General features: G+C 65.3%; 47 protein-coding genes, 1 other RNA gene and 1 riboswitch (1 of these 49 running past the window's edge). Of the genes, 22 read left to right on the top strand and 26 right to left on the bottom strand.

Features of this window, described 5'->3' with window-relative positions; all coding sequences use genetic code 11:
* Together C0Z19_RS16770 and cobA are read left to right on the top strand one after the other, a co-directional pair.
* Nucleotides 1-179: elongation factor 1-alpha C-terminal domain-related protein (locus C0Z19_RS16770; protein ID WP_438947151.1), on the top strand; the 179-nt coding region annotated here is incomplete at its 5' end.
* Between the two features lie 66 nt (nucleotides 180-245).
* Nucleotides 246-1,046 (top strand): uroporphyrinogen-III C-methyltransferase, encoded by an 801-nt coding sequence (gene cobA, locus C0Z19_RS16765; RefSeq protein WP_233196173.1) that lies wholly within the window; start codon nucleotides 246-248, stop codon nucleotides 1,044-1,046.
* A gap of 109 nt (nucleotides 1,047-1,155) precedes the next feature.
* Here the strand turns inward: cobA and C0Z19_RS16760 are convergent, their stop codons facing one another.
* The 3 genes from C0Z19_RS16760 to lptF are packed head-to-tail and all read right to left on the bottom strand — an operon-like array spanning nucleotide 1,156 to nucleotide 3,822.
* Nucleotides 1,156-1,551, bottom strand: a complete 396-nt coding sequence (locus C0Z19_RS16760; protein ID WP_102610952.1) for a sirohydrochlorin chelatase — start codon at nucleotides 1,549-1,551, stop codon at nucleotides 1,156-1,158.
* 19 nt (nucleotides 1,552-1,570) lie between these two features.
* Complete coding sequence (gene lptG / locus C0Z19_RS16755; RefSeq protein WP_102610975.1) at nucleotides 1,571-2,719, bottom strand: LPS export ABC transporter permease LptG; 1,149 nt, start codon at nucleotides 2,717-2,719, stop codon at nucleotides 1,571-1,573.
* A gap of 5 nt (nucleotides 2,720-2,724) precedes the next feature.
* Nucleotides 2,725-3,822, bottom strand: coding sequence for an LPS export ABC transporter permease LptF (gene lptF / locus C0Z19_RS16750; RefSeq protein ID WP_102610951.1), 1,098 nt, complete (start codon nucleotides 3,820-3,822; stop codon nucleotides 2,725-2,727).
* A 127-nt stretch (nucleotides 3,823-3,949) separates the two neighbouring features.
* On the opposite strand from lptF, the gene C0Z19_RS16745 reads away from it, so the two are divergent.
* From C0Z19_RS16745 to C0Z19_RS16735, 3 genes are all read left to right on the top strand, one after another.
* The gene (locus tag C0Z19_RS16745) at nucleotides 3,950-5,461 is read left to right on the top strand and encodes a leucyl aminopeptidase (RefSeq protein ID WP_102610950.1); all 1,512 of its coding nucleotides are present in this window, start codon (nucleotides 3,950-3,952) and stop codon (nucleotides 5,459-5,461) included.
* Between the two features lie 40 nt (nucleotides 5,462-5,501).
* Nucleotides 5,502-5,918, top strand: a complete 417-nt coding sequence (locus tag C0Z19_RS16740) for a DNA polymerase III subunit chi (RefSeq protein WP_102610949.1) — start codon at nucleotides 5,502-5,504, stop codon at nucleotides 5,916-5,918.
* A 63-nt stretch (nucleotides 5,919-5,981) separates the two neighbouring features.
* Nucleotides 5,982-6,494 (top strand): DUF2486 family protein, encoded by a 513-nt coding sequence (locus C0Z19_RS16735; RefSeq protein WP_102610948.1) that lies wholly within the window; start codon nucleotides 5,982-5,984, stop codon nucleotides 6,492-6,494.
* A gap of 87 nt (nucleotides 6,495-6,581) precedes the next feature.
* Here the strand turns inward: C0Z19_RS16735 and ilvD are convergent, their stop codons facing one another.
* Entirely contained in the window at nucleotides 6,582-8,255 is a 1,674-nt protein-coding gene (ilvD, locus tag C0Z19_RS16730; RefSeq protein ID WP_102610947.1) for a dihydroxy-acid dehydratase, read from the bottom strand.
* A gap of 208 nt (nucleotides 8,256-8,463) precedes the next feature.
* Here ilvD and C0Z19_RS16725 point away from each other — a divergent pair, with 208 nt between their 5' ends.
* On the top strand, nucleotides 8,464-9,396 hold the full coding sequence (locus tag C0Z19_RS16725) for a LysR family transcriptional regulator (RefSeq protein ID WP_102610946.1): 933 nt from the start codon (nucleotides 8,464-8,466) through the stop codon (nucleotides 9,394-9,396).
* Between the two features lie 17 nt (nucleotides 9,397-9,413).
* Complete coding sequence (gene lgt / locus C0Z19_RS16720) at nucleotides 9,414-10,319, top strand: prolipoprotein diacylglyceryl transferase (RefSeq protein ID WP_102610945.1); 906 nt, start codon at nucleotides 9,414-9,416, stop codon at nucleotides 10,317-10,319.
* Here lgt and C0Z19_RS16715 read toward each other — a convergent pair.
* The 5 genes from C0Z19_RS16715 to C0Z19_RS16695 all read right to left on the bottom strand — a co-directional run bounded on the left by C0Z19_RS16715 (nucleotide 10,285) and on the right by C0Z19_RS16695 (nucleotide 12,497).
* Entirely contained in the window at nucleotides 10,285-11,013 is a 729-nt protein-coding gene (locus tag C0Z19_RS16715; RefSeq protein ID WP_425330269.1) for an SIMPL domain-containing protein, read from the bottom strand. The two genes, lgt and C0Z19_RS16715, sit on opposite strands and share 35 nt — an antisense overlap.
* A 92-nt stretch (nucleotides 11,014-11,105) precedes the next feature.
* Nucleotides 11,106-11,564, bottom strand: coding sequence for an EVE domain-containing protein (locus C0Z19_RS16710; protein ID WP_102610944.1), 459 nt, complete (start codon nucleotides 11,562-11,564; stop codon nucleotides 11,106-11,108).
* Nucleotides 11,565-11,615: 51 nt separating this feature from the next.
* Nucleotides 11,616-11,797, bottom strand: a non-coding RNA gene (gene ssrS, locus C0Z19_RS16705) — 6S RNA.
* Nucleotides 11,798-11,829: 32 nt separating this feature from the next.
* A complete protein-coding gene (locus C0Z19_RS16700; protein WP_102610943.1) occupies nucleotides 11,830-12,144 on the bottom strand; it encodes a cell division protein ZapA in 315 nt (104 codons plus the stop codon).
* On the bottom strand, nucleotides 12,141-12,497 hold the full coding sequence (locus C0Z19_RS16695; protein WP_102610942.1) for an ATPase: 357 nt from the start codon (nucleotides 12,495-12,497) through the stop codon (nucleotides 12,141-12,143). The genes C0Z19_RS16700 and C0Z19_RS16695 overlap by 4 nt, the downstream gene beginning before the upstream one ends.
* Nucleotides 12,498-12,663: 166 nt before the next feature.
* Nucleotides 12,664-12,903, top strand: a riboswitch (cobalamin riboswitch).
* A gap of 115 nt (nucleotides 12,904-13,018) precedes the next feature.
* On the opposite strand from C0Z19_RS16695, the gene C0Z19_RS16690 reads away from it, so the two are divergent.
* The 6 genes from C0Z19_RS16690 to cobC all read left to right on the top strand — a co-directional run bounded on the left by C0Z19_RS16690 (nucleotide 13,019) and on the right by cobC (nucleotide 19,516).
* Complete coding sequence (locus C0Z19_RS16690; protein WP_102610973.1) at nucleotides 13,019-14,965, top strand: TonB-dependent receptor plug domain-containing protein; 1,947 nt, start codon at nucleotides 13,019-13,021, stop codon at nucleotides 14,963-14,965.
* A complete protein-coding gene (locus C0Z19_RS16685; RefSeq protein ID WP_102610941.1) occupies nucleotides 14,962-15,981 on the top strand; it encodes a FecCD family ABC transporter permease in 1,020 nt (339 codons plus the stop codon). The genes C0Z19_RS16690 and C0Z19_RS16685 overlap by 4 nt, the downstream gene beginning before the upstream one ends.
* Nucleotides 15,978-16,799, top strand: a complete 822-nt coding sequence (locus C0Z19_RS16680) for an ABC transporter ATP-binding protein (RefSeq protein WP_102610940.1) — start codon at nucleotides 15,978-15,980, stop codon at nucleotides 16,797-16,799. The genes C0Z19_RS16685 and C0Z19_RS16680 overlap by 4 nt, the downstream gene beginning before the upstream one ends.
* A gap of 190 nt (nucleotides 16,800-16,989) precedes the next feature.
* Entirely contained in the window at nucleotides 16,990-18,045 is a 1,056-nt protein-coding gene (gene cobT / locus C0Z19_RS16675; protein ID WP_102610939.1) for a nicotinate-nucleotide--dimethylbenzimidazole phosphoribosyltransferase, read from the top strand.
* Nucleotides 18,042-18,935 (top strand): adenosylcobinamide-GDP ribazoletransferase, encoded by an 894-nt coding sequence (locus tag C0Z19_RS16670; RefSeq protein WP_102610938.1) that lies wholly within the window; start codon nucleotides 18,042-18,044, stop codon nucleotides 18,933-18,935. Before cobT ends, C0Z19_RS16670 begins: the two co-directional genes overlap by 4 nt.
* Nucleotides 18,920-19,516, top strand: coding sequence for an alpha-ribazole phosphatase (cobC, locus tag C0Z19_RS16665; RefSeq protein WP_102610972.1), 597 nt, complete (start codon nucleotides 18,920-18,922; stop codon nucleotides 19,514-19,516). Before C0Z19_RS16670 ends, cobC begins: the two co-directional genes overlap by 16 nt.
* Before the next feature lie 35 nt (nucleotides 19,517-19,551).
* Here cobC and C0Z19_RS16660 read toward each other — a convergent pair whose 3' ends face one another.
* The 3 genes from C0Z19_RS16660 to C0Z19_RS16650 all read right to left on the bottom strand — a co-directional run bounded on the left by C0Z19_RS16660 (nucleotide 19,552) and on the right by C0Z19_RS16650 (nucleotide 21,553).
* Complete coding sequence (locus C0Z19_RS16660; RefSeq protein ID WP_102610937.1) at nucleotides 19,552-20,493, bottom strand: cobalamin-binding protein; 942 nt, start codon at nucleotides 20,491-20,493, stop codon at nucleotides 19,552-19,554.
* A complete protein-coding gene (cobU, locus tag C0Z19_RS16655) occupies nucleotides 20,490-21,050 on the bottom strand; it encodes a bifunctional adenosylcobinamide kinase/adenosylcobinamide-phosphate guanylyltransferase (RefSeq protein ID WP_102610936.1) in 561 nt (186 codons plus the stop codon). Before cobU ends, C0Z19_RS16660 begins: the two co-directional genes overlap by 4 nt.
* Before the next feature lie 83 nt (nucleotides 21,051-21,133).
* A complete protein-coding gene (locus tag C0Z19_RS16650; RefSeq protein ID WP_102610935.1) occupies nucleotides 21,134-21,553 on the bottom strand; it encodes a PaaI family thioesterase in 420 nt (139 codons plus the stop codon).
* Between the two features lie 170 nt (nucleotides 21,554-21,723).
* Between C0Z19_RS16650 and C0Z19_RS16645 the strand changes: the two genes are divergently transcribed.
* Nucleotides 21,724-22,347 carry a ParA family protein gene (locus C0Z19_RS16645; protein WP_102610934.1) on the top strand — a complete coding sequence of 208 codons (624 nt, stop codon included), beginning with the start codon at nucleotides 21,724-21,726 and terminating at the stop codon, nucleotides 22,345-22,347.
* Nucleotides 22,348-22,460: 113 nt separating this feature from the next.
* Here C0Z19_RS16645 and panD read toward each other — a convergent pair whose 3' ends face one another.
* The 4 genes from panD to C0Z19_RS16625 form a co-directional block, all read right to left on the bottom strand.
* Nucleotides 22,461-22,847 (bottom strand): aspartate 1-decarboxylase, encoded by a 387-nt coding sequence (gene panD, locus C0Z19_RS16640; protein ID WP_102610933.1) that lies wholly within the window; start codon nucleotides 22,845-22,847, stop codon nucleotides 22,461-22,463.
* Between the two features lie 47 nt (nucleotides 22,848-22,894).
* Nucleotides 22,895-23,728 carry a pantoate--beta-alanine ligase gene (gene panC, locus C0Z19_RS16635; RefSeq protein WP_102610971.1) on the bottom strand — a complete coding sequence of 278 codons (834 nt, stop codon included), beginning with the start codon at nucleotides 23,726-23,728 and terminating at the stop codon, nucleotides 22,895-22,897.
* A gap of 127 nt (nucleotides 23,729-23,855) precedes the next feature.
* Nucleotides 23,856-24,716: a segregation and condensation protein A gene (locus C0Z19_RS16630; protein WP_102610932.1), complete on the bottom strand. Its 861-nt coding sequence runs from the start codon at nucleotides 24,714-24,716 to the stop codon at nucleotides 23,856-23,858.
* Between the two features lie 2 nt (nucleotides 24,717-24,718).
* Nucleotides 24,719-24,907 (bottom strand): DUF3460 family protein, encoded by a 189-nt coding sequence (locus C0Z19_RS16625; RefSeq protein ID WP_102610931.1) that lies wholly within the window; start codon nucleotides 24,905-24,907, stop codon nucleotides 24,719-24,721.
* A gap of 573 nt (nucleotides 24,908-25,480) precedes the next feature.
* Here C0Z19_RS16625 and C0Z19_RS16620 point away from each other — a divergent pair.
* Entirely contained in the window at nucleotides 25,481-27,220 is a 1,740-nt protein-coding gene (locus C0Z19_RS16620; RefSeq protein ID WP_438947150.1) for an autotransporter assembly complex protein TamA, read from the top strand.
* Nucleotides 27,221-27,242: 22 nt separating this feature from the next.
* Entirely contained in the window at nucleotides 27,243-31,379 is a 4,137-nt protein-coding gene (locus tag C0Z19_RS16615) for a translocation/assembly module TamB domain-containing protein (protein WP_102610930.1), read from the top strand.
* Nucleotides 31,380-31,423: 44 nt separating this feature from the next.
* Here C0Z19_RS16615 and metG read toward each other — a convergent pair whose 3' ends face one another.
* Both metG and C0Z19_RS16605 read right to left on the bottom strand, forming a co-directional pair.
* Nucleotides 31,424-33,604 (bottom strand): methionine--tRNA ligase, encoded by a 2,181-nt coding sequence (metG, locus tag C0Z19_RS16610; RefSeq protein WP_102610929.1) that lies wholly within the window; start codon nucleotides 33,602-33,604, stop codon nucleotides 31,424-31,426.
* Between the two features lie 399 nt (nucleotides 33,605-34,003).
* Complete coding sequence (locus tag C0Z19_RS16605) at nucleotides 34,004-34,654, bottom strand: YiaD family glycine zipper/OmpA-like lipoprotein (RefSeq protein ID WP_102610969.1); 651 nt, start codon at nucleotides 34,652-34,654, stop codon at nucleotides 34,004-34,006.
* A gap of 638 nt (nucleotides 34,655-35,292) precedes the next feature.
* Here C0Z19_RS16605 and apbC point away from each other — a divergent pair.
* The 5 genes from apbC to C0Z19_RS16580 all read left to right on the top strand — a co-directional run bounded on the left by apbC (nucleotide 35,293) and on the right by C0Z19_RS16580 (nucleotide 40,983).
* Entirely contained in the window at nucleotides 35,293-36,381 is a 1,089-nt protein-coding gene (apbC, locus tag C0Z19_RS16600) for an iron-sulfur cluster carrier protein ApbC (RefSeq protein WP_102610968.1), read from the top strand.
* 153 nt (nucleotides 36,382-36,534) lie between these two features.
* Complete coding sequence (locus C0Z19_RS16595; protein ID WP_102610928.1) at nucleotides 36,535-37,080, top strand: superoxide dismutase family protein; 546 nt, start codon at nucleotides 36,535-36,537, stop codon at nucleotides 37,078-37,080.
* Nucleotides 37,081-37,103: 23 nt separating this feature from the next.
* Nucleotides 37,104-37,673 (top strand): dCTP deaminase, encoded by a 570-nt coding sequence (gene dcd, locus C0Z19_RS16590; protein WP_102610927.1) that lies wholly within the window; start codon nucleotides 37,104-37,106, stop codon nucleotides 37,671-37,673.
* A gap of 125 nt (nucleotides 37,674-37,798) precedes the next feature.
* Nucleotides 37,799-40,078, top strand: a complete 2,280-nt coding sequence (locus C0Z19_RS16585) for an arginine/lysine/ornithine decarboxylase (protein WP_102610926.1) — start codon at nucleotides 37,799-37,801, stop codon at nucleotides 40,076-40,078.
* 2 nt (nucleotides 40,079-40,080) lie between these two features.
* On the top strand, nucleotides 40,081-40,983 hold the full coding sequence (locus C0Z19_RS16580; protein WP_102610925.1) for a lysozyme inhibitor LprI family protein: 903 nt from the start codon (nucleotides 40,081-40,083) through the stop codon (nucleotides 40,981-40,983).
* Between the two features lie 80 nt (nucleotides 40,984-41,063).
* Here the strand turns inward: C0Z19_RS16580 and argH are convergent, their stop codons facing one another.
* The 4 genes from argH to C0Z19_RS16560 all read right to left on the bottom strand — a co-directional run bounded on the left by argH (nucleotide 41,064) and on the right by C0Z19_RS16560 (nucleotide 45,078).
* Entirely contained in the window at nucleotides 41,064-42,467 is a 1,404-nt protein-coding gene (gene argH / locus C0Z19_RS16575) for an argininosuccinate lyase (RefSeq protein WP_102610924.1), read from the bottom strand.
* Nucleotides 42,468-42,647: 180 nt separating this feature from the next.
* A complete protein-coding gene (locus C0Z19_RS16570; protein WP_102610923.1) occupies nucleotides 42,648-43,487 on the bottom strand; it encodes an anti-sigma factor in 840 nt (279 codons plus the stop codon).
* 78 nt (nucleotides 43,488-43,565) lie between these two features.
* Complete coding sequence (locus tag C0Z19_RS16565) at nucleotides 43,566-44,156, bottom strand: sigma-70 family RNA polymerase sigma factor (protein WP_102610922.1); 591 nt, start codon at nucleotides 44,154-44,156, stop codon at nucleotides 43,566-43,568.
* A 127-nt stretch (nucleotides 44,157-44,283) separates the two neighbouring features.
* Complete coding sequence (locus C0Z19_RS16560; RefSeq protein ID WP_102610967.1) at nucleotides 44,284-45,078, bottom strand: helix-turn-helix transcriptional regulator; 795 nt, start codon at nucleotides 45,076-45,078, stop codon at nucleotides 44,284-44,286.
* A gap of 270 nt (nucleotides 45,079-45,348) precedes the next feature.
* Here C0Z19_RS16560 and C0Z19_RS16555 point away from each other — a divergent pair, with 270 nt between their 5' ends.
* Nucleotides 45,349-46,101 (top strand): class I SAM-dependent methyltransferase, encoded by a 753-nt coding sequence (locus tag C0Z19_RS16555; RefSeq protein WP_102610921.1) that lies wholly within the window; start codon nucleotides 45,349-45,351, stop codon nucleotides 46,099-46,101.
* Between the two features lie 88 nt (nucleotides 46,102-46,189).
* On the opposite strand, the gene C0Z19_RS16550 is transcribed toward C0Z19_RS16555, so the two are convergent.
* The 4 genes from C0Z19_RS16550 to ppc all read right to left on the bottom strand — a co-directional run.
* A complete protein-coding gene (locus C0Z19_RS16550; RefSeq protein ID WP_102610920.1) occupies nucleotides 46,190-47,398 on the bottom strand; it encodes an EAL domain-containing response regulator in 1,209 nt (402 codons plus the stop codon).
* A 61-nt stretch (nucleotides 47,399-47,459) separates the two neighbouring features.
* Entirely contained in the window at nucleotides 47,460-48,452 is a 993-nt protein-coding gene (locus C0Z19_RS16545; protein WP_199180781.1) for a response regulator, read from the bottom strand.
* Between the two features lie 25 nt (nucleotides 48,453-48,477).
* Nucleotides 48,478-52,143, bottom strand: coding sequence for a PAS domain S-box protein (locus tag C0Z19_RS16540; RefSeq protein ID WP_158243000.1), 3,666 nt, complete (start codon nucleotides 52,141-52,143; stop codon nucleotides 48,478-48,480).
* 376 nt (nucleotides 52,144-52,519) lie between these two features.
* Nucleotides 52,520-52,999 carry the 3' portion of a phosphoenolpyruvate carboxylase gene (gene ppc / locus C0Z19_RS16535; RefSeq protein ID WP_102610918.1) on the bottom strand. 2,490 nt of this gene lie beyond the right edge of the window, so 480 of the gene's 2,970 nt are visible here — the last part of the coding sequence; the start codon falls outside the window, past its right edge — the gene reads right to left on this strand; the stop codon is at nucleotides 52,520-52,522.

Below are 52,999 nucleotides of genomic sequence, written 5' to 3'. Positions count from 1 at the left end.
ATACGAGCGAGAAAGCGGTCATCGCCATGAACGACATCGGCCGCGTGGCGTTGACGCTGCAAAAGCCGATCGTTTGCGATACCTACGACGCGCATGCGGCGACGGGTGCGTTCGTGTTGATCGATGAGGCTACGCACCATACGGTAGCAGCCGGCATGATTCGTGCATATTCTGCGTGACTGAGGATTGACTCGTCGAGGCGGCGCCAGTGGGGCCGCCTTCACACGCGAAAGGACGAAAGGGCCATGGGCAAGGTGTATTTGATCGGTGCAGGACCGGGGGCGGCGGATCTCATCACGGTGCGCGGTGCCCGTTTATTGGGCACGGCCGACGTCGTGCTGCATGATGCGCTCGTTGAGCCGGCGATGCTCGACTATGCGCCGCACGCCCGCAAAGTTGCTGTCGGCAAGCGCTGCGGCCAGCGCTCGACGGCCCAGCAGTTCATCAACAAACAGATCGTCGACGCCGCGCTTGCACATGATGTCGTCGTGCGCCTGAAGGGCGGCGATCCGATGTTGTTCGGCCGTGCCGACGAGGAAATGCGCGCGCTCGAAGAAGCGGGCATCGAGTACGAAGTCGTGCCCGGCATCACGGCGGCATTGGCCGCGGCTGCTTCGGTCAAACGCTCACTGACATTGCGCGGTGTCTCGCGCAGCGTCGCGTTGGCCACCAGAAGCCGCGCACCCGACACCGAAGCAATACGGGAAGCTGTCAATGCCGATTCGCTGGTCTTCTACATGGGCCGCGACAGCGCACCCGAGATCGCACAGCAACTGATCGATGCGGGCCGCCCGAGTGCAACGCCCGTAGCGATTGTCGAAGCCTGCAGCACGTCGCGCGAAAGGACGTTGACGCTCACGCTCGAAGAATTGGCAATGGGTGAGGCGCAGCAATGGCTCGATCCCGCGCAGCCGAGCTTGCTGATGATCGGTCAGGCGTTTGCCGAACGCGCGTCGATGAAGTCGGCGAGCGGGAGCGGGCAGCCCGCTTCGACAGGTTCAGCAGCACCCGCTGACGCCCGCGACGCGTTTGCACACGCGGCCTGACCGGCAGCGACGCGCGCGCATTTCTCCTTTCTTTTTTGCATTCATGCAGACGCGATTTCGCCGGGCGGGTCATCGGCTCGGCGATGATCGCGCGCAACTGCCGCTTACTTCAGCCCAGAGAATAGAGCTGACGCAGGCAGTACGCAGCCAGCGCATCGAGCACGGCATCGTCTTCGCCGACAGGCGTCGCTTGACGGATCTCGACGCCGGGATGGGCGCTGCGACACGCATCGATGATGAGCGGCAAGTCGCGCCTGACATGGCCGCCTTGCCCGAAAAACACCGGCACCACGGTGATCGACCTGCAGCCCGCGGCGACTTGCGCAGCCACTGCGGACGGCAGATCGGGCGTCATCAATTCGAGGAACGCGAGCGACACTTCGGTATTGGCGTCGGCGAGCGAGCGTAATTTGCCGGCGAGCCGCTCGAACGGCTCGGCCCAGCGCGCGTCGCGTGCGCCATGCGCGAACAATACGATGCCGCGAGAGAAAGCCGCTGCGTTCATCGCTCCTCCGCTGCCGGCCTCAGTGCCGGTCGACCCACTTGAGCCCGCCGAGCCCGAGCACGAGATAAATGAGGCCTGGCAACGCGGCCGTGACGGGCGCGGGCCAGGTGTTGAGCATGCCGATGTGCGAGAACAGCGTATTGATCAGCTGGAAACTCATACCGAGCATGATGCCGCCGAACACCTTGACGCCGACGACGCCCGCACGCGTGTGCAGATAGGCGAACGGCAGCGACAACACAAGCATGACGAGCACGGCGAACGGATAAAGCAGCTTCTTCCACAGCGCGATCTCATAGCGCTGCGTGTCCTGACGATTTTCAACCAGATGCTGGATGTAGCGAAACAGATTGAACATCGACATCCGATCGGGCGAGACGAGCAGCACCGACAGAATCTGCGGTGTCAGCTCGGAGCGCAGCGAATACTCGGGCAGCGTCACCTGCGTTGCGCGATAGACGGGGGACAACGCATCGGCGGGCGTATTGGCCGGGGGCGGCAGGCTCGTGAGCATCGTGTCGGTCACGCCCGTCAACAGCCAGTGGCCCTTGCCCTCGTAGCGCCCCGTCTTGGCCGTGCGGACGTTCGTGAGCTTGAAGGTGGGATCGAATTCGTAGATGCGCACATCGCTGATCGACGCATCGGGCATGAGTTCGCCGACATTGACGAAGCGTGTCACCTGTTCGCCGTCTTCCCGCGCCGTCAGCGTGTCCTTGACCCAGACGCCCGAAGCAAAGTTCGATGAAACGGCCGAGCCGAGCGCCTCGAGGCGCACGCGCTCGGACAATTGATCGGAGTAGGGGCCGACGACTTCGCCGATGAAGTACGTGAGCGCCACGAGCGGGATCCCGATCTTCAGCAGCGACCGCAGCGCCTGGCTCGTCGATAAGCCCGATACGCGAAAGATCGTGTATTCGGAGTTCGCCGCCATCTGCGCAAACACGTAGATCGTGCTGATGAGCGCGGCGACGGGGATGATTTCGTAGAAGCGCGACGGCGTTTGCAGCGCCACGCGCAGCACGGCGTAGCCGAACTTGTAATTGCCGTGCCCGACCGTGTTCAGTTCGTTGATCAGATCGAAAAAGAAGAACAGGCCCGAGAACGCGAACAGGATGAAGATGAACGCGAGATAGACCTGGCGGGCGAAGTATCGTTCGTAGATGCGCATGACGATCAGGCTCCTCCCGTCCGCGCGAACCACGTGCGCGGGATCAACGGGCGATTGCGCACGCGCAGCCAGAACACGACGACGACGAGCGCTGCTGCGACGACATGCAAGCCGATGAGCCCGGCGACGAACGACATCTTGCCTTGCTCGAGCCACGACTGGACCACGTTGAGCAGGTTCGAATAGGTCAAAAAGATCAGCACGGCCATGACGAGGTTGATCGTGCGCCCGCGCCGCGGGTTTTGATAGGCCAGTGGGATGCCAAGCAGCATCAGATTGACGGCCATCAGCGGCAGCCCCGTGCGCCAGGCGAATTCAGCCAGGTTATCGCGCGTCGGATGGCGCAGCAAGGCGGCGGTGGACATGCCCGTCGTCGGCGTCGGATTGACGACCGGCTGATGGGACATTTTCACGCCGTACCGTTCGAACTCCATGATGCGAAAGTCGGGCTTGCCGGGTTCGCCGTCGTAACGGCGCCCGTTCTCCAACACCACGAAGCGGGAACCGTCCTTCATCGTTTCCGTATGACCGTTTTGCGAGACGACGACGCTGACTTTCCCATGCTCGGTGCTCGTCACGAAGACGTTCTGCACGTGCGTCTGGTCGGGCGTCATTTTTTCGATGAAGAACACACGGTTCGTGGCCGGCGATTCGCGGAACTGGCCCGGCGCGAGCATCGACACTTCATCGCGTTGCTGGAAGCGTGAGCGAATGAGCTTGCTTTGCGCATTCGACCAGGGCCAGCCCACATAGGCGAAAAACGCGATCAGCAGGATGAGCGGCGCGGCAAATTTCGCGATCGGCTTGATGAACCGCGTAAGGCTCACGCCCGAGGCGAGCCAGACGACCATTTCCGAATCGCGGTACCAGCGCGTGAGCACGAACAAAATCGAGACGAACATCGTCACGACGAGCATCACGGCGATATAGCCGACGACAGTCAGACCGATCAGGACGACGACGTCCTTCGGATCGATTTCGCCGGACGCGGCGTAGCCGACGATGCGGATCATCATCGTCGTGAGAAAGATCGTGAGCAGCACCATGAATACGGCGCCGGCGGTATAGGATAGCTCGCGCTGGAGGGAGCGTTCGAAAATCATCGTCGGTGCGAGAGGGCGGGGGACGCGCGCATCGAGCGCAGCGCATTCCGACGCCTGAGAAAAAATAGCGGATAATTGCGGCTTCGTTTACAACGAAGTAAGCCGATTTTATCCGAGGACAAGCGCGATGGACTTTAGCATAAAAGCCTGTGACTGGACGAAGGGCACGACGGGTGGTTTCCTGACGGGGAAATCCGATTGCATCGTGATCGGCGTGTTCGAGGGGCAATCCCTCTCGGGCGCGGCACTGGAAATCGACGTGGCGACGAAGGGGTTGCTCACGCGCATCGTCAAAGCAGGAGACATGCAGGGCAAGAGCGGCACGACGCTGTTTCTGCACGAAGTGGAAGGTATCGGCGCTTCGCGCGTGCTGCTGGTCGGGCTCGGCAAGCAGGACGCATTCGGACAAAAGGCTTACAGCGACGCAGCGCGTGCGGCGTGGCGTGCGATCCTCGGCACGAAGATCGTGCAGGTCACGTTTACGCTCGCGCAACTGCCCATCAAGGAACGGTCGGCCGATTGGGCCGTGCGCGCCGCGGTGCTCGCCCTGCGTGGCGAGACCTATCAGTTCACGCAACTCAAGAGCAAGCCGGAGCCGGCCAAATATGCACTCAAGCGCATCGTCGCGACCGTCGATCCGGCCGACGAAAAGCTGGCGAAGGCCGCCGTCAGGCAAGGCCTCGCGGTGGCCAGCGGCATGGAGCTCGCGCGCGATCTCGGCAACCTGCCTGGCAACGTCTGCACGCCGGGCTATCTCGCCGAAACCGCCAGGAAGCTCGGCAAGGAATTCAAGTTCAAGGTCGAAGTGCTGGGCGAAAAGCAGCTCGAAGCACTGAAGATGGGGTCGCTGCTGTCGGTGACGCGCGGCTCCGACGAGCCTCCCCAATTCATCGTCATGCACTACCAGGGCGGCGGCGCCAAGGCCGCGCCGATCGTGCTCGTGGGCAAGGGCGTGACGTTCGACAGCGGCGGCATCTCGCTGAAGCCGGGCGAAGCCATGGACGAGATGAAGTACGACATGTGCGGCGCGGCGTCGGTGTTCGGCACGCTGCGCGCCGTGGCCGAGCTCGGGTTGAAACTGAACGTCGTCGGCATCGTTCCCGCAGTCGAGAACATGCCGAGCGGCAAGGCCACGAAGCCGGGCGACATCGTCACGAGCATGTCGGGGCTCACCATCGAAGTGTTGAATACCGACGCCGAAGGGCGCTTGATCCTGTGCGATGCGCTGACCTACGCCGCGCGCTTCAAGCCGGCGGCCGTCGTCGACATCGCCACGCTCACGGGCGCGTGCGTCATCGCGCTTGGCCATCACAATTCGGGGTTGTTCTCGAAGGACGACGCGCTGGCCGGAGAACTGCTCGACGCCTCGCGAGAAGCGGTCGACCCGGCCTGGCGTATGCCGCTCGACGATGAATATCAGGAGCAGCTGAAGTCGAACTTCGCCGACCTGGCCAACATCGGTGGCCGTCCCGGCGGCAGCGTGACGGCGGCCTGCTTCCTGTCGCGCTTTACCGAAGCCTACCCGTGGGCGCACCTCGACATCGCCGGCACGGCGTGGAAGGGCGGTGCCGCGAAGGGAGCCACGGGGCGCCCCGTGCCGCTGCTGACGCAGTTTTTGATCGACCGCGCCGGACAGTGACAGTGATGGCGCTTGGCTGGACCCTTTGCGAGGCAGTGCAATGACGCGCGTCGACTTTCATACGAACGTCGGCGATGCGTTGCTCTATGCCTGCCGGCTCGCGCGCAAGGCGTATCAGGCCGGCCAACCGCTCGTCGTCGTGGCCGACCATGCCAGGTTGCGCGCGTTCGACGAGCGGCTCTGGACATTCTCGCCGCTCGATTTCCTGCCGCACTGCATGGCCGAGAGCGAACTCGCCGCGCGCACGCCGATCGTGCTTGCAACGGATGTCGAGCAGGCGCCGCATCACCAGGTTCTGCTCAATCTTGCGCCGGTTGTGCCGGCGCAGTTCGCACGCTTCGAGCGCCTGCTCGAAGTCGTCGGCAACAGCGACGATGAACTCGCGGCCGGCCGCGAGCGCTATCGGTTCTATCGCGATCGCGGTTATCCGCTCAACAATTACAAGCAAGGCGCGTGAGGAAGGTGTTGCGGGCATGCTCGCTGCACGTCAAGCGCATATCGCATCATTAGGGAGGCAAGCATGAGCGATCCCAACGATTTTCACGATCCGCACGGTCCCCACGATCCGGGTTCCATTCCGATGTTGACGGACGTCATCGTACCGGGCCGTCCGCCGATCGGTCGCCCCGGCGAAGCGCATGGCGATGCGCCAACGGCTCCTTCCCCGGCGCATGCTTTGGAGCAACGACAGCCTGCTGCCGTGCCGGAGCCTGCGGCCGCCATGCCGTCGGAGTCGGCACGCGCGCACTATGGCCCATCGGCGCCGACATCGGTGCCCACGTCGGGCGCGGCATTCGATGCGCGCGATGTCGAATTCATCGCCGAGCGTTTGCGCGGACGCTTTTCAACCTACCTGCGCGGGGACGCGCGCCACGTGATCGAAGAGCGATGCCGCGGCGCCATCGAAGAGCACACGAACTGGCTCGTGCGGCAAGTTACGCGTGAAGTCGTCGCGGCGCTCGAAGCCGAGGTGGCGGGCTGGGTGCGCGATGCCGTATCCGAGGAATTGACGCGGCATACTTCGCAGCGATAGGCGCATCGCGGCGTCGCGTCCGCGGCGGCGAGCGCAGCGTGGGGCGCTTCGCCGCGGCAAACGGTGCGCACGCCGCACGGCCATCGGTCAATCTGTCACCGCCCCCTTGTTCGCGGGCCGCACGAGCGCCGCGAATTTGGCGAGGACGCCTCGCGTATAGCGCGGCGCCGGTGCTTTCCATGCCGCTCGCCTGCGTTCCAACTCCGCATCTTCCACATTCAGCTGCAACAGCAGCTTGTGCGCATCGATCGTGATCGAATCGCCTTCCTGCACGAGCGCGATCGTGCCGCCTACGAACGCTTCGGGGGCGACATGCCCGACCACCATGCCCCACGTCCCGCCCGAAAACCGCCCGTCGGTGATGAGCCCGACCGATTCTCCGAGTCCCTTGCCGATCAGCGCCGAAGTAGGCGCGAGCATTTCGGGCATGCCGGGGCCGCCTTGAGGGCCGAGGTAGCGCAGCACGAGCACGTCGCCCGCGCGAATGCGATCGTCGAGAATCGCAGCGAGCGCGCTCTGCTCATCGTCGAACACACGGGCAGGCCCCGTGATGACGGGATTCTTCAAACCTGTAATTTTCGCGACGGCCCCTTCCGTTGCCAGATTGCCTTTCAGGATCGCGAGATGCCCTTCGTCGTATAGCGCCTTCTCGAGCGGGAAGATGACCTGCTGATCGGCGCGCGGCGTACCCGGAACATCTTTGAGCTCCTCCGCCATCGTCCTGCCCGTGATCGTCATGCAGTCGCCATGCAGCAAGCCCGCATCGAGCAGAATCTTCAACACTTGCGGAATGCCGCCCGCGCGATGCAGATCGGTCGCGACGTATTCGCCCGATGGCTTCAAATTGCAGATGACGGGCACGCGTTTGCGCACGCGTTCGAAGTCGTCGATCGACCATTCGACTTCGGCCGCGTGTGCAATGGCGAGGTAATGGAGCACCGCATTGGTCGAGCCGCCCGTGGCCATGATCAGCGCTACGGCGTTTTCGATCGACTTGCGCGTGATGATGTCGCGCGGCTTCAAATCGTTCTTCACTGCTTCGACGAGGACACGAGCCGATTCGGCGCTCGATGCGACCTTCTCGTCATCGGGGTTCGCCATCGTCGACGAATAGAGCAATGACATACCGAGCGCCTCGAACGACGAGCTCATCGTGTTGGCCGTGTACATGCCGCCGCAAGAGCCCGTGGAGGGGCAGGCGTTTTGCTCGATGCCGTCGAAGTCTTCCTGCGACATGCGGCCGGCCGTGAATTCGCCGACGGCCTCGAACGATGAGACGATCGTCAAGTCCTTGCCTTTCCAGTGGCCGGGGCGAATCGTGCCGCCGTACACATAGATGCCCGGCACGTTCATGCGGGCGAGTGCGATCATGCCGCCCGGCATGTTCTTGTCGCAGCCGCCGATCACGACCACGCCGTCCATCCATTGCCCTTGCACGCAGGTCTCGATGCAGTCGGCGATCACTTCGCGCGAAACGAGCGAGTATTTCATCCCTTCGGTGCCCATCGACATGCCGTCGGAGATCGTCGGCGTGCCGAACGTCTGAGCATTCGCGCCTGCGTCTTGGATAGCGGCGGCGGCCGCGTCCGCGAGCTTCTGCAGGCCCGCGTTGCAAGGCGTGATCGTCGAGTGCCCGTTGGCGATCCCGATCATCGGCTTGTCGAAGTCTTCTTTCTTGTAGCCCAGGGCGTAGAACATCGAGCGGTTCGGGGCGCGCGCGACACCTTGCGTGATGTGCTGAGAGCGGCGGTTGTAAGCCATGTGCAGAGCTCCGGTTCGTTTGTGGGGAAACGGGTGCGGCAGCCGCCGGCGCAAAGGTGGGGCGGGGCGGGTGTCCAGAGGCTGGAGCCGGTGACCGACGCGTGAAGCTCGGGCCAGCATGCCGCGACTTCTATCGCGAGTCCAATATATTATTCACGGTTGATTAGGTCGATACGAATATGAATTGTGCTCACCGGAACGCGCCGCCATGACTCCCGATCTGCGCCAACTGCGCTATTTCGTTGCTGTCGCCGAGGAACGCCACTTCGGTCGCGCGGCTCGCAAACTGTCGATGACGCAGCCGCCGTTGTCGCAGGCGATTCGCGCGCTGGAGGAAACACTCGGCGTCGAGCTGTTCGCGCGCACCAAGCGCACGGTCGACCTGACGGCCGTCGGCGCCGATCTGTTGCCCGAGGTGCGCAAGCTGCTCGCCCAGGCCGACGCGCTGCGCCCGCTCGCGCAAAGTCTGGCGCGCGGCGAAGCCGGCGCGCTCTCGCTCGCGTTCGTTTCGACGGCCGATTACGGCTTGCTGCCGCAACTGCTTCGCGAGTTCGCCGTGCGCCATCCGCGCGTGCGCTTGAATCTCGCCGAAGCGACGAGCGACGTGCAAATCGAAGAACTTGCCGCGGGCAGGATCGATGCGGGCCTGATCATCCCGCCGCTGCCGCCGCGCCACGCGGCGACGCTTTCGTACCTGCCCGTCATGCGTGAGCCGCTCGTGGCGGCCCTGCCCGCGTCGAGCGTGCCTCACCGGGGCCGGGGCGAGCCGCCCGATTGGCTCGACACCCCGGTTTCGCTGGCCGAAGTGGCCCAACTGCCGCTCGTGATATTTCCGCGTCGTTTGGCGCCGGGCTTTTATGACATCATTACGGCCTGCTATGGCGCGGCTGGCCTCACGCCCCGCATCGGACAGGAGGCCATTCAAATGCAGACGATCGTAAGCCTCGTTTCGGCGGGCATGGGCGCGGCACTGGTGCCGCAATCATTACGCAATCTGCGGCGCACCGGTGTCGTCTACCGGCCGCTTGCCGAGCGTACGCCGCTCGTCGAGACGGGGCTCGTATGGCGCACGGCCGAGGTCAGCCCGGTGCTTGCCGGGTTCATCGAAATCGTGCGCGCCCACGCAAAAACCCACTCCTAAATGCCCAAAGCCTTACGATGCTGATTCATCCTGATTTCGATCCCGTTGCAATTCATTTCGGCCCGCTTGCGGTGCGCTGGTACGGGCTCATGTATCTCGTCGGTTTCATCCTGGCGGTCGTCATCGGCCGGCTGAGGCTGCGCCTGCCGCACGTCGCGGCGCAAGGCTGGACCGCGCGGGATATCGACGACATCCTGTTCTACGGCGTGCTCGGCACGATTCTCGGCGGCCGGCTCGGCTATGTGCTGTTCTATAAGGCCGATTACTACTTCGCGCATCCGCTCGACATTTTCAAAGTGTGGCAGGGCGGCATGTCGTTTCACGGCGGTTTGCTCGGCGTGACGCTCGCGATGGTGTTGTTCGCCTATCAACGCAAACGTTCATGGCTGCAGGTGACCGACTTCGTTGCTCCGATGGTGCCGACGGGGCTTGCGGCGGGGCGTCTCGGCAATTTCATCAACGGCGAGCTGTGGGGGCGCGTGACCGATCCGCAAGCGCCGTGGGCCATGTTGTTTCAGAACTCGTCGAACGATGACGCCATTTGGCTGGCCACGCATCCGCAGCTTGCGCAGAAGTGGAATCTTGCACAGGTGTTTGCGCAATATCACATGCTGCCGCGCCATCCGTCTGAGCTCTACGAAATCGCGCTCGAAGGCGTCACCCTGTTTTTCGTGATGTTCTTCTTCACGCGCAAGCCGCGTCCCGTGGGGGCAGCCTCGGGCGTGTTCCTGATCGGCTATGGGCTGGCCCGTTTCATCGTCGAATTCGCACGCGAGCCCGACGATTTCCTCGGCTTGCTGGCGCTGGGCATGTCGATGGGGCAATGGCTTTCGCTGCCGATGATCGTCATCGGCAGCCTGTTGCTCGTCTGGTCGTATCGGCGTGCGCCTAGCGTGTCATCTGCACCGAGCCCGAGACCGTAACGGTGACGGTGGCCTTGCCGCCTTCCACAGGCAGCGGGGCCGGTGCGGCCGCGGCCATTGCCCGCATCGCGAACATCGGGCGCGGCGGTGGCGTGACGTTGTTGCTGCCCACGTTGACCTGGCGAATCGTATAGCCGCTGTAGCCGAAGGCATGGGCGGACGAGTCGGCCTCGTCCCTGAACTTTTTGATAGCGTCGGCCGTCAGCTTGTCGGCCGCTTTGCGCTGCGCCTCGGGCGATAGCGAGAACGCGACGCCGGCGATCTGCATCGTCGAATTGATCTGCCCTGCAAGTTTCGTGGCAGCGGCAAAATCGCGCGATTCGAGGACGACCTCCGTACGGCCGCGCCAGCCCGAGATGCGGCCGTTGTTGTCGGTCGTCGGATAGACCGTGAACGCACCCGTATGGGCCGTGACATCCGATACACCGCGGGCTTGCTTGAGCGCGGTGTCGGCGTGCTGGTTCAATGCATCGGTGAGCGAGGCCGCATCGTGTGCGTCCTGCTCATAGAACAGCGTGATCTGGACCACGTCTTGCTGCACGTCGGTGCTGGCTTGAGCCGACAGCGACAGCACGCCCGACGGCTCGAACTGCGGCGTCAGGACGGTGTCGGCATGCGCGGGCAGCGCAGCGGCGGCAAGCGGCGCTGCCGCGGCGGCGAGAACCAGGATGGCGGTTGTTCTTCTCATTTTCATGTGTGCTCCGTGATGGCTCCGTTCCTACACGTTGGGATCATGCGGACCCGGCGAGTACGTCGCATCGACACGCTTTGCGTCTTACGCTGGCTCTACGTCAGCTGCTTCGTGATGAAACGCCACTCGTCTTCGGTCACGGGCGTGATCGAAAGCCGGTTGCCTTTGGCCAACACGCGCATCTGTGCGAGCTCGGGATGCGCACGCAACCGCGCCAGCGGAACAAGCGGCGTCTTCTTCACGAAGCGCACGTCGACCAGCATCCAGCGCGGCGTTTCCCGTGTCGATTTCGCATCGTAGTAAGGACTCTTGGGGTCGAATTGTGTCGGATCGGGATACGGACCCGACACGACTTCGGCAATGCCGGCAATGCCAGGTTCCGGACAACTCGAATGATAGAAGAGCACGCCGTCGCCAATTCCCATCATGTCGCGCATGAAATTGCGAGCCTGATAATTGCGCACGCCCGTCCAGGGCAGGGTGCGCTTCGGCGCGGCGGCGAGGTGGTCGATGCTTGCTTCGTCCGGTTCGGACTTCATGAGCCAGTAGCGCATAGAGGCAGACCGCAAATGAAAACGGCATCGGGAGTACCGATGCCGTTGAATAAAGTCCCCGCCTTAGCCGCTAGGCCGGCATCCTGAACCTGAGGTTCAGAATTGGTCGCAGTTAGCAGCACTTCGGGTACATCAGACAGAGTGACGCGCACGCCCGTGCTACAAATTTCCGCAACCATGCACATGGCATTGGTTCAAGGAATCTATGACCTTGGCGAACCAGGCAGGGAAGCCGTAAAACCTGTTATTTGAGAACCGCCGCCCGTTACAGTGCTTCGTGTTGATCCAGCACCGCACCGAGCTTTTCGTTCATTTGGCGCATTGTACGCCTGATTTCTTCCGCAGGGAAAGCCTCACCGTGACGCACGCTATATTGCAGCTTCAGCAATTCCGAAGCGAGCGAGAGCGCCGCCATCACGGCAATGCGATCGGTGCCGCGCACGTTGCTCATCGAGCGGATTTTCGTCATCTCGGCATCGACGCGCGCCACCGCTTCGAGCAGCGCGGCTTCGGTATCCGGCGAGCAGGCGAGGCGATAGCTTTGGCCGAGAATCGTGGCTTCGATCTGTTTCGTCGTCATGCATCTTCTCCATGCTGCGCGCCAGCCGCGCTTGTGTCGCTCTGTCCCTGCTGCGTCGCGAGCAGATCGAGCTGGCTGTCGGCATCGTACGGGCCCTTCGCGCGCGGCAGTTTTTCGAGGATCGCATTCAGACGCACTTGCGCGTCGTCGATCTTGGCAACGAGCGCATCGCGTTCGGCCTGCAGTGCATTGCGCGCTTCGCGCACCAGCGCGAGTTCGGCATGGACTGCCTCGTTTTCTTGACGCAATTGCGCGAGTTGCTCTTCGAGCGCATGGCGTGCCTGCTGCTGGCGCTCGTTGATCGCGATCAGCCGGCCGATATTTTGTGAGAGGGTTTCGAGTTCGTTGAGCATCTGCTGCGTCCTCTAAAGACCCCGCATTTTAGCGCTAAATGTGTCCGCCTCCGCTCGCTGTCTCGTATCGAGACGTAACCGTTGTAGGCTTTTTTTGCAGAACGCGTGATTTCGCACGGGGTTTGCAAGCATTTCGGGCATTCTTGACGCCCCTTGCCCCCGCTCCTACACTGGCGGCACTTTGGTGCTCGCGCGCCGGGCTGTCCTTGCGCGCGGTTAAACGGGAAACAGGGAGCGAAGTCCGCTCGGACCAGCCAACCTGTGCTGCCCCCGCCAACGGTAAGCGACACGCGCGGCGCTCAAAACCGGCCGCGCGACACCCATCCAACGCCACTGCGCCATCCACGTGGGAAGGCGGATGCGGTTCGTCGTCAGCCCGGATACCGGCCAGAGGGGGAGTGCGGCCGCACTCGCGCCGCGCATCGCACATCATGGCGTCGCGTCGCATGTGCGGCATCGCTCGATGACAAAGCAGTCTGCGGGGAGCAGGCTGCGTGCCGATCCCACAGGAAAACCACACGATGTCCACGCCTTCCGTCCGTGCGGCGCTGCTTGCGCTCGCCGGTCTGCCGCTCATTGCGTTCGCACAGAGCAACCCGAACAACCACGCCGCTTCACCCGCCGATGTTGCGCCAGCCGATGCCGCTGCGGCCGTGCCCGCACCCGCGCAATCCGTTGCTGCCGACGCCTCCACCGCCAACGGCGGCGCGCTCGAGCCGATTGTCGTTACCGCCCAGCGCGGGCCGCAGCCGCTCGCCGAAGCCATTCCGCAAACGACACGCTTCTCGCGTCAGGATATCGCCGATTCCACGGCCACGGATCTGCCTGGCCTGCTCGCACAGGCTCCGGGTGCGCAAATCATCCGCAACGGCCCGCCCGGCTCGAACGCGACGCTGTTTCTGCGCGGCGGCTCGGCCACGCAGTCGCTTGTGTTGATCGACGGCGTGCGCGTCGACTCGGTCAGTCTGGGCCAGGCTCAAATCGGGCAGATTCCGCTGTCCGACGTCGATCATGTCGAAATCGTCAACGGCGATGTCTCGGCGCTCTACGGCTCGGGTGCGATGGGCGGGGTCGTGCAGGTGTTCACGAAGGACGGCGGCAATCATCCGCCGCGTTTCAATTTCTCGGTCGGCTACGGCAGCTATCACACGCAAACGCAACAGGCCGGCGTCAACGGCGCGCTCGACAAGGACGGCAAGACGACGTTCAGCTTCAGCGTTTCTCGTTCCAAGGACGATGGGTTCTCGGCGATCGATCCTGCGCTCGCGCCGAGCGCGAACCCGGGCGCCGACGGGTATTTGAACGAAACGGTGTCGGCCATGGTGCGCCACAAGTTCGACGAGCACTGGGACGCGGGCGTCCGTTATTTCCAATCGAACGGGAAAGACAGCTTCGACAGTGCGTTCGGCGCGCCGACCGATGTCAACTATCTTTATAGCAAAGTGCGCGAGGCATCAGTTTTCGCCAACGGCAAGCTCACCGACTGGTGGACGACGCACCTGACCGCGGCGCTCGGCGACGATCGCGCGGTCGACAAGACGAACGGGGTCTACAACGAACGTTTCGATACCGACAATCGTCAGTTCACATGGCAGAACGACTTCAAGCTCGCCGCGCAACAGAAGCTGCAGCTCGGCTATGAGCGGCTCGATCAAAGTCTCGATTCCGATCAGTTCGCGGCGCCCGACCGTCATGTGAACTCGGTGTTCGCCGGCTACACGGCGCGCTTCGGTGCAAGCCAGATTCAGGCCAACGTGCGGCGCGATCAATATTCGGACTTCGGCGGTGCGAACACCTACTATCTGGGCTATGGGTTCGACTTCACCGAGCATTGGAAGGCGACGGCAAGCTATTCGAGCGCATTTCGCGCGCCGAGCTTCGACGATCTGTACTTCCCCGGCAGCGGCAATCCGTCGATCCGCCCCGAGCGCAGCCATTCGGTCGAGGCGGCGCTGCAGTATGCATCCGATGAACTCGGCGTGTTGCGGCTCACGGCGTTTCAAACGCGCTACAGCGATCTGATCAATTACGTTCCGACACAAGGCGGCTTGTTCTATATCGCCGAAAACGTCGGGCGGGCGAAAGTCCAGGGGCTCGAGGGCTCGTGGAGCGGCAGCGTCGGCAAGACCCGTGTGCGCGCGGCGTTTACACTGCAAAATCCCGTCGACGAAGATGCCGGCGTCGACTTGCCGCGACGCGCGCGGCATTTTGCGTCGTTTTCGGCGAATCGCTCGTTCGGCGGCTGGCGCGTCGGCGGCGAGTGGATCGTCAGCGGAGTGCGCAATGACAGCGGCGTGAATCTCGCGGGGTTCGGCCTCGTCAATTTGTCGGCACGCTATGACATCACGAAGGCCTGGTACGTGAGCGCCCACATCGACAACCTGTTCGACAAGAACTATGAGCTCGCTTATACCTACAACACGCCGCGCCGCAGCGCGTTCATCACGATAGGGTGGCAGCAGCAATGAGCGCACGGCGCGCCGCGGGGGTCTGGATCGCGCTCGCGTTGGTCGGGTTCGTCGTCTTCGCGGCCGCGCTTGCGCTGGGCAGCGTGGCGATTTCGCCGTGGCAAGCCGTGCTTGCGCTCGTGCATGGGCCTTCGCACGTCGTAGGGATCGGGCAGCCGGGCGATGTCGCCGGGGAAATCGTGCGGACGCTGCGCTTGCCGCGCGCACTGGCCGGTTTCAGTTGCGGGGCATTGCTCGCGCTCGCCGGCGCGTTGCTGCAGGTGCTGTTGCGCAATCCGTTGGCCGAGCCTTATGTATTAGGCGTATCGGGCGGCGCGGCCGCGTTTGCGGTGGCCGCGCTGTTCTTCGGATGCGCGTGGTGGCTCGTCGATCTGGCCTCGTTCGGCGGCGCGCTGTTATCGATCGCGCTCGTGCTTGGCCTCGCGCGGCGCGAATTCCGGCGCGGCGAACGGCAGGAGGCGTCACCGCGCTTGCTGCTGACCGGTGTCGTCGTCGCGACGGGATGGGGCGCGCTCATCACGCTCATCATCGCGCTCGCGCCCGACGACCGGTTGCGCGGCATCGTGTTCTGGCTCACCGGCGATTTGAACGGCGCGGGCAATCCGTGGCCTGCGCTCGCCGCGCTCGCGATCGCGCTCGCAGCGTCGGTGCCGGTCGCGCCGCAATTGAACGTCTTGCTGCGCGGCGACGCATTGGCTTCGTCACTCGGCGTGCCCGCGGCACGGTTGAGACTGCGTATTTACATCGTTGCCTCGCTTGCCGCCGCGGCAAGCGTGACGACGGCCGGCACGATCGGCTTCGTCGGTCTCGTCGTGCCGCACGCGCTGCGGCTCGTGCTCGGCAACGACCAACGCATGCTCGTGCCGGCCAGCGCGCTCGCCGGCGGTATTGCCGTGATGAGCGCGGACCTCGTCGCGCGCACGGCGATTGCGCCGGCGCAACTGCCGGTCGGCGTCGTGACCGCACTCGTCGGCGTGCCGGTCTTTCTTTGGATGTTGCTCCGGAGCCGCCGATGAAGTCGCTTTCGGGCATCGACGCAGGCACGCGTCCCGCGTCCCTATCGGCTCTGCATCTGACGCTGCGGGCAGGCGAGCGTTTGCTGCTCGAAGACTTCACGCATACGTTCTATCCGGGCGAAATCTGGTGCGTGGCAGGCCCGAACGGTGCGGGCAAGACGACGCTCATGACGACACTGGCCGGCCTCGCGCGGCCTGCCGGCGGACATGTCGAAGTCGACGGCGAGCGCATCGATGCGTGGCCGGGCGCGGCGCTCGCACGACGGCGGGCGCTGATGCCGCAACACTCGCACGATGCATTCGGCGCGAGCGTGCTCGATATCGTGTTGCTCAATCGCTTTCCGCATTTGACCGGCTGGGGGTGGGAGCGTCCGGCGGACCGCGCGGCCGCCCAGGTGGCGCTCGACACGCTCGGTCTTGCGGCCCTGGCATCGCGTGATGTGTTGTCGCTCTCGGGCGGCGAACGGCAGCGCGTCGCATTGGCCGCCGCGCTCTGCCAGGACGCGCCGTTGCTATTGCTCGACGAGCCGCTGGCATTCCTCGACTGGCACCATCAGATCGATTGTTTGACGGCGCTCGTGCAATGGACGCATGCGTTGCCGCGCACGATCGTATTTTCATGCCACGACCTCAATCTGGCCCGACGCTTCGCGACGCACGCGCTGCTGCTCGAAGGCAACGGCGTTGCGCACGCGGGCGCGGCACGCGATGTGCTCTCGCCGGCGCTCGCAAGCCGCGCATTCGGGTATCCCCTGGTACTGATCGAACAGGGCGGCCACGAGGCGCTCGTGCCGGCGCTGCCGGGTGCGTCGCGCTGAAAGCGTTCACCGTGCGGGGCGTCGGCCATTTCAGATAGTGATGACCCTGACGTCTGCCCGGCCGGACAATGCGGTTTTACCGAATTGAATGCAGTCCGTGCATGCGAGTATCGTGTCGGCTTGACGAAGCGCGCCCGGTCAACCTTGGCACGACCGCTCGCGCCTCGCTGGCTACCACATCGAATTGAGTATGAACGCACCTCTTCCGTTGCCCGTCGTCGAACCGCTCGATCGTTCGCTGCGAGACGACCTGTCGCGCACCATCGACGCCAAGACGAAGCCGCAAGGCAGCCTCGGCATGCTCGAAGTGCTCGCGCGCCAGATGGGCATGATTCAGCGAACCCTTCGTCCCACGATCGAGCGTCCGACGATGATCGTGTTCGCGGCCGATCACGGGATCGCCCAAGAGGGCGTGAGCCCTTACCCCCAGGCCGTGACCGCGCAAATGGTGGCGAACTTCCTGTCGGGAGGAGCGGCCATCAACGCCATCAGCCGCGTCTCGGGCTTGACGCTTGAAGTGGTCAATGCGGGTGTCGCGACACCACTCGCGCCGTTGCACGGCCTTGTCGATGTGCCGATCGGACCCGGCACGCGCAATTTCGCCCGCGAGCGCGCCATGACCGTGGAGCAGGCGTGGGCAGCGTTGCGAGCGGGCGCTGCCCGCGTCCGCCACCATGCGGGGCTCGGCACGAACGTGATCGGCTTGGGCGAGATGGGGATCGGCAATACGTCGTCGGCCGCCTGCCTCATGAGCCGCTTGTGCGCGGTGCCGATCGACGACTGCGTCGGTCGCGGCACCGGTCTCGACAATGCGGGGCTCGCGCGCAAGCGCAATGTGCTCGCGTCGGCGCTCGCGTTGCATCGCGATGCAATCGAACCGATCGACGTGCTGGCTACGTTCGGCGGCTTTGAAATCGCAATGATGGTGGGCGCGTACCTGGCCGCGGCCGAGGCGAAGATGACGATCCTTGTCGACGGCTTCATCGCAACGGCGGCGCTCGTCGTGGCCGACGCGATTGCGCCGGCCGTGCGTGACTACTGTGTATTCGCGCATGTATCGAACGAAGCCGGCCATCGACGCATGCTCGACCACTTCGGCGCCAAGCCGTTGCTCGCGCTCGACATGCGGCTCGGCGAAGGGACGGGCGCCGCGCTCGCTGTGCCCCTGCTGCACGCCGCGGTCGCGTTCCTCAATGAGATGGCGAGCTTCGAGTCGGCCGGCGTCGCCGGGCGCGAGGCGAGATGACCGACGCGCACGGGCCGCGCCGTGACACCGCCCGCCCCACGCGGTTCGGCCAGGCAGGCGCGGCGCGGGAGACCGGGCTCGAGGCGCGGCGCGTGCGGTCGCGCGCACAGGCTGCGACCGCCGCGCGGCGAGCCGCGTTGCGCATCGAGCTCCGCTACGTGATCGCCGCGTTCGGCTATTTCACGCGCGTGCCGATCCCCGGTGCGATCGCGCTCGATTCGGGCAGTCTGGCAGGGGCGGCGCGTTATTTCTCGCTGGTCGGCGCACTCGTCGGCGCGGTGGGTGCGCTCGTCTACCTCGCGGCGCTACTCGTGTTTCCCGCGAGCGTCGCCGTATTGCTTTCGATGGCCGCCACCTTGCTGTTGACGGGAGCGTTGCACGAAGACGGCCTCGCCGATTGTTGCGACGGACTCGGCGGCGCCATGACGCGCGACGATGCGCTGCGCATCATGCGCGATCCGCGCCTGGGTGCATTCGGCGCCATCGGCCTCGTCATGACGCTCGCGCTCAAATGGCAGGCGCTCGCCGCGCTGCCCGCGGAGACGGCCGCTTGGACGATGGTGGGCGCGCATGCGGCCAGTCGCGCGCTCGCCGCAAGCTATATGGCGACGCACGATTACGCGCGCGAAGAGGGCAAAGCAAAAAGCGTGGCGCGGCGTATGTCGAAGCGCTCGCTGGTTGTCGTGCTGGCGCTCGGGTTGCCGTGGCTGTTGGTGCCCGACTGGCGCGCGGCCGTGTTCGGGCTGGCCGTGGCCATTGCTTTGCGGTTCGTTCTCGGCCGTTACTTCACGCGCAGGCTGGGCGGCTATACGGGCGATTGCCTCGGGTTCGCTCAGCAGATCTTCGAACTGACGCTCTACTTGTGCTCGCTCGCGTGGATCTCGTTCTAATCCGCCATCCGCCGCCCGCGATCGACGCCAGCATCTGCTACGGCCGCACCGACGTGCCGCTGGCCGTCGATGCCGACGAATCGGCAAGCGCGATTGCGGGGCGACTCGCGGCGCTCGGCGTCCCGTCGCCGCAGCAATTGACGACAAGTCCGTTGCAACGGTGCGCGCATCTGGCGGGCGGGCTCGCGCGGCATTTCGATTGCCTCGTCGGCGTCGACGCGCGGCTGCAGGAAATCGACTTCGGCGCCTGGGAAGGGCAACGCTGGGATGCGATCGATCGTGCCGCGCTCGACGCCTGGGCCGCCGATCTGCGTCACGCAAGGATGCATGGCGGCGAGAGCGTCGAGCAATTCGAGGCTCGCGTCGGCGGCTGGCTCGAACTGTGGCGAGCGACGACGACTGCACCGACGTCGCATGTTCACGCGGTGACGCACGCCGGCGTCATGCGCATGATTGCGTCTCTCGCGCTCGGCAAGCCGTTGGAAGAGACGCTGAAATGGCCGTTGGAAATGGGCGCCGTGGTATGGCTGCGCCGCGACCCGGGTGGCCAGGGGTGGCGCCTGTTGCATTGGAACGTTTGAGCGTGGCGCGGCTGCACGGCGCGCGCTTCAGCGCTTCAGCGCGTGAGCGCTGCACCGGTGTGCGGCCGATGTTCGCGCGCGGCTTCCAACGCACGGCAGAGTTGCTCGGCGCCTTGCGCGATACGTGGGCCGGGCCGGTTGATGAGATCGCCGTCGATGGCGAACAGGTTGCCGTGCGCCACGGCTGTCATGCGCGGCCAGGCGCGCCACAGCGCGAGGCTCGGCAGCGGCGCGTCGGCGCGCGTGGCCCCCTGGCTCGTCGTGACGATCGCTTCGGGATTGGCGGCGACGACGGCTTCCGTCGATACGGTCGGCACGAGCGGCGCGAGCCCTGCGAACACGTTGCGGCCGGCGCACATCTCGATGATGTCGCTGACGATATGCGTGCCGTTCAGTGTCATGAGCGGATCGTCCCACACCTGGTAGAACACGCTGACGGGCGAGCGCCCCGTATATTGCGCGCGCAGTGCGGCGATTTTCGCGCGAAAGTCGGCGGCCGCCGCATTCGCTCGTTGCGTCGTGCCGAGCAGTGCGCCCAGTGCGACGAGGTCGGTCGCGACATCGTCGAGCTTGCGCGGTTCGCTGTGATAAAGCGCGATGCCGAGTGCGCGCAGCCGATCGAGTTGCCGTTCGTCGTTGCCGTGACGCCAGACGATCACGAGATCCGGCTTGAGTGCGACGATGCGTTCGAGATCGAGTGCGTTGTTGTCGCCCACGCGTGGCAAGGTTTTGGCGATGCTCGGGTAGTCGCTGTAAGACACGGCGCCGACGAGCATCGCGCCGCCGCCCGCTGCATAGACGAGTTCCACCGCGTGCGGCGACAGGGCGACGACGCGGCGCGCTGGCGCAGGCAGCGTCACGCGTTCGCCCGCGTCGTCGGTGACGGCAACCGAGGCGCCGGCGGGCGGCGCGACACCCAGCGTCAAGCCGCATGCAAGCGCGAGCAGGATGGCGAGGCGCGCAGCCAGGCGGCTCATCGTGCCCGCTCCCCTTTGACCGTCATCGCCAGTCCGGCCACCATCAGCGTGACCTCGCGCGCGAGCGACGCGACACGTTGATTGAGCCGCCCGAGTTCGTCGACATAGCGACGGGTGAGGGCTCCAAGCGGCACGACCCCCATCCCGATTTCGTTGCTGACGACGATGATCGGGCCGCTTGCTTGCGCGAGTGCGGCTTCCAGGGCGTCGAGATAGTTGGCGAAGCCGTCGCACGGCGGTGCGTCCGGCTCACCGCTCGCGGGGCAAAGCAGATTGGCGAGCCATAGCGTCAGGCAGTCGACGAGGATGCAGCGATGGCCATCGTCGGCTGCCGAGATTGCGCTGGCAAGATCGAGATCGGCTTCGACCACGCGCCAATCGGCCGGCCTTCGGTCGCGGTGATGCGCAATGCGCGCGGCAAACTCGGCGTCGTCGGATGCACGCGCCGTCGCGACGTAGGTCACGGGGCGCGCGGTGGCCGCGGCAAGGCGTTCGGCGTGGCTGCTCTTGCCGGAGCGCGCGCCGCCGAGGATGAAAGTCAGATCGGGCTGGGTCATCGCGCGATTTTAGCCAGATGTCGCCAGATGCAGAGAAACCGCGCGGCGCCGTTCGTTCGATCGCTCGCTCGACGCGCAGGGCCTCAATTCAAAATCATCTGCGTGCAACGGAACAGGGCGATCGTATGGCCGTCGGGATCGAATACGGAGGCATCCCAAACATGCGTGCTGCGCCCCAGGTGAACGGCGCTTGCGACTGCGCGCACGGTGCCGGCGCGGCAGGTGCCGAGAAAGTTGCTCTTGAGCTCGATCGTCGTGAAGCCGCGCGCATGTTCGGGCAGATGCGCCATGCAGGCGTACCCGCAGCAGGTGTCGGCGAGGCCGATCACGGTCGCCGCATGGAGGAATCCGTTCGGCGCCAGCAATTGCGGCCGCACGGCGAGCTTGCCGGTCAGCGTGCCTTGTGCGAGCGCGACGATGCGCACGCCAAGCAGTTCGGGCAGTGTCCCCTCCTGGTGCTCGTGGATGGTCTCGATCGTGTAGTCGGAGCGTAGGGTCGACATAGGAGGTGCCTCTTCGAGATAGGGACGGTAGCCCGATTTGCCGATATTATCGGGAGTCGCGATGCATTTTGACAGCGTAACGCGTTGAACGGCCTGCCTGACGAGACCGGCCCGGAGGCGCAACCGGCCAACCGGCCGCTCGGGAAGCGGTCTTCTACTCGGGAGTGTTCATGACGGTGATCGTGGTAGCGAACCCCAAAGGCGGCGTGGGCAAGAGCACACTGTCGACGAACCTGGCCGGCGCCTTCGCGGCGAGCGGCGAATGGGTGGCGCTGGCCGACCTCGATCGGCAGCAGTCGTCGCACGGATGGCTCGCCTTGCGGCCCGAGGGGCTGCCCCCCATCGAAACCTGGCGCGTCGACCCCGACGCACCGGCGAAACCGCCGAGGGGGCTCGAGCGCGCCGTCGTCGACACGCCGGCCGGGCTGCATGGCGCCCGGCTCTCCGCGGCGCTCGAATTGGCCGATAAAGTGGTGGTGCCGTTGCAACCGTCGATGTTCGATATCCTGGCGACGCAGCACTTCCTCGAACGGCTCGCCAAAGAAAAGGCCGTGCGCAAGGGGGCGATCGAAGTGGGCGTGGTCGGCATGCGAGTCGACGCGCGTACGCGCTCGGCCGAGCAACTGCATCGCTTCGTCGAAAGCCTCGAATTGCCCGTGCTCGGCTTTCTGCGTGACACCCAGAATTACGTGCAATTGGCCGCGCATGGCCTCACGCTGTGGGACGTGCCGCAAAGCCGCGTCGAGAAAGATCTGGAACAGTGGGAGCCGATCACGGCGTGGGCGTCGAAATGAGCTCGAGCGCCATGTGAATCTGGCGCGGGCGCCGTAGCGCCCGGGTTTGGCCTGCGCCGCGCCCGCGGCCGTGCGGCGGCGCCGGGATGGGCCGCGCGAGGCGGCCGCGCCGCTCAGGTCCAGCTTTGCACGGGCACGTGCGCGCGGCTGCCCTTGATCTTGTTTTGATCGTCGACGAAGACGAGCTTCGGTTCCCAGCCGGCCTTCAGCTCGGCGTCGTCGACCATCGCGAATGCCGCAATGATGACGAGATCGCCCAGCTGCGCACGGCGGGCGGCTGAGCCGTTCAGCGAGATCATGCCGCTGCCGCGTTCGCCGCGGATTGCGTAAGTCGAAAAGCGTTCGCCGTTGTTGACGTTCCAAATGTCGATGCGCTCGTTTTCGACGATACCCGAGGCGTCGAGCAAATCTTCGTCGATCGCGCACGAGCCTTCGTAATGGAGCTCGCAGTGCGTGACCACGGCGCGGTGGATCTTCGATTTCAGCATGTGTCGTTGCATGGTCTTCCCTTCCTTCGTGCAGACGATTGCCCCGCTTGCGGCGAGCGTCAGATTTCGAGGTTGTCGATGAGGCGCGTCGCCCCGAGCTTGGCCGCGGCCAGAATGACGAGCGGCGCATCGAGGTCGTCCGCGCCCGGCGCGAGCAGGTCGGCGCGCTTGCGCACGGCGATGTAGTCCGGCGTCCAGCCGCGCGCCGCGAGGCTGTCCATCGCTTCGCGTTCGAGGGCGACGAAATCGCGCCGGCCACCGAGGACGCTTTCGCGCACGCGCGCGAGCGTAGCGGCGAGCATCGGCGCTTCGGCGCGCTCGGTTTCGGTCAGATAGCGATTGCGCGAGCTCAGGGCCAGCCCATCGGTGTCGCGCACGGTTTCGGCTGCGATGATGTCGGTCGGCAGCGCGAACTGCTGGCACATCTGCCGCACGATCATGAGCTGCTGATAATCCTTCTTACCGAATACCGCCACGCGCGGTTGCACGCATGACATCAGTTTCATGACGACGGTGCAGACGCCCGTGAAAAACCCGGGGCGAAACTCGCCTTCGAGGATATCGCCCAGGCCGTGCGGCGGGTGAACGCGGTACTCCTGCGGCTGCGGATACATATCGCGCTCGGTCGGCGCGAACAGCACGTAGACGTTTTCCTTCTGAAGCTTTTCGATATCGGCTTCGAGCGTGCGCGGGTATTGGTCGAAATCCTCGTTCGGCCCAAACTGCAGACGATTGACGAAGATGCTCGCAACGACCGGGTCGCCGTGCTGGCGCGCCAGGCGCATCAGCGATAGGTGACCTTCATGCAGGTTGCCCATCGTCGGGACGAAGGCCGTTCGGTTTTGGCCGCGCAACTGGTCGCGCAATTCCTGGATCGAGCTGATGACTTTCATGACGGACGAGTAAGGCGCGCGCGACGCCGGCAGATTGAAGGCGCGCCGATTGTAAGTGGATTTGACGGCCCCTGACATCGAGCGGTAGCTCGGGGAACAGGAGCGGGCGGCGCTGTGCGTCGGCCCGTTATGCGGGCAGGTACGCGAGGCGCACGTAAATCGGTGCAAAGGGCTCGGGTTGGGTAATTTCGATCAGCGATTCCCGCGCCAATTCGAGCATGGCGATGAAATTGACGATGACGACGGGCACGCCGCGAGCGACCTCGAACAGTTCGGAGAACTCGACGAAGCGCGCGTTCTGCAGCCGCCGCAGAATCAGGCTCATGTGCTCGCGGACCGACAGCTCCTCGCGCGAGATCTTGTGATGCTGCACGAGCTTGGCGCGCTTGAGCACGTCCGCCCAGGCCGCGCGCAGATCGTCGATCGCCACGTCGGGAAACCGCGGCGCTATGCTCTGCTCGATGTAGACCTCGGCGCGCAGAAAATCGCGCCCGAGCTGCGGCAACTGGTCGAGCCGCTGCGCCGCAAGCTTCATGCGCTCGTATTCGAGCAGGCGCCGCACGAGTTCGGCGCGCGGATCTTCGGCCTCTTCGCCCGTATCGGCCTTCTTCACGGGCAGCAGCATGCGCGACTTGATCTCGATCAGCATCGCGGCCATCAACAGGTATTCCGACGCCAGTTCGAGATTGGTCTTGCGCAGTTGCTCGACGTAGCCCAGATACTGTGCGGTCACATCCGCCATCGGGATGTCGAGCACGTTGAAGTTCTGCTTGCGGATCAGGTACAGCAACAGATCGAGCGGACCCTCGAACGTCTCGAGAAACACCTCGAGCGCATCGGGCGGGATATACAGATCCTGCGGCAGCTTGAACAGCGGCTCGCCGTACAGGCGTGCGAAAGCGATGCCGTCGACGGTGTCGGGCGTCGTGTCGGTCGCGGGCGCAGTCAGCGCCGCATTCCCGCGCTGCCCCTCGTCGGCGGCGTTCACGTTCAGAAGTTCTGGTAGTAGACGTACGGCGTCTGCTTCACGCCCGCTTGCTGCTGCGTCGAGCGCTCTTCGAGATCGATCGGCTGCTTGTCCCACAGCAGCGAGCGGCCGCGGCGCTGTTCGTCTTCGAGCGCCGGCTTCTGCTGCTTGAGTTGGTTGATGAACTGCGTGATGTCCGATTGGTACAACATGATTCAATCATCCTGAAAATGGGGACAAAGCGACGGGCGTGCCACTTCGAGCAAGCTGCGATTTTAACGCATGCCGCCCGCAGGGAACACCGGAGCCGGGCGGGCGTCGAAAGCGGGCGCGCAGTCGGTACGGCGCAGCTCGGCGCGACGCGGTTGAAGTGGCACTGTTGGAGCGCGTCCGGCACGCGGTCGGCTCGCCTCGGCGCGCTGGCCGCGCGCCCGAAGGGGTGGGTGGCTCGATGCACGGTCGTTATGGTCAAATGGTCGCCTTCGTCGGCGCAGTCGCGTCACGGGTCGCTTGAGTCCGCTTGAGTCGCTTGACGGCGCGCCACGGAGGGCGAAGCAAACGGGGCAACGCGGCCTGCCGAAGCGAGGCGATCGGACGGACGGACGGGCGCCGCTGCGACCCGGCTGCGTACCGTTGATTACCGGCTGTGCCCGCGCCGGATACCGTTAAACCTTGGGAGATCCTATTTGCGGGAAGTCGCGATCGATTCGTCTCGCACGGGGCGAGGCGCGTGCGCCGAGGCGCCGGCTGGGCGGCGTGGGCGGCCCGTGTGGCCCGTGCGGTCCGTGTGGTCCGTGTGGCGGCGGCTCGCGCTCAGTGCGTTGCTCGCATTGCTGTCGGCGCCGGCGGCCGCGAAATACGACATCACGATCGATGCGCCGCGCCCCATGCGCAAGCTGCTGGAGAAGCATCTCGATCTGGCGCGCTTCGCGTCGCGCGACGACGTCACCGACGACCAATTCGACTTTCTCGTGACGGCCACGCCGCAGCAGGTGCGCGATCTGGCCGCGACCGACGGCTACTTCTCGCCTGTCGTGCGCACGGACGTGCGTCCAGGCGGCAAAGGCCGGAAGGACGTCACGGTCCACGTCGATCCGGGGCCGCGGACGCTCGTGTCATCGGTCGACCTGACGTTCGACGGGCCGATCCGAAACGAAGACCCGAAGCGCGAGAACGCGGCACGCTTTGCGTTCTCGCTCCATGCCGGCGATCCTTTCACGCAGTCGGGCTGGACCGACGCCAAGGAGGCGGCGCTGAAGGCGCTGCAGGCGCGCCGCTATCTGGGCGCGAAGATCGCTCGCTCGCAAGCGCGCATCGATCCCCGGAGCCGCCAGGCGGCGCTGTCAGTCGCGTTCGAGAGCGGGCCGACCTTCACGCTGGGCCCGCTCGATGTATCCGGTGTGCGTCGCTACCCGGAGCGCATCGTGACGAACGTCAATCCGCTCTCGCTCGGGGAGGTCTACGATGCCGACCGCATCGCCGAATTGCAGCGGCAACTGCAGAACACCCCGTACTATGCGAGCGTCGCGATCGACGTCGATAGCGACACGACCAAGCCGAACGACACGCCGATCCATGTGAAGGTGAGCGAGTACCCGTACAACAGCGTGCGCGGGGGCGTCGGCTATGCAACCGATACGGGCGCACACGTCCAAGGCGCTTACACGTACCTCGACACGTTCGGCGCCGCCTGGCCGTTTTCGGTTCAAGGCCGGATCGATCAGATTCAACAATACGGGCAGGTCCAACTGGCGATGCCGCCCGGCCAGCGCGGCTGGACCAACGCCGCGCTCGCGTCGTACACGAACACCCAGGTCTCCGGCACGCGTATCTTCAGTGCGCGCGCCGGGGTGCAGCGCACCCGCACTGCGCAATTCATCGATTACGCTTACTCGCTGCAGTACTACGCCGACCGCCTGGACCAGAATGTGGCGGCCCCGACCACGAGCCATGCGCTCGTGCCGCAATGGTCATGGACGCGGCGCAACGTCGACGATCCGTTGTTTCCGCGCAAGGGCAATCTGTTGCATGTCGAAGCCGGCTTTGCCATCAAGGGCTTCGCCACGGATCAAACCTTCACGCGCGGCTATGCGCGCGGCGTGCAGTATGTGCCGCTGTTCAAGCGTGACCTGTTCCTCGTGCGCGCCGAGCTCGGCGGCGTATTTACGAGCGGCGGCTCGACCGGGGTGCCGGCGTCGCTGCTGTTCCGAGCGGGCGGCTCGAATTCGGTGCGCGGCTACGGTTTTCAGAGCATCGGCAACAATGTCGGCGGCTCCGTGCTGCCGACGAAATACCTCGTGACGGCCACGGCCGAATATCAACACTGGTTCTCGCACGATTGGGGCGCGGCCGTTTTCTACGACATCGGTGCAGCGACGGACACGTGGGGCGAGCGCGTCTTCTATCCCGGGGCCGGCATCGGCGCGCGCTGGCGCAGCCCGGTTGGCCCGATCAACGTCGATGTGGCGTATGGCCTGCGCAACCGCAGCGTGCGGCCGTACCTGACGCTCGGCATCGCTTTCTGAAATCGCATACGGACGCCCTCGCATGACGCACGATTCTCCGCCGCCCCCGCACGACGAAGCTCCAGACTCGGCCAGAGCCGGGGCCGGGGCTGACGCGGGCGGCGCCGGAGCGCCGGGTGCGCCTCAGGAGCCGGAGCCCCGTGCATCGCGGCGCAGGCATCGCGCCCGACGTGCGCTCGCATGGGCTGCGTTCGGCGTGGCACTCTTCGTGGTCTTCATCGGTGCGGCGCTCTACGGTGCGCTCGCGACCGAGCCCGGCACGCGAACGCTCTGGCGCTCGGCTGTTGCGCTCACTGGCGGCCGGCTCACGGGGGTATTCGAAGGCGGCACGCTTGCGCGCGGCGTGACGCTGGCCGATGTGCGCTGGCGCGAGCGCGCGGGCCCGGCCGGCGCACCGCCCACCGATATTCGCATCGATCGCCTGTCGGGCCGGTGGGAGCTGACGCGTTCGCCCTGGCGGCTGACCGTGGAGTCGCTGCATATCGGGACGATCGACGCGCACTTCGCACCCTCGGCGAGCAGCGCGCCGATGCAATTGCCGCGCGATCTGCGCTCGCCGATCGAGCTCGACCTGCGCGCGGTCACCGTCGACAAGCTGCTCGTGCGCGGCGCCGCGTCGACAACCGAGATCGATCGCTTGCGCATTCGAGGCCGCAGCGACGGCCGCCATCACGCGCTGTCGATCGACGGCCTCGATACCGCGTACGGCACGCTCTCGGCGCAGCTCGCACTCGACGGCCTGCGACCGTTTCCGTTGACCGGCGGCTTGTCGGCCTCGGGCATGCTCGCCGGCGCGCCGGCGCAGGTGCAGGCCAAGCTATCCGGTTCGCTCGAAGCGTTGACGTCCGATGTCGTCGCCAACGGCATGAAATTGACGGGCCGCGCCCATGTGGAGGCCATGCCGTTCGCGGCCGTGCCGCTCAAGCGCGCCACGATCGCGTTCGACCACGTCGATCCGCGCGTCCTCAGCGCCGGTGCGCCGCAAGGCGATCTTTCGCTCAATGCGGTCCTGGCGCCGGTCCCCGGCGCCGGGCCGCTCGTCGTGACCGGTCCCGTCTCGATCGTCAACGCAGCGCCGGGCCCTTTGAGCGAGCATCGTTTGCCGCTTGTGGAGGCGCGCGCCGATGTCTACCTCGATGCGCGCGCGCAACGGCTCGACAACTTGCGCCTGCGCCTCATTCACGATGCCACGCTGACGGGGAGCGGCAGATTTTCGCAGGGTCACGGACGCTTCGATCTCACGGCGAACGGCGTCGACGTGGCGACGTTCACGCCATACCTGCGGCCGACATCGTTCTCGGGGCCGATCGCCCTCACGTTGGACCGGGCGACGCAATCCATTTCGCTCGACCTGACCGATGCACGAGCAGGCTTGCGCGCCAGAGCACATGTCGCGTTGGAGCGTGCGCGCATTGCGTTCGAACAGGTGCGCATCGACGCGGGGGACGGGCGTTTGGAACTGAAGGGTGCCTTGGGGCGGGATGAGCGGCGCCGCTACGACCTGAGCGCGACCCTCACGAATTTCGACCCGCGGCTCGTCGTCGCGCAAGACCTGCCCACGGTGCGCGCTCCAGCCGCAAAAGCGAAATCGACGGGCCCGGGTGCGGCAACGGCCACCGCCACCGCAAGAGCGAAACAGGCGCGAGCACGCGCTGTGAACGCCGGCCATCCCGTTCAAGCGCGTGTGACGGGCCGATTCAGCGCGGCAGGCGCACTCGCGCCGTCGCTCTCAACCAAATTGCGTTTCGAACTTGGCGACAGCATGTACGACGGCTTCCCTTTGACGGGCGGCGGCACGATCGAGCTGGCCGGGACGAGGCTGCTGCCGAGCAACGCGACGCTGTCGATCGCGGGCAACGACGTCGAACTGCACGGCAGCTTTGGCGGGGCCGGCGACCGGCTGCGCTTTCATGTCGACGCGCCGCGGCTCGATCGGCTGGGCCTCGGCGTCGCAGGCGCCGTCCTGGCGGACGGTGATTTGACGGGCTCGCTCACACATCCCGAGGTGACGCTGAGCTACAACGCTCACGACGTCGTGATCGGCACCACCCGTATCGGCGCTGCGACGGGCAACGCGCGCATTCGCGACGGTGCGGCGGGCGCACTCGAATTGTCGACCGCGGCGCGAGACGTGCAAGCCGGTCCCGTTGCGCTATCGACTTTGACGGCGCATGTCTCAGGTACGCGCGCCAAACACGCGTTCGATGCGCAGGCGAGAGGCGCGGTGAACGGGCGCGCCGTGGACATGGCCCTCGCCGGCACGGGCGGCGTGACCGAAACGCGCGACGGTCTGCGTTGGGATGGCTCGCTTGCGCGCCTGTCCAACCGCGGCCTGCCGGCGCTCGAGTTGCAGGCGCCGCTCGCGCTGTCGGCCGCCCGGGAGCGCGTGACGCTCGGCCCGACGCGCGTGGTGATCGAAGGCGCGACGCTCGATCTGAAGTCGTTCGTCTACGACCATGGCGCCGTGAGTTCGGCCGGCAGCGCATCGAACGTCTCGGTGGCGCGCGCAATCGCGATCCGACAGACGCTGACGGGCACGCCGTCGAAGCTGTCGAGCGATCTCATCTTGGGCGCGGATTGGAACTTTTCGCTGGGGCGGACCGCGAGCGGCTACGCGCGTATCGAGCGCGTGAGCGGCGATGCGACGCTGTCGACGGGCTACGGCGCATCGGCATTGGGCATTACCGCACTATCGGCGCGGGCCGATTTCGAAGGCGGACGGCGCTTGACCGTCAGCGCGCACGCGGCGGCCAGTCGCATCGGCACGTTCGATGCGAATGTCGGCGCGGCGCTGAGCGCCGCTCCCGAGCGCGCGGGCCTGCTGGGTCTCGCGCCCGATGCGCCGCTTGCGGGCAAGCTCGCGTTCGATGTGCCGCAGTTGAAAACGACGGGTGGGTTGTTCGGCCCGAGCTACGTGCTTGACGGCCACCTCGCGCTGAACCTGGTGCTGGCCGGCACGCGGGCCAAGCCGACGGTATCGGGCGCACTCGTCGGCGATGGCTTATCGGTCACGCTCGTCGATCAGGGCGTGCAGCTGAAGGAGGGCATCGTGCGCGTTGCGTTGACCGAGAATCTCGTCGACTTGCAGCGCGTCGAGTTCCACGGCGGCGACGGCACGCTGCGCGCGACGGGACGGATCCGCCTCGACCGGGCCGAGCCCGATCTGACGGCGCGCATCGTGGCCGACAAGCTTCAGTTGCTGGCTGCGCCGGACCGGCACCTCTCGCTCTCGGGCAGCGCGACGATGGCCAATGGGGGACCGGACGGCGGCCTCGACATCGATGGCAGATTCCGGGTCGATCACGCGCTGTTCGATTTGCCCGAGCAGCCGGCGCCGCGCTTATCCGACGATGTCGTGATCGTGCGCGATCACTCGATCGTGCGCGGTGCGCCGCCTCGGCCCACCGAATCGACGAACAAGCCTGTCGGCCCCTTCGCGCCGCGTGCGAGCGTCGACATCGATCTCGGCAACGATTTCCGCTTCCGCGGGCAGGGCGCCGATCTCGGCCTGCGCGGCACCGTGACGGCGCTGTCCGCACCGAATCAACCGCTGCGGGCGATCGGCAACGTTGGCGTGACCGAGGGCTCCACTTACACGAGCTTCGGGCGCAAGCTCGCGATCGAAAACGGCTATTTCACGTTCAACGGACCGGTGGCGAACCCGGGCATCAACATTCTGGCGATGCGCCGCAATCAGGAGGTGGAGGCGGGCGTGCAGGTGACGGGCACGGTGCGCGCACCGGTCGTCAAGCTCGTCTCGCAACCGAACGTCGCCGACAACGAAAAGCTCTCGTGGCTGCTGTTCGGCCACGGCACCGACCAGGGCAACAACCTCGGTCAGCAGAGCTCGATGACGACGGCCCTGGCGCTGCTGGGCAGCGCAACGGGCAAGCGCGTCGCGCAGACGATCGGGCTTGATGAGTTTTCGGTGGGACGCAGCGAAGTCGGTCTGACCGACTCGCAGGTCGTGATGTTGTCGAAGGCGATCAACGAGCGGCTCGTGCTCGGTTACGAGCAGGGATTGCAATCGGCCAGCAATGCGTTCAAGGCGACGGTGAACCTGTCACGGTTCTGGTCCATCGCGCTTTACACGGGCACCTTCCAAGGGGTGGACATCAACTTCACGCGGCGCTTCGACGGCTGGCACGGACGGCACTGACTGCCCCGCGCCCGAGCCGCCCGAGCGCCGTCCCGGCCGTTCGTTCAGCGCACGCGCATGCCGGGCTTCGCGCCGCTGTGCGGCTCGAGGATATAGAGACCCGGCTCGGCCTTTTCGTCGGCGCTCGACGCGGCCAGCACCATCCCTTCGGACAGGCCGAACTTCATCTTGCGCGGAGCGAGGTTGGCGACCATCACCGTCAGCTTGCCGACCAGGTCCTCGGGGCGGTAAGCCGACTTGATGCCCGAAAAGACGTTGCGCGTCTCGGCCTCGCCGACATCGAGCGTCAGCTGCAACAGCTTCTCCGACCCTTCGACGGCTTTGCAATCGACGATGAGCGCGACGCGCAGGTCGACCTTGGCGAAGTCGTCAATCGAGATCGTTTCGCTTTTGGCCGCCTCGGCGGACGGTGCGGCCGACTGTTTGGCCTTGCCCGCCGCCGCCGCTGCGGCCGCGCCCGTCTCGGTCGGTTGCAGCGACGTGCGATTGGCCGCAATCAGCGCCTCGATCTGCTTCGGGTCGATCCGCGTCATCAGGTGCTGGTAGGCGTTGATGGGCTGAGCCGACGACAGCGGCACGTCGGCGTCGGCCCACGTAAGCGGGGCGATGCCGAGGAACGTCTCGACCTTGGCGGCAAGCGCCGGCAGAACGGGCTTGAGCGCGATCGTGAGCAGCCGGAACGCTTCCAGGCTGACGCTGACCGTTTCGTGCAGCAAAGCGGCGTTGGCCGGATCCTTCGCTTGATCCCACGGCTTGGCCGTATCGACGTAACCGTTCACGGCGTCGGCGAGCTCCATCGTCTGTCGCACGGCGCGGCTATACTCGCGCGCCTCGTAGTGGGCGGCGATTGCCGGGATCGCGGCGCGCAGCGTGCCGAGCAGCGGATGCTGCATCGCGCTGTCCTGCACGCGCCCCTCGAAGCGCTTGATGAGAAAGCCCGCCGCGCGGCTGGCGATATTGACGTATTTGCCTACCACGTCGCTATTCACCCGCGCCTGGAAATCGTCGAGATTCAGGTCGAGATCTTCCATCGTCGCGTTCAGCTTCGCGGCGAAGTAATAGCGCAGCCATTCCGGGTTCAGCCCCGTCTCGATAAAGCTGTTGGCCGTGATGAAGGTGCCGCGCGACTTCGACATCTTGGCGCCGTCGACTGTCAGGAAGCCGTGCGCGAACACGTTCGTCGGCGTGCGGTAACCCGCGAACTCGAGCATGGCCGGCCAGAACAGCGTATGGAAATACAAGATGTCCTTGCCGATGAAATGGTATTGCTCGGCCGTCGAGCCGGGCTTGATCCAGTCCTCGAAGTCCAGCCCGCGCTGATCGGCCAGATTCTTGAAACTCGCGTAGTACCCGACTGGCGCGTCGAGCCAGACGTAGAAGTACTTGCCCGGCGCCCCGGGGATTTCGAAGCCGAAGTACGGCGCATCGCGCGAAATATCCCAATCACCGAGCTTGGCCTCGCCCGCCTCGCCGAGCCACTCGCGCATTTTGTTCGTGGCTTCCGGCTGCGCGAGGCCGCTGACCCATTCGCGCAAGAAGTTCTCGCAGCGCGTATCCGAGAGCCGGAAGAAGTAGTGCGTCGACTTGCGGCGCACCGGCGTCGCGCCGGAGATGGCCGAGTACGGGTTGACGAGGTCGGTCGGCTGATAGGTCGAACCGCAGACTTCGCAGCTGTCGCCATATTGGTCTTTCGCGCCGCACTTCGGGCATTCGCCTTTGATGAAACGATCCGGCAGGAACATTTCCTTGACGGGGTCGTACGCCTGCTCGATCTCGCGCGCATCGATGAGTCCGGCTTCGGCGAGCCGGCTGTAGATCGTTGCGCAGAGTTCGCGATTTTCTTCCGAATCGGTCGTGTAGTAGTTGTCGAACGAGACGAGGAAGCTCGTGAGGTCGCGCGTGTGCTCGCGCCATACGCGGTCGATCAGCTGCTTCGGCGTGATGCCTTCCTTTTCGGCACTGAGCATGATCGGCGTGCCGTGCGTGTCGTCGGCGCCGACGTAATAAATCTCATGACCGTGCATTCGCATTGCGCGCACCCAGATGTCGGTCTGGATGTACTCGACCATGTGACCGAGGTGGATCTGTCCGTTCGCGTACGGCAGGGCGGACGTGACGAGAATGCGGCGGCCGGCGATCCGGCGGCCGGCGCTCCGGCTGCCGGCGCTCGGGCGGGCGGCGCCCGGGCCGGCTTGCGCGGCTGAATGAGGGGCGGATACGGTCATGTGCGTATAGAAGGAGGAACGGCTTGAGGGAAAGCGACGATTTTAGCAGGCACGCGGTGTGCCCATGGCGCTGCGGCGTGGGCCGGACGGCTGGGCTGCGGGCCAGGCCGGACCGACGCTCGGCGAGGGGGTGTAAGGGAAGCGAGGTTGCCAAAAAAAACCGGGGCGTTCGGCCCCGGAGCAACAACGACAAGAGGAGAATGGTGACGCAGCGGCGTTGGCCAGCCACGTACCGTATGTAAAGACCAACGAAACGCTGCCGAGTTCGAAAAATTTTTCGACTCGTTTACCGCCGCCTTCCCGACTGCTTCCGTCACCGTTTCCGGTGGTGCGGCCCGCACCCGTCGCCCGGGCCGGCCGACCCATCGCGGCGGCCGGGCGGACCGCCCGGGGGCGGGCTCAGCCTGCCGGCTGCGACGTCGCGCGCAGATAGATCTCGACGCGGCGGTTTTGTGCCCGACCGGTCTCGGTGCCGTTATCGGCCACCGGATTGTTGGGGCCGTAGCCCGTAGCCATGAGACGGTTCGGCGACACGCCATGCTGGCTCAGATAGCTAGCCACGCTCTGCGCGCGGTTTTGCGACAGCGTCTGGTTCAACGAGGCGCTGCCGGTGCTATCCGTATAGCCGCGCACGTCGGCCACGAGCTCCGGGTGCTGCTGCATCTGCGACGACAGTTCGTTGAGCGTCGGATAAAGCGCCGGGTTGATCTGGTAGCTGTTCGTCGCGAACGTCACGTTGCTGGGAATGTTCAGCTTGAGCGAGCCGTCCGGCTGTTCGGTCACCTGCGTGCCGGTGCCCTTCGATGCGCCCGACAGCTTGTTGCGGATTGCCTGCCAGTTGTAGCCCGTGACGCCGCCGGCCAGCGCGCCGACACCCGCGCCGATGGCCGCGCCCTTACCACCGCCGGCCAGCGCCCCGATGCCGGCGCCTACCGCGGCGCCGATGCCCGTGCCCGCGGCCGTGTTGGTACCCTGCTGCGTGGCGCACCCGGCAAGCAATGCGCCTGCAACGGTGAAAACGGTGAGACGAGTGGCGATTTTTGCGTTCATGTTCATGTCCTCTGTGGAAACAGTCCCTCACGCGGCGAGCGCGACACGGCCGCACCGAGGCAAGGCAGGGTGATCCGACGCAGCAGTCGCGCTGCGGCGTGACGCACCGGCAGCCCCGGAACGGATGTCCCTGGGGTTGGGATAAGGCCCCTTTCCGCGCTTGCCGCTGCGCGAAGTTGCCCTGCCTCTCCTATTTTGGCAATGGAGCGCAACAATTGCTTTCAATTTTTCGAGGCAAGGCACGCCCGCCGCACACATGCCGACGACCTCGACGGCGCGGCCGGCGTCCGCCTGGGGCGAGTTGACCACCAAGCAGGGACCGGGCCTGATGCGGCTATCGGCCGCGCGAGGCGACCGTGCGGAAAACGCCCGTCGGCGCGAAGCGGCTCGGCTGGCGATTCCCGCGCGTCGTAAAGGCCCGGCCCGCGCCCGGCCGCCAGCCACTACAATAGTGGCTGTGGCCGCCGATGCAGCCCTTTTGCCGCTCGGCGGCTGCGCGGCAGAATCCGGCAGCCCACCTATTGGCAATCGAAGGCTGTATCGGCTTTGGCGCTATGGTTTTGCAGCCACATGTCCGGCGCGTCGCGCACCTGCGCGGCGGTTGCGCCGCGCGCATCATCCCCCTCGGAGTCGAATCGATGAGTATTGATCGGGCCCAGGTCGACGCCGCACTGGCGGCCGTCACCGATCCCAACACGGGCCGGCCGGTCGCAACCGGCAAGGGCATCAAGAACGTGAGCATCGACGGCGCGACTGTCGGCGTCGAGGTCGTGCTCGGCTATCCGGCCAGGAGCCAGTTCGACGCGATGCGCAGCATCGTCGAGCAGGCGCTTTTGAAAGTACCGGGCGTTGAGCGGGCCAACGTCACGGTGTCGCAGTCAATCGTCGCGCACACCGTGCAGCCGGGCGTGAAGCTGTTGCCGAAGGTGAAGAACATCGTGGCTGTGGCGTCGGGCAAGGGCGGCGTCGGCAAGAGCACGACGGCCGTCAACCTCGCGTTGGCGTTGGCGAGCGAGGGCGCGGCCGTCGGCATTCTCGACGCCGACATTTACGGGCCGTCGTTGCCGATGATGCTTGGCATCGAAGGGCGTCCCGAATCGCCCGACGGCCAATCAATGAATCCGATGCAAGGCCACGGCATCGAGGCCAATTCGATCGGCTTTCTCGTCGATCAGGACAATCCGATGGTCTGGCGCGGCCCGATGGCCACATCGGCGCTCGAACAACTGTTGCGGCAGACGAATTGGGGCGAGCTCGATTACCTCATCGTCGATATGCCGCCCGGCACGGGTGATATTCAGCTCACGCTGTCGCAGCGCGTGCCGTTGACCGGCGCCGTTATCGTCACGACGCCGCAGGACATTGCGCTCATCGATGCGAAGAAGGGGCTCAAGATGTTCGAGAAGGTCGGCGTGCCGATCCTTGGCCTCGTCGAGAACATGAGCATCCACGTCTGCTCGAATTGCGGCCACGCCGAACACATTTTCGGGACGGGCGGGGCCGAGCGCATGGCCAGGGAATACGGCGTCGAGATGCTTGGCAGCCTGCCGCTCGACATCGGCATTCGCGAGCAGGCGGACAGCGGGCGCCCGACCGTCGTGGCCGATCCGCAAGGCCTCATCGCACAGACCTATCGCACGATCGCGCGCAAGGTGGCGATCCGCATCGCCGAGCGCGCGCGCGACATGAGTGCGAAGTTCCCGACCATTGTTGTCCAGGACACGTGACGAACGCGTTCGCCGCGCGGTGGGGGCTTGCCCGCGCCAAGCGCGGCGCAAGGCCCCGTTTGTGCTTGCCTTGCGCAGGTCGCGGTATCATGTCGCCTTCGCTTGAGTCCGGCTCGGCGGTGCAAGGGCGCCGCGTCCCGGCATGAGGATCGCATGAGAGAACGTACCGGTGGGCGGCGTCCCCACCGCCCGAACGTTGCCGCCGCCGGCCTGTTGCTGGCTGCGAGCGTGACGCTCGGCGGCTGCGCCGCCTTCTTCGGCCCCCACGAAAAACGCGCGGACGCGCAGGCGTTGCCCACGGTCGGCAACACGGCGCGCGGTTCCGTCACGTTCATCGAGCGCTCGGACGGCGTACAAGTCACGTACAACCTGGTCGGTTTGCCGCCCAACAGCGATCACGCGTTGCAGGTTCACGAGCGCGGCGATTGCAACGCGGCCGACGGCTCCAGCGCGGGCGGCGTGTTTGCGCCCGCGGCCGACCGCCTCAAAACGGGCGTGCGGCGCGCAGGCGATCTCGGCAACATTCATGCGGACGCAACGGGCGTGGCGGCGGGTTTCATCGTCGCGCCCGACGTGGCGCTCGACGGCGTGCGTTCCGTCGTCGGCCGCGCGGTGATCGTCGCGCGCGATCCCGGCGATCCGGCGTTTCCCGACCGCAACGTGGGCCCCGCGCTCGCGTGCGGCGCGATCCGGCGGTAAATCCGCTTTTTTAGCGTCTTCCTATGACCATCAAATCCGACAAGTGGATTCGGCGCATGGCCGAACAGCACAACATGATCGAGCCGTTCGTGCCCGACCAGGTGCGTGCGTCCGAAGACGGCCGCAGGATCGTCAGCTACGGCACCTCGAGCTACGGCTACGACATCCGCTGCGCCGATGAATTCAAGATCTTCACGAACATCAATTCGACGATCGTCGACCCGAAGAACTTCGACGAAAAATCGTTCGTCGATTTCAAGGGCGAGGTCTGCATCATTCCGCCGAATTCGTTCGCGCTCGCGCGCACGGTCGAGTACTTCCGCATTCCGCGCAACGTGTTGACAGTGTGTCTGGGGAAATCGACCTACGCGCGCTGCGGCATCATCGTCAACGTGACGCCGTTCGAGCCCGAGTGGGAGGGCTACGTCACGCTCGAATTTTCGAACACGACGCCGTTGCCCGCGAAGATCTATGCCAACGAGGGCGTGGCGCAGGTGCTGTTTTTCGAAAGCGACGAAGTGTGCGAGGTGTCGTACGCCGATCGCGGAGGCAAGTATCAGGGGCAGCACGGCGTCACGCTGCCCAAGACGTAGTGATTTGATTCGTTGCCGTCATACAACGGACGCGTAGCGCGTAGAGACTAGGAGTTTCGACGGCCGCTGGCACGTGGGATGCACCATCCCCGGGCCCGCGGTCGTAGTGTTTTGGAGAATCGTCCATGAAGTTTCGTTTCCCCGTCGTCATCATCGACGAAGATTTTCGCTCCGAGAACATTTCGGGATCGGGTATCCGTGCGCTCGCGGAAGCGATCGAAGGGGAGGGCGTGGAAGTGCTCGGACTGACGAGCTATGGCGACCTGACTTCGTTTGCGCAACAGTCGAGCCGCGCCTCGTGCTTCATCCTGTCGCTCGACGACGATGAGCTCATGCTCGGGGAAACGGGACCGGACGGCGAACTTCCCGAACTGGCCACGGCCATTCTCGAACTGCGCGCGTTCGTGACCGAAGTGCGCCGCCGCAACGCCGACATTCCGATCTTTCTCTACGGCGAGACGCGCACCTCTCGCCATCTGCCGAACGACATTCTGCGCGAGTTGCACGGCTTCATTCACATGTTCGAGGACACGCCCGAGTTCGTCGCGCGCCATATCGTGCGCGAAGCGAAGGTCTATCTCGACTCGCTCTCGCCGCCGTTCTTCAAGGAACTCGTCAAGTACGCCGACGAAGGCTCGTACTCGTGGCACTGCCCCGGCCATTCGGGCGGCGTCGCTTTCTTGAAAAGCCCGCTGGGCCAGATGTTCCATCAGTTCTTCGGCGAAAACATGCTGCGCGCCGACGTGTGCAACGCTGTCGACGAACTTGGCCAACTGCTCGACCACATCGGCCCGGTAGCGGCATCCGAGCGCAACGCCGCGCGCATCTTCAGCGCCGATCATCTGTTCTTCGTCACGAACGGTACCTCGACCTCGAACAAGATCGTCTGGCACGCGACGGTGGCGCCGGGCGATATCGTCGTTGTCGATCGCAACTGCCACAAATCGATCCTGCACGCGATCACGATGACGGGCGCGATCCCTGTCTTTCTGACGCCGACGCGCAACAACTTCGGCATCATCGGGCCGATTCCGCGCGACGAGTTCAAGCCCGAGAACATTCGCAAGAAGATCCTCGCGAACCCGTTCGCACGCGAGGCGCTGGAGAAGAATCCCGATCTGAAGCCGCGCATTCTGACGATCACGCAGAGCACGTACGACGGGGTCGTCTACAACGTCGAAATGATCAAGGAATTGCTCGGCGATTTCCTCGATACGCTGCACTTCGACGAAGCATGGCTGCCGCACGCCGAATTCCATCCGTTCTATCAGGACATGCATGCGATCGGCGCGGGGCGCCCGCGCACGGGCGCGCTCGTGTTCGCGACGCACTCCACGCACAAGCTGCTCGCCGGGATCTCGCAGGCGTCGCAGATCGTCGTGCAGGACTCCGAGCATGGCGTGTTCGACCGTCATCGTTTCAACGAGGCGTATCTGATGCATACGTCGACGAGCCCGCAATACGCGATCATCGCGTCGTGCGACGTCGCGGCCGCGATGATGGAGCCGCCCGGCGGCACGGCGCTCGTCGAAGAATCGATTGCCGAGGCGCTCGACTTCCGCCGCGCGATGCGCAAGGTCGACGCCGAGTACGGCGACGACTGGTTCTTCCAGGTGTGGGGCCCGGAGGCCCTGGCCGACGAGGGCATCGGCTCGCGCGAGGATTGGATCCTGCACGCGCAGGATCAATGGCACGGCTTCGGTCCGCTTGCGGACGGCTTCAATATGCTCGACCCGATCAAGGCGACGATCGTCACGCCGGGGCTCGACATGGCCGGTGACTTCGGCGAAACGGGCATCCCGGCCGCGATCGTGACGAAGTACCTGGCCGAGCACGGCATCATCGTCGAAAAAACGGGCCTCTACTCGTTCTTCATCATGTTCACGATCGGCATCACGAAGGGCCGCTGGAACTCGATGGTCACCGAACTGCAGCAGTTCAAGGACGACTACGATTCGAACCAGCCGCTGTGGCGCGTGCTGCCCGAGTTCGTCGCGCAGCATCCGGCCTACGAGCGGATGGGTTTGCGCGATCTGTGCCAAGCCATTCACAGCGTTTATCGCGCGAACGACATCGCGCGATTGACGACGGAGATGTACCTGTCGAACATGGAACCCGCGATGAAGCCGTCGGAGGCGTTCGCCAAGCTCGCGCACCGCGAAATCGACCGCGTGCCGATCGACGAGCTCGAAGGACGTGTCACGAGCATTCTGCTCACACCGTACCCGCCTGGGATTCCGCTGTTGATTCCTGGCGAACGTTTCAACAAGACGATCGTGAACTACCTGCGCTTTGCGCGTGAGTTCAACGAACGCTTTCCGGGTTTTTCGACGGATATTCACGGGCTCGTGGCGGAAACGGCAGGCGGGCGTACGGAATATTTCGTCGACTGCGTGCGCGCTTGACGATGTCGGACACTACTTACCTCCTTGGTGTGCGCGCTGCGTCCGCGGTGCGCGCGGTTGCGATAGCGGCGGCCCTTGCGGCCGCTCCGCTGGTGGCGCAGGCCGAAGCCGCGCGGGCCGACCCGATCGATACGACGATGCAGAACTGCTTCGCGCGCGCGGACCGCTCGACGACGGCCGGCCAAGTGCAATGCATCGATGCAGCCCGTGAGGCGTGGGAAGCGGCCATCGACGCGTCGATGCGATCGATTGCGGCCAATGCGCCCGATAGCGACCGGCGCGGCTGGGATGAAAGCCAGCGCCGCTGGCTCGCCTGGCGCAAGGACGAGGCGGTCCTCGTCCACGCCGTGTTCGAGACCACGCGCGGCAGCAGCTATTCGATCACGCAAGCGAATGTGTTGCTGCAGTCGGTGCGCGACCGGGCGCTGGCAGTGCGGCATGCGGCCGCGCGGTTTGCACCGCCGGCGCCGACTGCGGTTTCGGCTTCGGGTGTGGTTGCAGCGGGTTCCGGGGCTGCGGCGGGCGCTGCACCGTCGCTCGCTGCGACGGTAAGCGGAGCGTCGGCAGGGGGCGCGGTTACGGGGGCTACGGTCGGTCCCGCGGCTTCGGGCGGTTCGGGCGGGCGCGCGCAAAGCGAAGACGCGCGTGCGCACAACGAGCGGATGCGCCCGTGTTCGGCCGATGCGACCTGCGAGCATGCGCAGTTCGATTTGCGGCGCTATACCCGGGCATTGCGCGATAAGCTGCCGCCCCATTCGAGATCGGCGTTGGTCCGCGCGCAACGCGCATGGGCGGCATACTTCGACGCCACCTCGCCGCTCGGCACCGAAGCCGAGCGCGCCGATTTGATCGGAGAGCGCGTGGCGACGGTCAAGCGTTTGTCGGAGACCGTCGGAAACGATTGAGGGGAGCGGGGGCGAAGGCCCCCGATCGTCGCGGGTCCGGGCCGCGGATGGCCGGCCCGCTCATGCAGCTACAGCTACAGCTACAGCGTCTTACGCAGCGCGGCCACCGCCGCGCGCACCTGCTCCGGTGCAGTGCCGCCCGGATGATTGCGGCTTGCCACCGAGCCTTCCAACGTCAGATAGTCGAACACGTCTTCGCCGATCAAATGCGCGACGTTCGGCAATTCGCCCCGCATTTCGTCGAGCGTGAGATCGGCCAGATCGCAACCGCGGTCCACGCAGATGCGGACTGCATGCGCGACTGCCTCATGCGCATCGCGAAACGGCAGCCCGCGCTTGACGAGGTAGTCGGCGAGATCCGTGGCCGTCGAGAAGCCCTGCAGCGCAGCGGCGCGCATCGCCTCGGGTTTCACCGTGATGCCGGCCACCATTTCGGCGAAGATGCGCAGCGTGTCGGCCACCGTATCGACCGTGTCGAACAGCGGCTCTTTATCTTCCTGATTGTCCTTGTTGTAGGCGAGCGGCTGGCCTTTCATCAGCGTCAGCAGCGCCATCAGATGGCCATTGACGCGACCCGTCTTGCCGCGCGCGAGTTCGGGCACGTCCGGGTTTTTCTTCTGCGGCATGATCGACGAGCCCGTGCAGAAGCGATCGGCCAAATCGATGAAACCGACGCGCGGGCTCATCCACAGCACGAGTTCTTCCGAGAGACGCGACACGTGCGTCATCACGAGCGCCGCAGCGGCCGTAAATTCGATCGCGAAATCGCGGTCTGACACGGCGTCGAGCGAGTTCGCGCAGATGCCGTCGAAACCCAGCGTTTTCGCCACCGCGTGGCGGTCGATCGGATAAGTCGTGCCTGCGAGCGCGGCCGCACCGAGCGGCAAACGGTTCACGCGCGCACGGCAGTCGCGCATGCGCTCGGCATCGCGACCGAACATCTCGACGTAGGCGAGCAGATGATGGCCGAACGTGACCGGCTGCGCGACCTGCAGGTGCGTGAAACCGGGCATGATCGTTTCGGCATGTTGCTCGGCCATATCGACGAGCGCGGTACGCAGATCCTTGATGAGCCCGCCGATGCGGTCGATTTCGCCGCGCAGCCAAAGGCGGATATCGGTGGCAACCTGGTCGTTGCGCGAGCGGCCCGTATGCAGACGCTTGCCGGCGTCGCCGATCAGCGCCGTCAGGCGCGCTTCGATATTGAGGTGGACATCTTCGAGGTCGAGCTGCCACTCGAATTCGCCCCGCTCGATCTCGCCCTTGATTTGCGCCATGCCGCGTTCGATCGCAGCCAGGTCATCGGCGCTGATGATCTTTTGTGCGGCCAGCATCTTTGCGTGCGCGAGCGAGCCCTCGATATCGACGAACGCCATACGCTTGTCGAAGAACACCGACGACGTGTAGCGCTTGACGAGCTCCGACATCGGCTCCGAGAAGCGAGCCGACCAGGCTTCGCCTTTTTTGTGCAGTTGAGACGTCATGATGATCAGCTAAAAGAGGGGGGCGCCGATGCGGCGGGAAGCCGTGGATTTTATCACTGCTCTCCGTGCGCTCCGGTACGGCGGGCAAAGCGCGCCGGCGCGGGTCGCGTTCGGGCAGCCCCGGCCTCGGGTGGTAGGGTGCCGTCGAAATAAAGCGGGCATTGGCCGCTGCTTGCGGGGTCAGGCCGTCGCCATCAACGAACCTTCGCAGACGACCGGGCCGCTCGGGCCGTCCGCGCGCGTCGAGCCGCCCATCGGCTCGACGGAAATGGCGAGCTTCGCGTAGACGTTCATGCCATGCAGCTTCATGTCGACCACCGCACCGGCGGGCAGCATGCCGAGGGAGACCATCCGCCCGTCGCGCATCACGCCCCACAGCTGCTCGCTCTTGCCCGGCGGCGGCGCGTCGCCCCCGCTCATGCGGTGCACGCTCGCCATTGCATTCTTGTCGTCCCACATCACGAATGCCATCGTCGGGCTCTTGGGCTGATCAGGCGGGACCAGTGCAGCGACATAGGCGACACGCTCGATTTTCCCGGCGCCCGGCCGCGCCGTTTGTGTCGTTTGTGCCGTTTGTATCGTTTGCCCGGCCGGCGCACCGCTTTCGGGTGCGAACGGGCGCAGTGTCACCGCCAACGCGACGGCCGCGGCCAGCGCGACCCCCGTTGCGGCGAACGACCAGTTGCGCCAGAACGCGAGCGATTCGAACCAGCGCGCGCGCACCTCACCGAGCGTCTTGCGCGCGTTGAACGGCTGCGCCGTCGCGCCGGTCCGCGCGTGTGCCGCGGCAAAGCCGAGCCTGCGCTCGACGCCTGCCCAAGCGGTCTGCGGCGGTGCGACGCTTGGCGCGAGTTCGGCCATCGCACCGATGCGGGCCTGCCAGCCTTCGATCGCCTCGCGCACGCGCTGGTCTTCGCGTGCAAGCTGTTCCAAGCGCTTGCGCGCGCCGCCGCGCAGTACGCCGAGCGCGTATTCGCCAGCCAGGCGATCGACGAGATCGGGGTAGCGGTGTAGGTTCATCTCAGTCTCCCTGCGCGGCCGCCGGAAGGCGGTCCGAAGCCCGCTCGGGGCCGGTGAGCGCAGTAAACGTGGGGATCGTCATACGCCCCCCATGCAAATCTTCAGCTTTTCGAGCCCGCGTCGCACCCAGGACTTGACGGTGCCAAGCGGCACCGACAGTTGCTCAGCGATCTCGCTGTGGCTCTGGTCGCGCAAATAGGCCAGCGCGACCGCTTGGCGCTGGCTCGCTTCGAGCCGCGCCAGGCAGATCGCCAGTTGTTTTGCCTGCTCGGACACCAGCGCCGAATCGGCCGGGTCGCGCTCGTCGCCGGCAATGACTTCGTCGAGCGTCTCGCTCCATTCGGTGGTCAGCCCAGAGCCGTCGGCAACGGCGGCTTTTTGCCGCCGCAGGCAGTCCAGCGCGCGGTTGCGCACGATCGCGGCCATCCAGGTAAACGGGGCCGCCAGCGCCTCGCGGTAGTCGCCCGCGTAGCGCCAGATGTTGACGAACGATTCTTGCAAGGCTTCCTCCGCCCACTCGCGCTTCACCAATATACGCAGCGCAACGCCAAACAGTTTCGCGCTCGTGAGGTCGTACAGCGTGCGCAGCGCATTGGCATCTTCGGCCGCGACTCGCGCAAGCAGGGCCGCCAAGACGGGCGGCGTGGGTTCGGTCGGCATTGTGGTCATGGGGCGGCTTATGGGGGCCGTCGTTCGCGTTGGGCGCTATCTTACCGCCTCGCGCGCTTCCTGGCGGGTGTTCGCGAAGCGATGCCGGTTGCGCAGAAACGAGCGCGTTCTTCTGCGAGGCAAGCGCTCAAACGCGCACGAGCACGACCAGCAACAGGTCTTCGCGATGGGCTGGCCGCAGCGTGATCTGGTCGTAAATCACGCGTCCGAGCCGCGGATGTTCGAATGCGCGGGCACCGCCTTCGCGCTCGCCGACGTCTTGCGACGCCCAGAATCGGCCGAACGCTTCGCTTTCGGCGCCGAGCGCATCGATGAGCGCGCGGGTGGGGCCGTCATTCAGATGACGAATCGAATTCGCGCGAAATTCCGCGACGAGACGGCGGGCGCGTGTCTCCCAATCGACGATCAGCGTTCGGGCCGCCGGTTCGGTGAACGTGAAGCGCAGCAGGTTGCGCTCGCGCATGGGGTCGGCCGGCCCGTCGAGCCAGCCCACGAACAGTTCGGCCGCATGCGTGTTCCACGCCAGCGCGTTCCACTGGCGATCGAGCACGTAGGCGGGCGCATCGACGAGACCGACCGTCGCGAGGAGGGCGGCAGGCGCATCGCTCGAGGTCGGTGTCGGTTCGGCAGGATCGCGCTCGCCCGCCAGTTCGAACAGATAGGCACGTTCGGCCCGTGAAAGCTGCAGGGCCACGGCGATCCGCGCCAACGCGTCGGCCGACGCGGACACCGGCCGGCCCTGCTCGATCCAGGTGTACCAGGTCGGACTCACGCCGCAAAGCTGAGCCACCTCCTCACGACGCAGCCCCGGTGTGCGGCGCCGCGGGCCGGGTGGCAACCCTACCGCCTGCGGCGACAGACGCTCGCGATGGGCTCGGACGAACTCGCCGAGCGCGCGGGCGGGGCTCGCTTCGAGCGGCATTCCCGCGCTTGCGGCCGGGGAGCCCGGCTCGGCAGCAGTCGAAGAAGGCGCGCTCGCGCGCGGACGGGACGATTCGGCGGTGGTCATGGTAGATGCTGTTGCAGCGACAAGCCGGGTAGAGCCAATACCGGAATAACCGGTTGGCTTGTACCGGTACCCGGGTGGCCATATTGTAGCGGCACGCGTGCTCGACGCGACCGCCACGCGGGCCACGGGCACAAATTTTTCCGGCCCGCCCCTTTGTCTACTTGCTACCCAAGGAACGCACCGATGAAACATCACGATCAAGTCGCCGACGCGTTCGGCTCGACCGCCGCCGCTTATCTGACAAGCCCCAGCCACGCGAGCGGCGCGGACCTGGAAACGCTGGCGGCCGAGATCGCCTCGACGCCGAACGCCGACGTGCTCGATCTCGGCTGCGGCGCCGGCCACGCGAGTTTTGCGGCCGCGCGCCATGCCCGCTCTGTCGTCGCCTACGACATTGCCGAGCCGATGCTGGCGGTCGTGGCCGCGGCGGCGCGCGAGCGGGGCCTCGACAACGTCCGCACCGAGCAGGGAGCGGCCGAGCGGCTGCCGTTCGCCGATGCATCGTTCGACTGGGTCGTGAGCCGCTTCAGCGCCCACCATTGGCACGATCTGCCGGACGCGCTCGTAGAGGTGCGCCGCGTGCTCAAGCCCGGTGGCCGCGTGTTGTTCATCGATGGCGCCGGCCCCGATCATCCGCTGCTCGATACGCATTTGCAGGCGATCGAGGTGTTGCGCGACGGTTCGCACGTTCGCAACTACCGCGCCGACGAATGGGTGGCCTTCTTTGCGAAGGCCGGATTCGAGGCGAGCGTGCGCGAGCGGTGGCGTTTGCCGCTCGAATTCAAATCGTGGATTGCACGCATGCGCACGCCCGACGATCGGGCGCAGGCGATTCGCTCGCTGTGGAGCAATGCGCCCGACGAGGTCCGCCAGTATTACGGCGTCAAAGACGACGGTTCGTTCATGCTCGACGTGTTGATGATCGAGGCGGGCTGAAAGGCGCCCGAGGCGGGGCAAAGCCGTGCGCGCCATTTTGCAGGCGCGCACGGCCAAGGCGAGCCGTTAGCAGGCCTTTAGAGCACCATTAGCGCGCCATGGCTGCGTATTTGGCGGCCCATGTTCGCGCCCATTGCGGGAGCGCATCGCCAAGCATCGGCGGCCCGACGAAGTTGCCTTGCGCCACCTCGCACGACATCGCGCGCAGCACGTTCCAATCCTCTGGATCGTCGATGCCTTGCGCAATCGTGCGCATGTTCAATTGGCGCGCCAATAGAAGGCTCGCTTTCACGATCGCATTGAGCGACGCGTCGCGGCTCGCGCCGTGGACGAAGCCGCCGTCGAGCTTCAATTCGTCGAACGGTATATCGCGCAGATGGGCGAGCGACGATTGTCCGGTGCCGAAATCGTCGATCAGGAGGCTGATGCGCTTGAGCCGCAGCCGTGTGAGCACATCGAGCGAGATGAGGCGATCGCGCGTCATGCGCGTTTCGTTGATTTCGAGCACGAGCCGCGACAGGGGAAAGCGGGCGCGTGCGGCCGCATCGACGATGAAGTCCGGGAAGTCGAGCGCGGCCAGGTCATCCATCGAAAGATTGACGCCGACGCGAAAATCGTCGCCCAGATGCTGCCATTGCGCGGCCTGCTCCAGTGCAGTCGGCAGCAACGTGCGGGTCAAATCGTTCAGGACTCCGTAATATTCGACGCCGCCGAGCATCGGTTCGACCGTTACGAGCCCGTCGCGAGGATGCATCCAGCCGATCTTCGCTTCCACGCCCGTCACTTCGCCGGTGGCGAACGCCACCTGAGGTTGATAGCACGTGATGAGTTGTCCGGCCGCGATCGCCGTGCGCAGCGCGTCAGGCGGGTAGCTGCCCGGTTGCTCGCCGTCGGGCTCCGCCAGTGCGTCGCCGCGCAAGCTCTGTTGTAACTGCTCGCGCGTCGCGGGCTTTGCGAGCGAGCCAAGCACGCGCAGCCCGCGCGAATAGGCCAGCTTCTCCGCGCTTTTCAAAATGCGCGCATCCTCGCCGCTGACGAGCACGACTTCTCCGTCGTAGCCGCGCTGCACGAGTTGGCGCAGGAATTCCACGCCGTCCATGCCGGGCATTTGCAAATCGGTGAAGACGACATCAACCTGATGATCGTCGCGCTGCAATACTTCGAGCGCATCCTGCGCGTGCTCGTAGGAGAGCACTTCCTGGTAGCCCAACTGGCTCAGCTGACGCACGAGGACTTTGAGGACGAAAGGCTCGTCGTCGACGACGAGGATTCGACGAGGGCGGGTTGGCTGCTCCATCTTCTTACATCACTTGGTGCGGGTTGAGCGTGCTGCGTGCCGGTTCCATGGCGAAACGCGCTTACGAAACGGCCAATGCCGGCAGGAATTGACGCAGCTTTTCATGCAGCGTGTTCTTGTCGAATGGCTTGACCAGGAAATCGGCGGCGCCGGCTTTCAGGCTGTCGACGACGATGTTGCGCTCGCTGTGGCCCGTCACCATCAGAATCGGCACGTGCCCGAACTGCCCGATCGATTTGATCTTGCGCGTCGCTTCGACGCCGCTCGTATCGGGCAGGCCGACATCCATCAGCACGAGGTCCGGCTTGTGTTCCCACATCTGGTCGAGCGCTTGCGCGCCGCTGCCGGCGAACAGCACGTCGATGTCGAGGCCATTCATCAAGCGACCGATCAGCTTCTGCTGAAACTCGTCGTCCTCCACGATCAGCACCGCCAATCGCTGCGGCACGGTCGTTTGTTGGGCGCCGGCTTGCTGCGCACGGGCGGCGGAGAGTGCCGCTGCCTGCGCATCTTTTGCCGTCGCGCCGAGCACGACCGTGTCCGTATCGGCTTCGACACGCGCGGCGGGCGCGGGCCTCGGCGCGCTCACGCCGGCCGGCGCCGCGCGCGGGGCCACATCGCCGGCTTCGGCCTTGGCCGCCATGATCCGCAGCGCCTGATGCACGGACATGCGGATGCGCGGCGCGTCGTTGGTCGCCGGCCAAAACAACACGTAGTCGTCGAAGTGCCCTTTGCTGCAGAGGTCGTAGACGTTCCAGACGTCGTGCTTGTTGCAAAGCACGACGACGCGGTGGCGCGTCTCATGCACGACCGAGCTCAGCCGATACAGCCCGATGTAGTAACGCTGCGCGGCTTCGAGCGAATCGAAGGCGAGCACGAGCACGGTGGGGCGCTGGGCTTCGAAGTCCTCGACGGCGAATTCAGGCCGGGTCGACAGCTTCACGTTGTGGAATTCGTCCTGCAACAGCTTGCCCACGAGTTCGGCATCGGCCACCGATTCGCTCGCAACGAGCACCGCTGCGCGCTTGGGAGTCAGATCGATATCTTCCATCATGACGATTGATCCGAAGGAGTCCTAACTATTTGATTTCCGCTGCGAGCAAATGCTCGAGCGCGTCCTCGACGGCGGCAAGCGCCGCGTCGAACTGCTTCGCCCAATTCGCAAGCAGGGCGAGATCGCCGGCCTTGCCGGCGTTTTCCAATTCGGCGCACAGATCGCCGAGCATCAAAGCACCGACCGAGCGCGACGACGATTTGAGCTTGTGCGCAATCGCCCCCGCCTCGCGGCCGCGGCCCGCGTCGCAGTGCGAGCGCAGCTCCGCCGCCAGACGCCCCACGGACTGCTGATAATCGGAAAGCAGCTCGCGCACGATTTCGGGATCGTCGCCGACGATCCCTTTGAGCACGTCGATGTCCACGGCCTGCTCGTGTTGCGGCGGCGCCGGTGCGGCCGGTGCAGGGGTCGATGCCGCGGCCGCGTCGTGCGCGGGAAAATGCGAATCGAGCACCGCTTGCAGACGGGCGAGTTGTAGCGGCTTCGTCAGATAACCATCCATGCCGACGGCCTTCGCGCGCGCGGCTTCGCCTTGCACGGCGTTGGCCGTCAATGCGACGATCGGCAGGCGCACGCCGGGCGCTTCTTCGCGGCGGATCGTCTCGACGAGCTCGTAGCCGTCCATTTCCGGCATATGCAGGTCCGTCAGCAGCAACGCGTAGCGATTGGCGCGCCATAGCGCGAGCGCTTCGCGCCCATCGCCTGCGATTTCCGCCACATGCCCCAGCAAGCCCAATTGACGCAGGATCACCTTCTGATTGATCGCGTCGTCCTCGGCCACGAGAATGAGGCGTCCCAACTCGCGCGCCTGCGCGACCGACAGGGCGGGGCCGGCGGAGCCCGAACCGATCCGTTGGGCGCCGTTCGCGCCGGCGGTCGCATGCCCATGCGCACGACCCACTTCGGCGACGCTCTCGCCAATTTCCAACGGCAGGCTGACCGTGAACGTCGAGCCTTCCCCTTGTACGCTCTGCGCCGATACGTCACCGCCCATCAACTCGCACAGCCTCCGGCAGATGGCGAGACCGAGGCCGGTGCCGCCGAAGCGGCGCGTCGTCGAGGCTTCGGCCTGCGTGAACGGCTTGAACAGTTTGGGCAGCGTGTCGGCCGACATGCCGATGCCGTTGTCGATGACCTTGAAGCTCACGTGGGCTCGCTTCTGATCCGACGGGTCTGGCCGGCAATCGACGACAACGCTGACAGCGCCAGGCTTGCCAGGCCGCCCGCCCGAGAATTTGATCGCATTGCCGACGAGGTTGTAGAGCACCTGGCGCAACCGCGTGTCGTCGGATAGCACCACCTGTGGCACGTCGGGCGAGACCGACTTCTGCAGCCTGACTCCCGCGCGCTCGGCCACGGTCTTCAGCGAATGGCAGACGCCGTCGACGAGGTGGGCGATCGACAGCGGGACGCGTTCAATATGAAGCCGGCCCGCTTCGATCTTGGAAAAGTCGAGGATGTCGTCGATCAGCGTGAGCAACGCGTTGGCCGACTCGCGGACCGTCGTGACCATATCGCCCTGGTCGCCCGAAAGCGGTGTCTGCGACAGCACTTCGATCATGCCGATGACGCCGTTCATCGGCGTGCGGATCTCGTGGCTCATCGTCGCGAGGAAGGCGCTCTTGGCACGCGAAGCCGCCTCGGCGTCGGCGCGCGCCTGTTCGAGCTGCTGCGTCGCGCGCCGGCTTTCGGTCACGTCGCGCGCCGTCGCATAGATGAGTCCTTCGAGCTGAATCGCCTTCCACGACAGCCAGCGCGTCCCGCCATCCTTGCAGAGATAGCGGTTCTCGAACTGATCGATCGGCTCACCGGGGCGGCGGCCTTCGATTTTATGCACCGTGCTCGCGCGGTCTTCCGGGTGCACGAAATCGATGAACGGGCGTGAGAGCAGTTCCTCGGCCGACCAGCCGAGCACTTTCGTAAATGCCGGATTGACGCGCTTGAAGCGGCCGGCGGGATCGGCGAGACAGGTCAGATCGAGCGACAGATCGAACAGGCGATCGCGCTGCGTTTCAGCCTCTTTGCGGCCCGTCACGTCTTGCAGCATGACGAGTGCGCCGCGGACGCCGTCGAGCTCGTACGGGACCGCCGTCATTTCGCCGATGAAGGCGTTGCCGTCGAGCCGCAGGCATTTGACCTCGCGCGCGGGTGCGGCCGTGTAGCGCAACAGGAGCCGGCCGATACGCTCTTCCACGACCTCGCGGTGTTCGGCATGCACGAACTCGATGATCGAGAGCCCGCGAATCTGTGCGGCCGAATACGCGCCGAGCATTTCAAGCGCTTTAGGATTGGCGAACGCGATCGTGAATTCCTGAATCAGGAACACCGCATAAGGCGAGAGTTCGATCAGTTGCCGGTAGCGCGCCTCGCTGTGCATGAGCGCCTGCTCGCTCAGATGCTCGCGACTCACGTCGCGGATCAGGGCAACGACGCCGTTCGAATTCGCTCCGCGTCGTTCGACGCGCATTTCATAGACGCAGGGATACGGCGTTTCGAGGTGGAACACCTCGCTGGCCGAATGTTCGAGGTCGATCCCACGCAGCATCTGCGCGAAGTGCGCGGATTTTTCGTCGCGATCGGCGCTGCGGTCGTCGCGGAAGAACGCGCGCGCGACCTGTTCGGGCGTACTCGATCCGATCTCGTCGCCGTGCCAGCCGAGCAGCTCGATCAGGCGCGGATTGTGGCCGTCGATCTGGCCGTCGGCGGAAAGGCCAAGCGCGGCATCCGGAATGGCTGTGAAGAGCGCGTCGGCCCGCGTCGCTTCGTCCGTGGTGCGGGCGAGCGCTTCGCGTTCGCGCTCCGACGCGGCTTGCAGGCGACGGAACAGCCGCCCCTGGTTCGCTTCTGCTGCGACGATCAGGGCAGTCAGAATGACGCCGGCGAGCAACAGCGCAAGCATGCGCATGCGGAACGCCGCAAGATAATCGGCGTTCGAAAAGCCCACTTCGACGACGAGCGGGTCATCGGGCAATGTCTTATAGCTGACGGTGCGCTGGACGCCGTCGATCGGGCTGGTCTCATCGAAATGGCCGCGGGGAGCGTGTGCCAGGGCGCTGCGCAGTGCTGCGTTGGCGGGCAGACGCTGCCAGTCGAGGTTTTCGCGATCGCCGCTGCGGCGCGCGCGAATCCCGAAGTCTCGGGTGCCGATCACGCTGACGAGGCCGTCGTGGCCGATCTGCAGCGCGTCGTAGAGTTCGGTCAGATAGGCGGGCGGCATCGAGACGACGACGACGCCGACAAAACGTCCCTGTGCATCGTTGATACGCCGCGAAAGTTGAATCGAGACCTGTCCGCTTACCCGCCCGATGACGGGGCGGCCGACGAACAGGCGCGTGTTCGCGTCGTCGATATGAACGCGAAAGTGCTCGCGATCCGACAAGTCGATCGGCCTGAAATCCGGCATGGTAGAGGCGCGCAAGATGCCGTGTTTATCGATGACGGCAACCTGGATGAACACGTCCATGTCGAGCAGTCCCGAATGAACGTAGTCCTGCAGCGGGAGTCCGACGCCGTCGCGCCGCACCAGCCACGCCACCACGGAGGACACCTGAGCGGCTTCACGTAGCACGCGCGACGTATGCGCGGCGAGCGCATCGGCCAGCGTGTCGGTCTGCACCCGCTCGCTGTGGAGTTCCGTTCTGGCGTCCCAGGTCGCGAAGGCGCCCAACGCAATCCAGAGCGCCAAAATCAATCCGAGCGCCGTTGCGTGGTTGACACGGAACGCGCGGGAAGGATGAGCCAGTAATCGGGGGAGTCGCGCCACGTTAATCATCTGCTGCAAGCGTTTTTACCGGTTCATGTCCCTGGTTTTTCGCGCGGTTGCACGCGCCCGCGGGGATTTCACTCGCCTCGACCTTCATCGAATAGCGAAAAAAGCGACATATCGAAAATCAGGAAACCGGATTCTTCAGGTTTTTTATCGACCAAAACGAGCTAAAACTTGAGCCGGGCAGATCGGTGTAAACGCTTAATGCTTATCCCACCCCCGAAGACGAATAAGCAAATAAAAAGGGCTGTCGCATTCGCGAACAGCCCTTTTTTACCGCACCGCCGCGCGGCGGTGCGCCTTAGCCCGTATTGCGCAGGCCGGCGGCGATACCGTTGATCGTCAAATGAATGCCGCGCCGCAACCGCGCGTGCGTATTGCCGGCGCGGTGGCGCTTGAGCAATTCGACCTGCAGGTGGTTAAGCGGGTCGAGATACGGGAAGCGGTTTTTGATCGAGCGCGCGAGCAACGGATTGTCGGCCAGCCGCTCGTTCTTACCGGTGATTTCCGACAATGCGTGCGAGGTGCGTTCCCATTCGGCGACGATGCGTTCGAACACGAGCTTGCGCAGCTTTTTGTCTTGCACGAGTTGCGCGTAGCGCGATGCCACAGCCAGATCGGTCTTGGCCAGCACCATGTCCATGTTCGACAGCAGCGTCGTGAAGAACGGCCAGCTCTTGTACATCTTGCGCAACGTCGAAAGCCGGCGCGCGCGTTCGGCTTCGCTGGCGGCGCCTTCCAGATGCGCAGCCACGGCGCTGCCGAAACCGTACCAGCCCGT

This window comes from Trinickia soli (genome assembly GCF_002879855.1).
GTDB classification, from domain to species: Bacteria; Pseudomonadota; Gammaproteobacteria; order Burkholderiales; family Burkholderiaceae; genus Trinickia; species Trinickia soli.
Note: the sequence above shows the minus strand (reverse complement) of the source record. Positions and strands in the feature narration are given on the sequence as shown.

Bases quoted from the DNA above. Each gene is read 5' to 3' on its own strand.
- C0Z19_RS16745 (WP_102610950.1), top strand. From the start codon at position 3,950: ATGGACTTTAGCATAAAAGCCTGTGACTGGACGAAGGGCACGACGGGT.
- C0Z19_RS16700 (WP_102610943.1), bottom strand. From the start codon at position 12,144: ATGACGACGAAACAGATCGAAGCCACGATTCTCGGCCAAAGCTATCGC.
- C0Z19_RS16760 (WP_102610952.1), bottom strand. From the start codon at position 1,551: ATGAACGCAGCGGCTTTCTCTCGCGGCATCGTATTGTTCGCGCATGGC.
- cobA (WP_233196173.1), top strand. From the start codon at position 246: ATGGGCAAGGTGTATTTGATCGGTGCAGGACCGGGGGCGGCGGATCTC.
- C0Z19_RS16585 (WP_102610926.1), top strand. From the start codon at position 37,799: ATGAAGTTTCGTTTCCCCGTCGTCATCATCGACGAAGATTTTCGCTCC.
- lptG (WP_102610975.1), bottom strand. From the start codon at position 2,719: ATGCGCATCTACGAACGATACTTCGCCCGCCAGGTCTATCTCGCGTTC.
- C0Z19_RS16740 (WP_102610949.1), top strand. From the start codon at position 5,502: ATGACGCGCGTCGACTTTCATACGAACGTCGGCGATGCGTTGCTCTAT.
- C0Z19_RS16710 (WP_102610944.1), bottom strand. From the start codon at position 11,564: ATGCGCTACTGGCTCATGAAGTCCGAACCGGACGAAGCAAGCATCGAC.
- C0Z19_RS16645 (WP_102610934.1), top strand. From the start codon at position 21,724: ATGACGGTGATCGTGGTAGCGAACCCCAAAGGCGGCGTGGGCAAGAGC.
- C0Z19_RS16670 (WP_102610938.1), top strand. From the start codon at position 18,042: ATGACCGACGCGCACGGGCCGCGCCGTGACACCGCCCGCCCCACGCGG.
- C0Z19_RS16570 (WP_102610923.1), bottom strand. From the start codon at position 43,487: ATGAACCTACACCGCTACCCCGATCTCGTCGATCGCCTGGCTGGCGAA.
- cobU (WP_102610936.1), bottom strand. From the start codon at position 21,050: ATGACCCAGCCCGATCTGACTTTCATCCTCGGCGGCGCGCGCTCCGGC.
- dcd (WP_102610927.1), top strand. From the start codon at position 37,104: ATGACCATCAAATCCGACAAGTGGATTCGGCGCATGGCCGAACAGCAC.
- C0Z19_RS16695 (WP_102610942.1), bottom strand. From the start codon at position 12,497: ATGCTCAACGAACTCGAAACCCTCTCACAAAATATCGGCCGGCTGATC.
- C0Z19_RS16615 (WP_102610930.1), top strand. From the start codon at position 27,243: ATGACGCACGATTCTCCGCCGCCCCCGCACGACGAAGCTCCAGACTCG.
- panC (WP_102610971.1), bottom strand. From the start codon at position 23,728: ATGAAAGTCATCAGCTCGATCCAGGAATTGCGCGACCAGTTGCGCGGC.
- C0Z19_RS16580 (WP_102610925.1), top strand. From the start codon at position 40,081: ATGTCGGACACTACTTACCTCCTTGGTGTGCGCGCTGCGTCCGCGGTG.
- C0Z19_RS16725 (WP_102610946.1), top strand. From the start codon at position 8,464: ATGACTCCCGATCTGCGCCAACTGCGCTATTTCGTTGCTGTCGCCGAG.
- panD (WP_102610933.1), bottom strand. From the start codon at position 22,847: ATGCAACGACACATGCTGAAATCGAAGATCCACCGCGCCGTGGTCACG.
- lptF (WP_102610951.1), bottom strand. From the start codon at position 3,822: ATGATTTTCGAACGCTCCCTCCAGCGCGAGCTATCCTATACCGCCGGC.
- C0Z19_RS16660 (WP_102610937.1), bottom strand. From the start codon at position 20,493: ATGAGCCGCCTGGCTGCGCGCCTCGCCATCCTGCTCGCGCTTGCATGC.
- C0Z19_RS16650 (WP_102610935.1), bottom strand. From the start codon at position 21,553: ATGTCGACCCTACGCTCCGACTACACGATCGAGACCATCCACGAGCAC.
- C0Z19_RS16680 (WP_102610940.1), top strand. From the start codon at position 15,978: ATGAAGTCGCTTTCGGGCATCGACGCAGGCACGCGTCCCGCGTCCCTA.
- ilvD (WP_102610947.1), bottom strand. From the start codon at position 8,255: ATGGCTTACAACCGCCGCTCTCAGCACATCACGCAAGGTGTCGCGCGC.
- C0Z19_RS16735 (WP_102610948.1), top strand. From the start codon at position 5,982: ATGAGCGATCCCAACGATTTTCACGATCCGCACGGTCCCCACGATCCG.
- cobT (WP_102610939.1), top strand. From the start codon at position 16,990: ATGAACGCACCTCTTCCGTTGCCCGTCGTCGAACCGCTCGATCGTTCG.
- C0Z19_RS16685 (WP_102610941.1), top strand. From the start codon at position 14,962: ATGAGCGCACGGCGCGCCGCGGGGGTCTGGATCGCGCTCGCGTTGGTC.
- apbC (WP_102610968.1), top strand. From the start codon at position 35,293: ATGAGTATTGATCGGGCCCAGGTCGACGCCGCACTGGCGGCCGTCACC.
- C0Z19_RS16550 (WP_102610920.1), bottom strand. From the start codon at position 47,398: ATGGAGCAGCCAACCCGCCCTCGTCGAATCCTCGTCGTCGACGACGAG.
- C0Z19_RS16605 (WP_102610969.1), bottom strand. From the start codon at position 34,654: ATGAACGCAAAAATCGCCACTCGTCTCACCGTTTTCACCGTTGCAGGC.
- C0Z19_RS16560 (WP_102610967.1), bottom strand. From the start codon at position 45,078: ATGCCGCTCGAAGCGAGCCCCGCCCGCGCGCTCGGCGAGTTCGTCCGA.
- C0Z19_RS16690 (WP_102610973.1), top strand. From the start codon at position 13,019: ATGTCCACGCCTTCCGTCCGTGCGGCGCTGCTTGCGCTCGCCGGTCTG.
- C0Z19_RS16545 (WP_199180781.1), bottom strand. From the start codon at position 48,452: ATGATGGAAGATATCGATCTGACTCCCAAGCGCGCAGCGGTGCTCGTT.
- argH (WP_102610924.1), bottom strand. From the start codon at position 42,467: ATGACGTCTCAACTGCACAAAAAAGGCGAAGCCTGGTCGGCTCGCTTC.
- C0Z19_RS16565 (WP_102610922.1), bottom strand. From the start codon at position 44,156: ATGACCACAATGCCGACCGAACCCACGCCGCCCGTCTTGGCGGCCCTG.
- lgt (WP_102610945.1), top strand. From the start codon at position 9,414: ATGCTGATTCATCCTGATTTCGATCCCGTTGCAATTCATTTCGGCCCG.
- metG (WP_102610929.1), bottom strand. From the start codon at position 33,604: ATGACCGTATCCGCCCCTCATTCAGCCGCGCAAGCCGGCCCGGGCGCC.
- C0Z19_RS16625 (WP_102610931.1), bottom strand. From the start codon at position 24,907: ATGTTGTACCAATCGGACATCACGCAGTTCATCAACCAACTCAAGCAG.
- C0Z19_RS16715 (WP_425330269.1), bottom strand. From the start codon at position 11,013: ATGAAAATGAGAAGAACAACCGCCATCCTGGTTCTCGCCGCCGCGGCA.
- C0Z19_RS16555 (WP_102610921.1), top strand. From the start codon at position 45,349: ATGAAACATCACGATCAAGTCGCCGACGCGTTCGGCTCGACCGCCGCC.
- C0Z19_RS16595 (WP_102610928.1), top strand. From the start codon at position 36,535: ATGAGAGAACGTACCGGTGGGCGGCGTCCCCACCGCCCGAACGTTGCC.